Here is a 57,671-nt window from a genome sequence, read left to right as displayed (position 1 = left end):
GTTTGAGGTCACTCATCCGTTTCAAGATTTGGGTATAACCCAGGATACCGTTCAGGGGGGTTCGTAATTCATGGCTCATATTGGCCAAAAATTCACTTTTTGCTTGGTTAGCTTTATCAGCCGCTTCTTTGGCAGCTTTTAGGGCAATTTCGGCTTGTTGACGATGGTATGATTCAATGGCAAGGTTAACGAGATCGCCTATAGAACGGGCGACATTTTGTTCTTCTTGAGTCCAATGGTGAGGTTGGGTGGTTTCAATGCACATTACGCCCAGGAGCGTTTGCTGCCGGCGAATGGGAATTTCCAGCATGGAATGGATTCCTAGAGGAGCCAGATAGGTCTCTTTGAGTTCCGAGGTACGCTCATCATTGCAAGCATCGTTGACAGAAATTACATTTTGGGTTTTGAGGGCTTGGGCATAGCGGGGATAATCTTGGATGGGGAGAAGATCTCCTTGGGTGTGACTTCCTAGAGCCGGGATGAATAAGTCAGCACAGTACCATAGGGTACTTTCGGGTTCAATGAGCCAAATACTGGTACGGTCAACTTTGAGGATTTGGGCGATCGCCTCAGTTAATTTTGGTAAACTCTGGTTTAAGTCCCCTTGGTGTAATTGAGAATCGCCAGCGAGTTCAGATAAAACCTGGTTGTGTTGAGTGAGCAGATGAGTACGTTCGGTAACTTGTTGTTCGAGTATCTCAAGCTGATTGCCAATTTGAGCTGCCATCTCATTAAAGGTTTGGGCAAGAATATCTAATTCTTGTATGCCTTGAACTTGTACGGAATTTCGGCGTTTCCCAGAGGCAAAGGCAGCACTGGCATCCCGGAGTTGTAATATGGGGTAAGCAATCCACCGAGAGGTCAAGAGTCCTAATCCCACAGCAAAAATCAATGCACCAATGCAGATGACAAGGATGTGCTGTTTATGGCTCTCAAGAGTGGCGTTAAATTTAGATTCGGAGATAAAAAGCACAATTTTCCACTCTAAGCCATAGGGGTCAGCATAGGGAATAATATGGGCAAAGTAATGCTCACCATCTAAGGACAGTGTGGTTAAGGTGGGGGTTTTTAGGGAGGTTTGGTGAGTGTGTAGAAGTTGGTGAGTGTGTAGAAGATCGATCAGTTGACGGGTGAGGAGATCTTGACTCTGGGTAATGGGTAGGAGAGTTTGGGTGTCTGGATTAAAGGGGGTTTCTTGGGTGGAACTGGCAATAAGGTTGTTTTGGCGATCGAGAATAAGGATTTTTCCGGTTTCTCCTAGGTTAATTTGGCTCAGAAATTGACCTAGCTGATCGAGTTTGAGGGTAGTGTTGATAACGCCTTCCACTCTACCATCAGTATCAATATCAAGGGGTTGTAAGGCAGAAATTAAGAGGACAGGTTCGAGATAGGAAATATCTGGATTGCTCCAGGTTGGTTTTCCGGTCTCGACGGCAGTTAAATACCATGGTCGTTTGCGCGGATCGCGATCGCTTAATTGAGTAGCTAGAGTGGTACGATTGCCTTGGTCATCGGTGTTGTAGGAGCGGAAAGTGTGGCGATCGCTAGGAGTAACGGTATTAATCACCAAAGTACCATCCGCTAGACGTTCTCCTGTTCGTTGTTCTCCTTGATTATTGGCGATAGCAGTAAAACTTAACTCTGGGACTTGTTGGATTTTTTCCCATAGATAATAATCCCATCCCTCCAGGTTTTCCACCTCTAGCAATCCTGACTTGATCGCCCCCAGATGGGAGCGATTCACCCGATGAGGAAGTTCCAAATAGGAAGATAAACGCTGTTCCACTTCGGAACCAATTTCAGTGGTTAATCGTTCTACCATCGTTTCTAACATTTCGTGGGCATTGCGAAAGGAGAGCCAACTGACTAAACCCACGGCTACCATGATTTGTAGGAGAAAAGGCACGATTAATACCACTTGAAGAGGAAAGTGGAGTTTCAAGGGGAAGGATTTCATGGGACGGAGATCGATTGGGTGTGCGCTACTTTAGATGGTATCTTAATTTTCTCTATTTCCTATTCCTTAGCCCGAAGCGCTCTAAGCAATCCCTAAAATGCCCATTATGCCTTGATCTTCATGCTCGAGGATGACAATGGTAAACGGTTTTGTCGATCAAATCTTGATTACACTAATCTCCTCGTAAGGCTGATCTGGTGGCACTTTGGCTCACATCCTGATATAAGGTTTTTAAATAAGCCATTAACGATTTAGACTCCGGGGCTTTAGTGCGTTCGGTTACAATTGGCCCTAGCACATCTAACACGGTTTCTGGATTCACTGGCGGGGCAATGACCACGAGGGATGACTCTAACTCGCGATCGTAGCGCCAAAACTGGTCTAGAGCAACCTGGGGATAGGTCAGGGGTGGGGGTTCGGTGCTGGCACCTTCTGGCCCCATTCCGCGCTTTTCGCGCAGAGCAGAGATAATATTATCCTTACTCTTTCCGCGCAATTGAAACAGTACAAAGGGATCGGCACTGAAGCGATCGCCTAATAAATAATACACGGCAGCGATATGTTTACAGGGATTTGCGGGATCAGGACAACTACATCGTGAATGAACTTCACCCAGCGTAAACGGAAATAAGCTTAACCCATTGGCAGCAAATACCGATTCGATATTATCCGGCATTTCTCCAGCTAACAATTTCGCCACATAAATCGCTTTTTCCGATAAAGTCTCAATCACATTATCCCAATCTTCCGAGGTAAAGGCATCTAACCAAATAGAAAGGCGATAGGGTTCAGGATCGGTTCCTTGCACCTCTGCCACCACTTTTTGCTCTTGAAACTGAATCGATAATACATGGCCTTCCCGCGCATAATTTCGCCCCCGCTCCAGTCGTTTCTTAAACCGATAAGAATTGAGCAAGTCTAACCATTGCTGCGTCCACCATTCTCGCTCGATGCCATAGGAATTCATCTTTCCCTCCTAGTCTTCCGACTGTTCTAATAATAATAAATCGCGCAGTTGATTGGAGTCTAAACTAGCTAGCCAATTTTCTCCTGAACCCACCACTTGTTCTGCGAGTTCCTGCTTGCTGGCAATGAGATCGTTAATCTTTTCTTCTAATGTGCCTTCGCAGACAAATTTATGCACTTGCACATTCCGAGTTTGACCAATGCGAAATACTCGGTCTGTGGCTTGATTTTCCACGGCTGGATTCCACCATCGGTCAAAGTGAAAAACATGATTGGCACGGGTTAAATTCAAGCCGACACCGCCTGCTTTTAGGGATAAAATAAACAGTTTTGGCCCTTGAGGATCGTGTTGAAAGCGGTCAATCATTTCTTCTCGTTGCGCTCTTTTGGTATTGCCGTATAGGAAAAAGACTTCGGATTGAAATTCTTGTTCTAAATAAGGTTTGAGCAATTTGCCCCATTCGGAAAACTGGGTGAAAATCAAGGCCCGATCGCCGACATCAACCACTTCATCGAGCATATCCCGCAAGCGCATCAGTTTCCCGGAGTTTTCCGGCTGTTTCAGCTTGCGCTTCTTCAAGAACTGTTCGGGATGATTGCAAATTTGCTTTAATTTGGTGAGCAGTGCTAAGACTTCGCCATGGCGTTGAATTCCTTGCGCTTGCTCAATTTCGGCTAAGGCTTTTTCGACCGCTTCTTGATAGAGCTGCTTTTGCTCATCCGAGAGAGGACAGAACACGGTCATTTCCTGTTTTTCTGGCAAATCTTGGATAATCGTGCGATCGGTTTTCAATCGCCGCAGGATAAAGGGTTGGGAGAGCGATCGCAAGGTTTGCAAGGATTCGCGATCGCCGTATTTCTCAATCGGAATCGTAAACCGGCGTTGGAAGAACTGCCGATTGCCCAAATAACCGGGATTGAGAAAGTCCATAATTGACCAGAGTTCTTGCAAACGATTTTCTACCGGTGTTCCGGTCAGGGCAATGCGAAACTCTGAGGTTAACTCGCGCACGGATTGGGACTGTTTAGACTCTGGATTTTTGATGTTCTGAGCCTCATCTAAAACTATCCCTTGCCATTCTACCGCTTGCAATTCTTTTTGGTCTCGAAAGACTAAGGGATAGCTGGTAATCACCAGCTCTTTACTCTCAACGGCTTTGACAAACTCCTTATTTTTAAATCGCTTCATTCCATGATGAAGCACTATTTTTAAACTGGGTGCAAATCGTTTAACTTCCCGTTGCCAATTACCTAAAACGGACGTGGGACAAACCAATAATGTTGGTTTTTTGAGCTTTTTCTGTTGTTTCAAAACCAACAAAAATGCCAAAAACTGAATGGTTTTCCCCAGTCCCATATCGTCGGCTAAACACGCCCCTAAGCCCCATTGCTCTAAAAACGCCAACCACCCCACACCCCTGGATTGATAGGGGCGCAACTGTCCGTTAAACGTCTCTGGAGGGGCGATCGCCTCAATCGTGCGTGGCTCCATCAAACGAGTCAGTAACTCCCCTAATTGATCGGAAGCCTGAAAGTCCACCACTGGCAGCTTTTCCACCATCTGTGTATCCCCGGTACTGATGCGCAGAGCATCTTCGAGGGATAAACTCATTTGGTCTTTACGCTTGGTGAAAAACTCCTGAGCGACGCGCACATCTTGGGGACGCAACTCCACCCACTCCCCATTAATTTGCACCAAAGGAGACTCTAAGGCTACCAATTGGTCAAATTCTTTCTTAGAAACTCGCTGTCCCCCTAGGGTTAATTCCCACTTAAATTGCAATAAACTTTGTAAACTTAAGCGATCGGTTTTCTTCCGTTTGGGCGTGTCAGCCACCAAGCTTAATCCTAAGCGATTAGAAAATCCCTGTTCCGGTGCGAGAGAAGGGGGCAAAATTACGCCTAATCCACTTTCTCTCAATCGTCCCACGATGGATTTAAGGAATTCATAGGCCTGTTGGGGATTAAGCCGACAAAATAGGGGTTGGGACGTATTTAAACTGTCTTCTAAAGAAGGAAAAATGCGCGAGGCTAATCCTAATCCAGCTAAAAAAGTTTCTTGAGGATAATGAATGGTATAGCCTTCATAGAGTAGAGATTCTACAGGATTGCTCCAAATCGTATTGGCATCGACAATACAATCGGGATTTTCGACTGATTGTAATCCATATTCTAGTAACCAATCCTGACTTTTTCCTTGGGGAGGATGGAGTTTTAAGACAGTGCTAAAAGCGCTCTCCTGATCCAAGTGTTCGATAGGAGCTATCCACTTCGTGAGGGTGGTTTTGAACTTTTCAAGTTCTGGGGTGGGGGAGAGGGGTTTACTGCTACCATTTAAGCTTTGCAGCCATTGGCCGATCGCCCCTTTCACATTCGGTAAGGGAGTCTCCTGTTTCTGGATCTGGGCATTTAAAGTTTGGCTCAAAAAGTCCCACAGCAAAGGTTTGGGCGCAGTAGGAAAATCCAGTTTAAGACCCTCTTCAGCCGGTTGATAGGTGTGGCAACTTCCCGGCATGAGGCTGCTCAACTGGCTAAAACGGTGGCGATCGCTCTGACTATCGAGTAACGGTTGCCATTGGGCGATCAAAGACCCCTCCTCCTCAACTGTGAGGACAGGCAAAAACTTACACCGCGCCAGCAAGTCCAGACTCCACCGGCTAATATGAGACCAAAATCGCAGATCCGCGCCCAACCAAGCTGGGCTAGACTCTAATAACCCTAGGGGCAGACTTTGCAGAAAGGGCAGGGTTTGCTGGGGAGTCAGACAGAGCGATTCAATCTGCCAAGGGTGAAGGGTAATATCTGGATTTTCTTCGTCTTCCCCGGAGGCGATCGAGTATAGAGGAGTACAGATAACCCCCGGGGTTTTCTTACGTTTCGATTTCGGTGCAGATGCTGGAAACTGAAGCAGGGTAGGTAAAGCCAGTTGCAGGGGGGCGATCGCTACTGTCTCCAAATCTGGTAAAGCCCTTTGCACCGACTCTGGGATCTGACTTGACTGTAACCAGGATTGCAGTTCTGTCACACTCAGGGCAAAAGGATGGGGCGAAATGGCAAAGGGTGAGGGAGTGCATTCTTCAGGGGAAACTCTGCGCCAAGTTTCTGCCCAAATCACAAATTGATGTTGAGTTAACCAACTCCCGTGTAAAATTGCCATGCGATCGTATTTTTAAAGTTGAGTCAAAGTGAGGATACTTTAGGGGCGACTACACTCAATTTCTCATAGCCACCTAATTTCAGTAACCATATCACGACAATGACCCAATGGATCGCTAAGGAGTCGGGAGTGAGTTAAATTAGAGTTAGTGTTAGGATATTGTCTACCATGAAAGAAGAAGATCGTCAAGTCGCCTTAGCGTTTTCTAAACGCTTAACCGAAATCATGCCAATTTTGGAGTTACGAGTATTTGGTTCCAGGGCACGGGGAGATGCGACGGAAGAATCGGATCTAGATGTGTTTATTAAAGTAGCAGAGTTGGATCGAGTCAAGCGCGAACAAATTTATGATGTGGCCTGGGAGGTTGGTTTTGAATTTGAGCGAGTGATTTCTACATTTGTCGTGACACAGACAGAAATAAACCATGGGGCTGTGGGGGCGAGTCCGTTGTTATTCAAGGTCTTCAATGAAGGCATTGCGGTATGATTAATCCTCAGTTACAGTTATTAGTTGAATATAGACTCTCCCAAGCCCAGGAAACTTTACGAGAAGCTGAGATATTATGGGAACAATCAGCCGTTCGGGGTTGTATTAATCGGTCATACTATGCGATGTTTTATGCGGTTATGGGTTTGTTAGCCATTCAGGGATTAGGGACATCTAAGCATAGTGGGGGAATTAGTCTTTTTGACCGTGAGTTTGTCAAGACAGGCATTTTTACCCGTGAATTATCCCGAAGTTTGCATCGGGCATTTGATGAACGACAAGCGAGTGATTATGGAAAAATGTTAGCACCCGATCAAACGTTGGCCACAAGTTTATTAGAGCAATCGCGTTTTTTTGTCAGTCAAATTCAGAGATATATAGAAAACTGGAAATTAAACGGATAAGATTCCTACAGATTGTTGTGCATACATACCCAGTGACCTGCTACATTTCTGTAGACAGTAGGAGAGTAGTTATAATCTATGAAGTAGTTGCCAGCCAACTCAGATCGATATTTGGGAAGCATCATGATCTTTAGCGTGAAGTCCAAACTCTACGAACGGCTTCAAACTCGCCGGATTCAGTCCGGAGACTCGATCTTTTATGAAGGCGATCGCGGAGACTTCGCTTATATTATCGAAGAAGGAGAGGTAGAAATCTGGACTCAGGTAGAAGAAAAACGTCGGGTTCTCAATCATCTTAATCCCGGCTCCATGTTTGGTGAAATTGCCCTAATTGATGGTCAACCCCGCTCTGCTTCCGCTACTGCTTTAACCGATGTCATTCTCACAGTCGTCACCAAGGAACAGGTTAACCGACGCATTCAAGAAGCCGATCCTTTGTTGCGAATGTTACTGCTGATGGTGATGCGCTATTTTCGCTCAGAAACTCAAAATTTCCGATCGCGCACTAACGCTTTAGCACCTAAATTTTTCCTAGAGCAACTCTACCCTAACATCAATCCCCAAAAAGGTCTCTCCTTTCGACTCACAGAAGCGGTGGATTTAATCCGCATGGAAAATGAGTTACGAACCGCCTTGGATGAAGAACAATTTAAGCTAGTTTATCAACCCATCATTAATTTAGAAACCCACACCATCACCGGCTTTGAAGCCTTAATTCGCTGGCAGAGTCCCAACCGAGGATTTGTTTCTCCAGATGAATTCATTCCGTTGGCAGAATCGACTTCTTTAATTGTGCCCATTGGTCAATGGGTAATAGAAACCGGATTAGAAGCACTCAAGACTCTTCAAAAACGGGTCAACTATCCCGTGAGCATGAGTTTTAATATTGCCAATTGCCAAATTGAAGAACCTAATTTTCTAGAGTTTTTACTCAATTGTACCGATAGACATGGACTCAATTATCAGCAAGTGAAGCTAGAGATTTTAGAGCGGACTTTATTTGATAGCGAACGGGCAATTGCCTGGGTGCAGCAATGCCAGGCTTTAGGATTTCCGTTGGTTTTAGATGATTTCGGCACAGGATATTCTAGTTTGCAATATCTGAATGAATACCATCTCGATAGCCTAAAAATTGATAAGTCATTTGTCCAGGGAATGAATGTGAAAGAGCAGAATAAAAGTTGCAGTATTTGTCAAGCAATGGTCGATTTATCCAAAACCTTGGGCATGACCGTAGTCGGTGAAGGGATCGAGACTGATGAGCATTTGCAAGCGCTAAAATCCTTTGGCTGTACTTACGGTCAAGGGTATTTCTTTTCGCGACCTCTTCCTTTAGAGCAGGCGATCGCCCTCTTTGAAGACCCTCGGTTTAGGGCAATAGGGGATAGGAAATAGGAAGACGCAGGCGCTCCCTTCGACACTTCGGCTTCGCTCAGTGCGGCGCTCCGCTCAGGGAGCGGTTAGACTTCAATGCGGCGGTCTTTTTCAAACCAGAAAACAATATCGATCACCTTTAAATCGGTTACCTTCACTTGGATTTCCTGGGCAATTTCATTCAAGGGAACCCGTGCTGAACTCACCAAACGTGCAAAAAAATTGATAAAGCTCTCATCAAGATCGATAATCTTCTGAATATGGGGGTCGTGTTTCACCCAATCGGCGATCGCCTCCTCAGAAATCGACTCTGCGGGTTGATGAGTCTGTAGACTAATCTCTCTCAGAGCGCGACAGGCGTAAATCGCTAGTCGAGTAGAAAACTTATCAGCCGACGATAATAAGGCTGAATCGACCATCATCGCTTCTTCTTCAGTGAGAAATTCGACTGGTAAGCGGGAATTCATAATCGATTAAAAATCAAAAAGGCTTGCATTCAACACTATTCTTTCCCACCCAACCCAGAAGCTTGAGAAACGTAAGGTTTATTTAATTGAATTTTCTGGAACGATCGCCCAAACTTAAGCTGATTCAGCCGTATTCATCAACGGTGCAATTAAATAACCACAGCGATGTTCTCCATCAATAATCCAATGGGTGCGTTCCACCTCACAATCAGGAAACAGATCCGAAAACATCTCCAATTCATGGCCACAGACCGTCGGAAACGATTCTGCTACATCCGCAATGGCACAATGATGTTCAGTTAACATAAATCGAGTCGCCCCATTCGGATTCTGGGCATCCGGTTCTACAGCATACCATTGGGCCATATAGCCTTCTTGCTGTCGGAGTTCCACCAACTTCTCCACTCGTTCGGCGATCGTGCCATTTCTGAGGCGATCGCGGTAAACTTGCGCTTTACGTTGCCATTGTTTCTGCAAAATAGACCCCACTTGGTCTTTGCCCACCGTTTCCGCTAAAGTATCCAGAAGAGCCACAGCAAACTCACCGTGATTATTGGGGAAGCGATCGCGACCCTTTCGACTCAAGGAATACCAATGTTGGGGCCGTCCCATCGAAGAATGTCCCTCCTTATCCCCATGCACAACCTCATACTCAATCAACTCCTCCCCTTCCAAGTCCTTCAGGTGTCGCCGAATCGCTTGGGGACTAACCCCCAAAGCCTCGGCCAAGCCCAAAGCTGTTGCTCGACCATCCTTGAGTAGGTACTCCAGAATGGTCCGTTTCGTCGAGATTTGGTGAGCGATTCCCATGATCATCACAAAACTTAATCACCACTACAGCGTACACATGATGCCAAAATTAGAATTTGACAACAAACTTGTTGCTAAACTACGCTAAACTCATAAGTAAAGCAACAATCAAGTTGTTTAAACCCATTATACTCAGTTTAATTCTGTTCGTTCATTAAAAATTTGCCCATGACCCTATCATCCCAACCCCAACAAGCCACAGAGCATAGTCTAGAAGCGATGCGGAAATTTTCCGAAAAATATGCGGACAATACCGGCACTTACTTTTGTTCCGATCTGAGCATCACAGCCGTCGTCATCGAAGGACTCGCCAAACACAAAGACGAACTTGGCGCTCCCCTATGCCCCTGTCGTCACTATGAAGACAAAGAAGCCGAAGCCAAAGCTGCTTACTGGAACTGCCCTTGCGTCCCCATGCGCGAGCGCAAAGAATGCCACTGTATGCTTTTCCTCACCGAAGATAATCCCTTTGTTGGCACAGAAAGAAATATCAGCATCGATCAAATTCGCGGTACGACCAACACCGTCACCACATCCTAAGCTCATCAAGGAATAGACCTCTTGCATAAGTGGGTAGAAAATAAATAGTAATGGAGTAATCTTGCATTTTTATTCCTATTCCCTCACCTTCTGCAAGAAGTCTAATAGACCCAGCCTTGTCCCACCAGTCAGTAGAGAACACCCACCATGTCCACTAGCGTTAAAACTCTAGTCAACCAACCCTACAAATATGGTTTCATCACCGACATTGAAACCGACAAAATCCCCAACGGCTTAAACGAAGACGTAGTCCGCCTGATTTCCGCCAAGAAAAATGAACCGGAATTCATGCTCAACTTCCGTCTCAAAGCCTACCGTCGATGGTTAGAGATGAAGGAACCCACATGGCCCCATCTTCAATATCCCCCCATCGACTACCAAAATATTAGCTATTATTCGGCTCCGAAACAGCAAGATAAAAAGAAAAGTCTCGATGAAGTTGACCCCGCTCTCCTAGAAACCTTCGAGAAACTCGGTATTCCCTTGTCCGAACAAAAACGACTCTCTAACGTTGCCGTTGATGCCGTTTTTGATAGCGTTTCTATTGCTACAACTTTCCGGGAAAAACTCGCCCAAGAAGGCGTGATTTTCTGCTCCATTTCCGAAGCCGTTCATGACTATCCCGAACTGGTAGAAAAATATCTCGGTAGTGTAGTTCCTGTCGGAGACAATTACTTTGCGGCTCTCAACAGTGCCGTATTTAGTGACGGTTCCTTTGTGTATATTCCCAAAAACACCCAATGCCCTATGGAACTGTCCACCTATTTCCGGATTAACAGTGGAGATACCGGACAATTTGAGCGCACCTTAATTGTAGCTGATGAAGGGTCTCAGGTCTCCTACCTGGAAGGCTGTACAGCTCCGATGTACGACACGAACCAACTGCACGCGGCAGTTGTGGAATTGGTCGCTTTAGATAATGCCGATATTAAATATTCCACCGTACAAAACTGGTATGCAGGAGACGAAAATGGCAAAGGTGGAATTTATAACTTCGTGACCAAACGAGGAATTTGTAAAGGAGTCAATTCTAAAATTTCCTGGACTCAAGTGGAAACCGGTTCTGCAATTACCTGGAAATATCCCAGTTGCGTGTTAGTCGGCGATAATTCCGTGGGCGAATTTTACTCGGTTGCTCTCACCAACAATAAGCAGCAAGCAGATACGGGAACCAAGATGGTTCATGTGGGCAAAAACACTCGCAGCCGGATTATTTCTAAAGGAATTTCTGCCGGTGGTTCTGCCAACAGTTATCGGGGTTTGGTCAAGGTTAACCCCAAGGCAGAAGGGGCGAGAAACTATTCCCAATGTGATTCCATGCTAATTGGAGATAATGCCGAAGCCAATACATTCCCCTATATCCAGGTGCAGAATAATTCTGGAAAAGTGGAGCATGAAGCCTCGACTTCCAAAATTGGGGAAGACCAACTCTTTTATTTTGCCCAACGGGGAATTTCTGCCGAAGATGCTGTCTCGATGATGATTAGTGGCTTCTGTAAGGATGTGTTTAATCAACTGCCGATGGAATTTGCGGTAGAAGCGGATAAGTTATTGAGTTTGAAACTAGAAGGAACAGTGGGTTAAAGATGAGCATTTTATCAGTACGCAACCTCACCGCTAACGTGGCGGGACAATCGATTCTCAAAGGGTTAAATCTGGAAATTAATGCCGGAGAAATCCATGCGATTATGGGACCCAATGGGTCTGGGAAAAGTACGTTTTCTAAGATTCTTGCCGGTCATCCTGCCTATGAAGTCACGGGTGGCGAGGTAATTTATAAAGGTGAGAATTTGTTGGAAATGGAACCAGAAGACCGGGCAACTTCTGGGGTGTTTCTGGCATTCCAGTATCCCTTGGAAATTCCAGGTGTAAGTAATTTAGACTTTTTGCGCGTTGCCTATAATTCCAAACGCAAACAAGAGGGTTTGGAAGAGTTGGATACGTTCGACTTCCAAGATTTGGTAGAAGAGAAGTTAGAAGTCGTAAAAATGGATGCGGCATTTTTAGATCGCAGTGTGAATGAAGGGTTTTCTGGAGGGGAGAAAAAGCGGAATGAAATTCTGCAAATGGCCCTTCTAGAACCGACATTGTCGATTTTAGATGAAACGGATTCAGGCTTGGATATTGATGCGCTGAAAATTGTCGCCAATGGGGTAAATCAGTTGACGCGCCCGGATAATGCGGTATTGATGATTACCCACTATCAACGGTTGTTGAATTATATTGTCCCCGATTATGTGCATGTTATGGCAGATGGCCGAATTTTACGCACGGGGGATAAGGAGTTGGCTTTAGAACTTGAATCTAGGGGATATGACTGGATTCTAGAGGAAGCATTACAGGGGGTGAAATAGGATGAATACGCTTTCAGTTGGGGCGATCGCCTCCATGGATCTGAATCGGGAAAGTCCCCGGTTTCAAGCCGTACAACAGCTTCTGAACACTCGTCTAGGGTTCGATCGCCCGCAACTCGATCCAGCTCTGGTGTCTTTAATTCAAGCAGTACGGGAATATGGAGCGGCGATCGCCTCGGAACTTCAGTTCCCCAGCTCCCAGGATGAGGAATGGCGGTTTACAGATATTTCTCGCCTCTTGGGGGTGAATTTCCAACCCGCTACTTTTCCGGAGGAAACCCTCAAGATTGATATTACGCCCTTTATCCTACCCGAGGCAGCAAACAGTCGTCTGGTATTCGTCAATGGGGTGTATTCTCCCGATCTCTCGGATCTCTCTGGCGTGAATTTAGAAACCGTCACCCATCTCTTATCAGGGGTGGTTCCGGAAGCTAAACTCAATCCCTATTTAGGCAAACAACCGGGGACTCAAGAGGTGTTTACTGCCCTAAATAGCGCCAGCTTACAGGATGGGGCGCTGGTTTGGATACCAGCCAATCAGGTTGTCGAAACGCCGATTCATGTGCTGTTTTTATCGGCGGAGAATGGGGAACCGGCACTTGCCAGTCCTCGGACTTTAGTGGTTGCTGGAGCGAACAGTTCTGTTACCTTAGTTGAACAGTATGTTACCATTAGCAGTTGTCCCGCCGCTCCCGGAATTACCCCCTATTTCAGTAATGCAGTTACGGAAGTTTGGTTAGAGGATAACGCCCAGGTTAACCATACTCGCATTCAGCAAGAAGGACAGCAAAGTATCCACATCAGCAAAACCGCAATTTGCCAAAACCGCGACAGTCGATATACCCTGAATGGCATTAGTCTAGGAGCGGGTTTATCCCGTCACACCATTGATGCGATCCAGCAGGGAGAAGGAACCCAAACGACTCTCAATGGCTTAACTGAAATCACCGGCAAACAATGCTCTGATACCCATAGTAGTATTAATCATTTGTATCCCAATGGCAGCAGCAACCAACTGCATAAATGTATTGTGGATCGGAATGCCCATGCTATTTTCAATGGCAAAGTTTTTGTGCCTAAAGCTGCTCAGTTAACCCATGCCCAGCAGCTCAATCGCAATTTAATTTTGTCAGACAAAGCAAAAGTAGACACCAAACCTCAACTGCAAATTACCGCCGATAATGTCAAATGCTCCCATGGGGCAACGGTAAGTCAGTTAGAAGAGGAAGAGGTCTTTTATTTACAAAGTCGGGGCTTATCTCAAGAAGCGAGTCGTCATTTGTTAATTGATGCCTTTGCCAATGATATTTTATCTCGTATTCCCCTAACTTCCTTGCAAACTACCCTGGCTCAGTGTCTCTCGTGCCGGACTCATTTTTGATCTGTGTGAGCCAACCTAAAAAAAGGGGGGAAATAAAACATCTCTATCCCCCCATCTCCCTATCTCCCCATCCCCCAAACTTTCCCTAATCATTCTCTATTCATAACCCTATGATGACGTTTACCCAGCCCAAACCCCTAGCTGCCCTTGTCCGAGATGATTTTCCGATTCTTCATCAGGAAGCTCACGGACATCCTTTAGTGTATTTGGATAATGCGGCAACTTCCCAAAAACCCAGGGTTGTTTTAGAGACTTTACAGCACTATTACCAGCGAGATAATGCCAATGTGCATCGGGGCGTGCATTTACTCAGTTGTCGCGCTACGGAAGCCTATGAAGGCGCTAGGGATAAGGTTGCAGGGTTTGTGAATGCGCGATCGCGTAATGAAATCGTCTTTACCCGGAATGCCAGTGAAGCCGTTAATCTCATTGCCTATGCTTGGGGATTAAATACCTTAAAACCGGGGGATGAAATCATTACTTCGGTGATGGAGCATCATAGTAATTTAGTGCCTTGGCAAATGATTGCCCAGAAAACCGGAGCAGTCCTAAAGTTTGTCGAGCTAACAGACACGGAAGAATTCAATTTTGAGCAGTTTAAGTCCTTGCTCAGTCCCCAAACCAAATTAGTTACAGTTGTCCATGGTTCTAATACATTGGGCTGTATTAATCCAGTGGAAGACATCGTGCAGGAAGCCCATAAAGTCGGCGCAAAAGTTTTAATTGATGCCTGCCAAAGTGCCCCCCATTTAAAGTTAGATGTTCAAGCCATTGACTGTGATTGGTTAGTGGCTTCTGGTCATAAAATGTGCGGTCCTACTGGCATTGGGTTCTTGTATGGCAAATTAGAATTACTTGAAGCGATGCCACCCTTTTTGGGGGGTGGGGAAATGATTGCTGAAGTATTTCTCGATCGCGCCACCTATGCCGAACTGCCCCATAAATTTGAAGCCGGAACCCCTGCCATTGCCGAGGCGATCGCCCTGGGTGCAGCCGTCGATTATTTAACCGGTATTGGATTAGACAAAATCCACGCCTATGAATTGGAACTAACCGACTATCTGTTTGAGCAACTCCTGCAAGTTCCCGACATGAGAATTTACGGGCCAAGACCCAGCCAGAAGACTGTTAGAGCCACCCTCGCCACTTTTACCACGGGTGATATTCACGTCAATGATATCTCCTCCCTCTTGGATCAATCGGGTGTAGCGATTCGTACCGGACACCATTGCACCCAGCCCTTACACCGGATTTTAGGGATTAATTCCAGCGCTAGAGCGAGTTTATATTTCTACAATACATTTGCAGAAATCGATCGCTTTATTGTTGCTCTGAAAGAGACCTTAGCGTTTTTCAAAAGTATTTTGTAGCACACTACTGATATTTAAAGACGCGAGGGGCTGGGAACCCTTTTCTAGGGTGGCACGATAGAACAATAGTTATTGCTAGAGTGCTTACAGCGGTTTGTGATGTAATGAGAAATGGTATAACCAACTCCTTCTCTGCTATAGCAGAAAAGGAGTTGGTTAGGACAGTTAGGTGATGGTTTAAGGCACTCTAGCAACAGGCACGAATCGCAAGAGAAAATGTCCTAACTCTCCCTTTCTCTGCTATAGAGATCAGGACAATTTGGCCATTTTCTGTTGCTGCTGGAGATGATTGAGCAAATAGAAAAAGACCAACAAATTCAACCCTAAAAGGATGACATGATTGGCTGAAGGATGGTGAATCGATTGCCAAACTTCCACCGGTAGAGGTAACCCAGCTAATAGGGTAACAAGAAAATTTCCCCAGGATTTTCCATACCATAACCCTAGGGTTGCTGTTCCTAATCCTAGGGCATAAACACTAGCTATTCTGGCAATCAATTGCAGTTCGGACACTTGATGATGGAGGATGTAATGAACAATCCATTCAATGGTGCTGTATTCTCCATTAACCAAGTAGCCTTCTGCCCACTGTGGGATCGCCTCATAATTTCTCCAACTCCAAGCCGAGGCGATCGCTAAAACAGCCATTACTGCTGCGAGAAACCCTTTATACATAATCACCAACTTTAAGCCCAAAGAATGTTCTTCCATCTGCGATTCTATCCATTTCTACTTACTAAGGGAGAGAACGAACTTTATCGTTCACAAACCCATTAAAAGTCCTATACCCCACCTTCCTTAAATTTTCCATTTCTTACGCCAAGCTGCTTCTTTTTTTAGGTAATCGATTAAGAAATTTGTATAACTCCAGTATTCCAGTTTAAAAGAATTACGTGATTGATGCTCTTGATAAGAATAAACAGGAGGATTATCACCATCAGCAGTTTTGAAAAATAAAAAATAATAGTCTTGGTGCATAAAAAAACAAAGAACTCTGTGGGAGTGATAAGGGAAAATTATCATCTTCCGCGATCGCCGATACTGCAAGAGTTCTAGAATTCACTAAGGACAAGTGTTTTCCCAGTTTGACAGAAGAGAGTTACTTTTGCTGAAGAAGAAGATTTCGCCATTCTCAAAAAGCAGAGGATTTATGCCCAGCCTGGTACGACTCTTGATGAGATCGTTAAACTGTACGGAACTTAATTGGAATGACTATAGCGTTTCTCTCTTCTATGAGGTACAGCTTGAAGCCTTAGAACCTAAGCCATACAAGCTATTGCCTATTCCCTATTGCCTATTCCCTAGCGCGAAGCGCTATATAATCTGAGCGACTTTCAAGGGACTTAGGAAGAGCTGGAACAGATGAGCGAGAGCGAAAGGCAACAATTACCGGGAATTAATTTGAGCGAAGCTGAGTTATATGAAACAGACTTAAGTGGTGCCAACTTAGTCGGAGCGAACTTCAAAGAAGCAAAACTGAGGGAAGCTAACTTAATGCAATCCAACTTAGCTGCTGCACAGTTAAATAATGTTGAATTGTAGGAAGCTAGCCTGAGTATCGTAATTTTCGGCCAGAAGACAATCGATTAGAAAATCTAGTCGCTGTCTGCACCGGTTGCCACTTGGGATACCACCGAAACCGCCGAGGGAATGTTCCCCCAGGACAATTAGAATTATGGTAACGGGCAATTGGTAATCAGTACACCTATCCTTGATGGCGCTTAAAGGGAATTGTATTTCCTTTTTGCGTTTCTTCTGGAGTTTCAGCCTCTTCATATTCTACATTCGGTGCTATTTTAGACTCTTCTTCTTTCAAAGAACCTTTCTTTTCTGGATCGTGCCAAGGAGAATCGTAACGGTTCCACGGCAAAATTGGCCTTTTGGGCAACTTATTGGTTAGTACCGTAATATTATCCTGATCCGGTTCCGGCAGGTTGACTTTCTTTTTGGGAGGATTGGGATTGTCCGCAGTGGAACTCATAGGGCAAAGTAAGTCAAAACAGTAGGGAAACAAGCCATCCCTGGACAGAAGTTAGCCACTACCATATCTGTCAGAATCACCAGCGCCAACATCCAAGTCGCATAAGCAGCATAGGAGAGGGATTGGGAGATATCATCAAGGCGTTGTTTATTGGCATTATAGGCTTCTGACCAGTTAACCAACATTTGGAGTTGATACTCCTCCGGTGAGAGGGAGAGGTAAGTTTCGAGGAATTTGCGATCGCCTAAATTGGGGCTGACTGCCATTTGCCGAGGGAGAAATGCCGAAATCAGCAATGTAAAGTTTACAAGAAAGCCCAGCAACTCAGCAACTGTGATCAGGTTAGGTACTAGCACCAACCGAGATAGGGTTAAACTGGTTAGCAAGGCTCCATTCGTTACAAATAATATATTGAGTTTAGTGGTTAGGGTTTGGTTTTTCTGTCGTTGTTGTTCAAGGACTTCACGGGCATCTCCAACAGCGAGTTTTAGGGTACTGGCAGATAAGGAGTCTTCAGAAGGTTCAGGAGCGAGGGCATCAAAGAGGGAATGCACGATGGCAGTCATGGTGGTAGGAGGTTTTATTCAGTTATAGGGTGAAGGGTGGAGTTAGCCAAAACCTTGGCCAGTTCTGTTTCCTATTATGGTGCATTCTGAACCGGTTTGGGGAGAGGACTTTTACTCGATCTTGGGGATTTTGTGGGTCAGGGAGAGGGGTCACGAACTAGGTTAAATTGCGGATCGAGGCGATCGCTCTTTTTAAAGAAAGCTTCTTTTTTGCCCAACTTTAATATTCTAGACGAAATCCCTGAAATATAATGAGGTCGATATCTTAGGATCAGGCAAGTTTATGGGTCAAATCATTCGGAAAATCTATTTACACTGGAGTGGAACTCACTATAACTGGGCAACTCCTGGTCATTACCATACTATAGTCATGAGTGATGGCACGGTTAAACGGCACACCGGCTATGACCAAATGTTGCGGACTCATACTTATGCCCGCAATGCTAATTCGGTTAGTATCTGTTGCTCTTGTATGGGAGGAGTGGCTTGGCGAGATTATCCTCCTACTAATATTCAGATTGACAATATGTGTAAAGAAGTTGCATCCCTAGCCCTAGATTTGGGTTGGGGTACCAACGATATTACCATCTCTACTGTCATGACTCATGCAGAAGCAGCCGCCAATCGGGATTTCTCCAAGTGGCAAGCTTGGCGAGGTACAGGAGTTTCTTTTGGTACAGCTAGATATTATGGTCTCCCCCATGATAATTATGGCCCCATTAGTTGGCATGATGGATGGCCTGGAGGAACAGCAGAGCGCTGGGACTGGTGGCAACTGAAATCTTCCGATCGCGGTGGTGTAGGGGGTGATATCCTTCGAGATAAAATCCGTAATTTCATGCAAGCTGCTGCCGATCCGGACTTACAAAAGATCGAAAATTATCAACAAGAAACAGAATGTCGGCTCTTCTTTGGGGGTCGAGTAATTTCTACAGGATATATCCTGTCTGATAACCGGTGTTATGCTCGGTTATTAGATTTAACCTCACCCTTCCAAATCAGAATTGGTACAGTCCAAAGCGGGGACATCCGGTTTATTAACCTACTTTCGGATAAATACAAACCTCAGTATATGACCGATGCTCCTATTATTCCCAATTTTCCCAATGTTGACATTTACCTAAATCGTCCCTTGGATGTGAATGGAAATGCCATTGGTGACCAAGATTTCCCTGTGCAACCCTTTGTGCAAGGAGTTTTATTAAAGCGTTCTACTTATGTCATCTTGGCAGATTTCTGTAAAGAATTAGGCATTGATTATGCTTATCGGGGTGCAGATAAGTCTATCCATTTAGGCACGAAAACAGCCCCTCCCATGTAAATGCTTTTTGTCTTGGTGACACTCCGCTTAACAAGGGGCTGAAGCCCCTTGTTAAATAACGGTTCTTTCTGGGTAATGGGTTAAGTTACTTGCGTGATTCTATCAAGGCTTCATTGAAGGGATGGTTTAAGCTGAAGGGGAATTAGCTACTCGAGTCAGCACCATGGGTAGAGCTTTGATTTCGATAGTAAATGGGGTCTTCTCCGTCTTTTGCCGTGACGTTTTCATAAACGCCGTCATCCCGCTTGACTAATTTACTAAACCCTAAATTTTTGTAATCATTATTGCTTGTGGGAATACTGAGCATAGGCGCGCTCACTAAACGACGCACCGGTGCATCTAAGGGGGTGCATTCAGGATCAATATGGGCTAATTCACACAGTTTTCCCCAAGTGTCGATGGTCTGATTGAGGGAATGAAAAACTTCCACCTGGCGATTATTACTAGGGCAGAAATAATCGTAGAGAGGCATAATAATCTGTAAATTGAGAAAAGGTTGATCTATAGTTTAGTATATAGGGCTTAGAGACCAATTTCAATAGATGGATGGGTCAAGGCTTGCTTGTGTCGATCAATTGGGCGATCGCCATGGGTGAGTCAGTTTGAAAGCAGAAGGCAATGATCTGTACTAACGGATACAGTTTAGAGTTGTGAAGTTTTGATAATTCAAATTACTAGGAGAGTGTAAGTCGGTTATCCTAGATCTTCTTAGCTAAATATCCTAAACAGCTAGAGCGATTCATTTGATTGTAAGGGGCACAGACGATGATTCAACAGCGACACTCTCAAACGCAACAGTTAAGAGATTGGGCTTATCTGGGCATGGAAAAGTATTTCCACAAAGCGATTGCTTATGAACAGAAGGTTTTAGCTGACCAAGATCCGGAAGATTTACATCAGATGCGGGTTGGAATGCGCCGGTTACGCAGTGCAGTTACCGGTTTTGCCCCCATTTTAGACTTACCCCCCCAGATGAGTAACAAGCGGATTGGTAAAATGGCAAGAATCCTGGGAGAGTTGCGAGATTTAGATGTGCTGCAAGAAGCTCTGCAAGAGTATCAACCCCAAGTAAAAGCTAAGGAGCAACCCTTATTAGAGAAAGCCTTGCAAAAATTATCCAAACGACGCTCTAAAGTTTTCAAAACCGTGAAAAACTTCCTCAAGGGTAAGACGTATAAGAACTTTAAGCAGTCGGTAAACACATGGTTGGAAGAGCCGCACTATCAGAATTGGGCAGAACTACCGGTTAATAGTGTATTACCCGATCTCTTGTTACCTTACATTAATCAATTATTGCTGCATCCAGCTTGGTGGGTTGGGGTAACTGTAGATGGAGAGAAAATCAAGCGGCAAACTCGGTTAACTCTCAAGGGGGCTGAAGCCCAGATTTCAGAACAGGGCGAAGCATTACACGATCTGCGCAAACAAGCGAAACGGGTACGCTATCAAATGAGCTTGTTTAGACAGCATTATGGGCCGGTTTATCAAGAATATGTGCAGGAGATTAAGCAAATTCAGGAAGTCTTAGGCACGATTCAAGATACTTTGGTATTGGAAGCTTTTTTGGATGAAGTTCTACCTTCTAACTGGAGACAGGAAGGGCCTGGATTGACTAAGCTGTTGACTAAACAGCGTTACGAATGCTGGAAAGAATGGTACAAGTTGCAACAGCGGTATTTAAATGAACTGGTTCGTCAAGGACTAAGACAAGCCGCGATCAGCCCCTTGATTGCGATCGCCGTAACGGACAACAATACACTGGACTCAAAAGACCTACCAGAAGAGATGAATTCTGGTAAAACAACCAACCATCGTCACCTGCACAATAAACACTAATCCTCTTTCTTTTCGTTGATAATGCTCGACTCAACAAGGGGTCTCCAGCCCCTTGTCTACCCAAGTATGGATCGATGGCAAGCTGAAAGAAAATGGGTATCATAGCAGAGAAAGGGAGAGTTAGGACATTTTCTCTTGCGATTCGTGCCTCTTGCCTCAAACCATAACCTCACTGTCCTAATCAAGTCTTTCACTGCTATAAGATTCAACGTCCATCGCTTGTTCTACCCAACTATCAAATAACTCTTGATTGTCGGCAATCCACTGATTAACGTGGCGATCGATATCTTCGGGTGTATTTTCTCCCTCTTGCATGAGCAGGTTTTGAGCATTAATATCGTCAATGGGAATTTCCACCACTTCAAAGAGCTTTTTCGCAGCAGGATTGGCTTCCACAAACGCTTTGTTTGCGGCAATCCTCATGCGATCGACAACAAAACCGAGATTTTTTCCATGAGCTGTGGTATCAGCTTCGGAGGCCTCCCCTTGTGCTTCTGGCAGAGCTGTATAGGGTACTTCCATCCAAATGGTTTCTTCACCTGGTTTCAATACACCACCAACCCAGTGAGGAGTCCAAGTGTAAAAGAGAACGGGTTCTCCTTCTTTGTAGCGAACTATAGTATCGGCAATCAAGGCAGAATACTGACCCTGATTGTGTTCAATAGTATCCCACAAACCATAAGCATCTAAATGATGTTCGATTACCAACTCACACCCCCAACCGGGATCGCATCCCGTTAAATTCGCTTTTCCATTACCATCGGTATCAAAGAGTTGGGCAATTTTAGGGTCTTTGAGCTGTTCTAAACTGGTAATGTTATATTCATCGGCAGTTTTCTTATCGATTTGGTATCCTTGTGATACCGCAGGGGTTAGGACTCCAATTTGGGCTAATTTTTCATCCCCACCCCCATTTTCATAAAATTCAGTGTGTAGCCTTTCCCAATTTACAGCAGTGTACTGTATATCTCCGCTGCCGATCGCTACATAGAGGGTTGGAAAGGTAAGTTCTTTGGGAATTTCAGTCTCGTATCCCAATTGGTCTAAGGCTTTGTTGACAATTTCAGTATGAAACCGCGCTTCTAGCAAGTTACTATGGGCGGAGATTACTGTTACTCCTTCCCCAGGTAAGTCGCCAGAAGGTTCTGTAGTATTATTGCCACCAGAGGTATTGTTACAGGCGATCGCCCCCAAGAGCAAGCCAGCTAACATTGTACCGAAGGTGAGCGATTTTATTCTCAATTGGATCATCGATTTACTTCACTAACACAATAATCAGATCTCTGCTCTGTTTACCGATTAAGACTAGACTCAAAAAACAGGCCAGAGGATATGAATTCTGGTAAAACCATCAACCCTCGTCACCTGCACAATCAACACTCATTCCTTTTCTTTTTGCTGATAATTCTCGATAAAACAAGGGTCGCTAGACCCTTGTCTACCAAAGTATGGATGGCAAGCTGAAAGAAAATAGGATTAAGATTGAGCTTGCATCGCTTGTTCTACCCAACTATCAAATGACTCTTGATTGTCGGCAATCCACTGATTCACATGGCGATCGATATCTTCGGGGGTATTTTCTCCCTCTTGCATTAGCAGGTTTTGAGCATTAATATCGTCAAGGGGAATTTCCACCACTTCAAAGAGCTTTTTAGCAGCAGGATTGTCCTCCAGAAACTGTTGATTAGCAGCAACCATAATGCGATCAACTACAAAACCAAGATTTTTTCCATTGGCTGTGGTATCAGCTTCAGACACCTCCCCTTGTGCTTCGGGTAGATCGGTATAAGGAACTTCCAGCCAAATGGTCTCTTCACCGGGTTTTAATACACCGCCCACCCAATAGGGAGTCCAAGTATAGAAGAAAATAGGTTTCTCTTCTTTATAGCGAACCATGGTATCAGCAATCAAGGCCGAATACTGACCCTGATCGTGTTCAACGGTATCGCGTAAACCATAAGCATCTAAATGGTGTTCGATCACCAACTCGCAACCCCAACCGGGATCGCATCCAGTCAAATTGGCTTTTCCATTACCATCGGTATCAAAGAGTTGGGCAATTTCGGGGTCTTTGAGCTGCTCTAAATTGGTAATGTTATATTCATCAGCTGTTTTCTTATCAACTTGGTATCCTTGTAACACCGTAGGGGTTAGGACTCCAACTTGGGATAATTGTTCATCTCCACCACTATTTTGGTAAAAGTCGTTGTGTAATCTGTCCCAGTTCACAGCGGTGTACTGTATATCTCCGTTGCTGATCGCTGTATACAGGGTGGGGTAGGTGAGTTCTTTTGCTGTTTCTGTCTCATATCCCAATTCCTCTAAGGCTCTATTGATAATTAGAGTTTGAAAGCGCTCTTCAAGCAAGCTAGTATGGGCAGGGGTTATGGTTATACCTTCTCCAGGTAAGTTACCTGAGCCTTCTGCGGTCGTATCATTAGTAGGAGTGGTGTTACAGGCCATTACCCCCAAGAGCAACCCTGCTAACATTGTACCCAAGGCGAGTGATTTTATTCTCAATTGGATCATCGATTTACTTCACTAATACAACAATCAGATCTCTGATCTGTTTACCAATCAAGGTAGCATAAGAATCCACCTCTCCCTACTGTTAATCTGTCCAAGCGGGATGGGAAAGGAGTGAATCCATCACCCGAACCCCTCGCAGTTGGTTCGTCAGGGGTAAATGTCCCTTGGGAGCGGTCAAATCCCAGATAAAGCCACCCGGATACCGCGTCCAAGTTTTACCCGTACGCCATTGAATTTTCGGCCAGAGTTTTTCCCAGTTTTTGCCCAAGGATAACCAGATCTCCCGTTGAATGGAGAATCCAAATTTACCTTCGGAATACACGAGCCACAGGGTATTAATCGTGTGTAAATCGGTTCGGGGAAATTGGTTCACTTCGGAGAAATACAGCCACTTCCGAGTCATGGCACTTTCTCCTGCGAGTTCACACATTTTCAGGAGCGTCAGGCGATCGGCCTCTTGCCACTTCTGCTCGATTAACAGGTCTTGTAGAGGGCTGTAATCAATGTCGCGATCGGTATTTAAGGGAACCATTCCTTGGGGAAACTCACGATTGAGAAACTCTTGTACCACAGAAGAATCAGATGCTCTGAGCTTTAGGAATGCCGTTCCCTGTGGCCAAGTGGGATGGTGGCGATCGCTCTTCGCCAAAAAATCCATCAGCACCTGTTCCCCTGAACTCCCCAAAGTGCTGAGAGTCTCAAGGGTTTTCAGTTGGGTTTTCCCGTTCGGCGACGAGAGGGCAGTAGAGAGTTGTTCGAGATCGGTAAGTTCAGGCACAGAAACAGCAATTAAATCTTTGAATCCCTAATCGCAATCATTGTACCACGGGGGATGGGGGGATAGGGAAGATGGGGGAGACGCGGGGACACTCCAGACAAGGGGACACGGAGATCTTTCAAGGGAATGATTTTAAGATTCGAGTCAGGAAGAAACAGAGAAACCGGGACACGGGGACACGGATAATGAGATGACTCTATGAAATTTAAGGTGCTCTGAGGGTCTATGGATGCACAATCATGAAAATCATTCACTTGTCAGGACACGGAGATGGGGCAAAACCCTAATTGTTAATTATTAATTATTAATTGATCACTGGAATTTCCACCACAAATTCCGTACCCTGTTCCGGACTCGATTGAAACCATAAACGTCCGCCATGTCTTTGGGTGATAATTTGATAGCTAATGGATAGTCCTAAACCAGTCCCTTTACCGATAGGTTTGGTTGTGAAAAAGGGATCAAACAAACGAGGTTGTACTGACTGTGGAATTCCAGAGCCATTATCATGAATGCGAATAGCAACCCATGCATCTCCTAGAGCTTCTGTCTTAATCGCGATCCGGCTGGGATGATCTTTCAATGTTTTGCGGTCTAATTGCTGCTGTCGTTCATCAAGAACATCAATGGCATTACTCAACAAATTCATAAAGACTTGATTGAGTTGTCCGGGATAGCAATTGATTAAGGGAAGTTCCTGATAATTTTTAGTCACTTCAATAGCCGCACAACTCTGACAGCATTTAAGGCGATTTTGTAAAATCATCAAGGTGCTATCAATGCCTTCATGCACATCGACTGCCTTAACTTCTGATTCATCCAAACGGGAAAAGTTACGCAAGGATTTGACAATTTCCCGAATTCTGACGGTTCCTACTTGCATGGATTGCAGGGTTTTAGGAAAATCTTCGCTGAGGAAATCAAGTTCGATCGCCTCTATTTCTTGTTGGATGGCTTCAGGAGGTTGGGGATAATGCTCTTGATAGAGCTGCACCAAGGATAACAGGTCTTTGGTATAGGTTTGGGCGTGGGTTAAATTTCCATGAATAAAACTGACTGGATTATTGATTTCATGGGCAACTCCCGCCACCATCTGTCCCAAGCTAGACATTTTTTCACTTTGAACCATCTGAGCTTGAGTGTGTTTTAATTCTTCTAATGTCGTATTGAGTTGCTGGGTACGTTCTACCACTTTGAATTCTAAATCTTTTTTAGCTCCTTCTAATGCCTTAAACGTGAGCTGTAACTGAGCCGCCATCCGATTGAATGCTTTGGCGAGGGTTCCCAATTCGTCCTCTTGCGAGAGATAGACTCGTTGAGTCCACTGTCCCTTAGAGAGGTTCCATACGGCTTCTGTCAAATCGGTTAACGGTTGAGTCACCCAACGACTAAAATGCCAAGTGATTGAACCGACAACAATTAAGGTGAGTATACTGAGGGTAACCGCTGAACGATGATAATAGTTCTGGGGAGCGGAGACTTCAGATGCTTGCTGCATGAGAACGACTCCCCAACCATTGGCTAATTTGACAGATATGGATAACCAATGGATGCGATCGCTATCTTCAAATTTTAAGAGTCCTTCTTCACCCTTTAAAAGCTGTTGAACTGGGGGATAGGAGCTAAAATCCTGAAGCTTATTTTGTAGTAATTGCCGGTTTGGATGGGCTAACAGTTGACCTTGTTCATCAACGAGAAAGGCAAAGCCCGTTTTACCAATGTGGGTTACACCAATCACATTAGAAAGTTCCGTTAATACCATACCCATGCGGATCACTCCTTGGGGATGGAAGCGATCGCCGGTTTCTGCATAAACGGGAGCGGAAAAAATCACTGCGGGTTCTCCCGTCCCTCGAGTGATAAGGGTTTCACGGGTAATGGGTTGTCCTTTCATGGCTCCTTGGAACCATTTGCGATCGCTAAAATCGATCGGTTTAATCGTTTCTTGTTCGCTCAGGGCGATAAATCTACCCTCTTGGTTTGCAGCTCCAATACTCCAAACCTGCTCTTGATAAGTATGGTGAGTAGATTGTAGTAGGGGACGTAGTTGTTGGGGAGTCAGTTGAGAGAGTCCAGGTTCACGGCTGAGGTTTTGCACCAGTAAGGTATTCATCCGATCCCATTGCGTGACGCGATCGGCTAATCGTTGGGCTTGAAGGTCAAGAATTTGTCCACTCTCCTGGTTAATGAGCCGTCCCGCATCGAAAGCTTGTAATTGCAGAGCGCCTAGGACAATAGGGACAACCCCTAACAGGATAAAGAGAGTCATGCGCGATCGCAAACTCCCCATTAGCTTGATCCCAATCCAACGCCCTGAAGAAGAGCTACGGCTAGGAGTCATCTTTCTAGCAGATGAAGAACCAGATAGAGTAACCATGGAGAACCTCACATCAACCGCTCACTTCAACCCCTTCGGTATGAAGTACAACTATCTTATAATTGAGATGTGAAAAACTTGTGACAATCTTGCTATCTTTGAGGGGATTTCAAGGAATTTTTGTAAAGATTTTTACTCAATACGTCCTTAATAAAAGGATCGTCTTAAAATCTCAAAGTTGAATGCATAGGTATAGATACTGTTCAACACTTCGGGATCAAACTCTCATCCGTCATCCCTGATACAAAATTCAACATTCTGATTTTAATCCAGAGCAAAAACACCAAAATCACCCAACCTTACTCTCATTTTTTGCCACATATCTTCAAAAAGATTTAAAAAGAAAAATTTAAGTTTTTTGTATTCTTGGTCGAAATGGAAAAATTCCGCCTATTGTAGAAACGGATGACACCCAGTTGTCCTCCATGAAGTGAGGTTTACTGGATATAACTCATATGAACCTTTTACTGATTTTTGTCCGTTCCCTGTGTTTAGCCATTTTACTCAGTTTTGTTGCTCCTTGGATTCTGATTGGAGGAGTTATGATTGGCTTGGATGTAGGGACTCGAATTCCTGGATTAACAACCCTATCCCAAACCGGAGAAAGCCTCATTTGGCATTTCTTAGCCATTTTTGGCAATGGAGAACCCCTAGAAGGATTACTGGTGCTTGGAGTCACCTGTAGTCTCGTCGGGGCTATGTTTGATGCCTTTGCTTTTTATCGAGAACAAATTTGGCATAGTCATTAAGTCATTTGGCCTAATGTCCCGATGACCACTTGGTTTATGAAGTTTGTTTAATCAGCAAGGCTACGGGAAATTGGTTGAGAATCTCCCGCATCCACAGAGTATTTTCACCTTGGATTTCTTGCCCCGTAATCGCATCTTTCCACACCGCAGAAGACCCCGTGGGTAAAGAAATTCGAGTTTCATGCCAAACTTGTTCCCCCAAGGGGTATTCATCTTCCTTAATTAATTGAGTTAAAAACCGGGGAGCGATCACAATTGCACTTTGCTCATTCCAAGTCCTCATAAACGTTACAATATGAGATTTTAAACTCCCATTAACCGGCAACTTCTGGTAATCTCCCCGTTGAAACAATTCTTGATAGTCTTGACGAGCCTTGAGGGATTGAACAATAGTAAACAGCTTAATTTTACCTTCTTTTGGGTGCTGGAGAAGATCGGTAAATAAAGCAGACTTATTCTTTTTCCACTGCGATCGAATTTCATTAAGCAACTTTAATCGCTTCTTAAAGTCTACTGGCCGCCGGTTATCTGGATCGACCAACGTTAAATCCCATAACTCCGTTCCCTGATAAAAATCAGGCACACCCGGAACCGTAATTTTTAGCAGCGTTTGTGAAAGGGAGTTGAAAATACCGTAATGTTGAATTTTCTGCTGGAATTGACGGAACGAGGGTAAAAACTTATTCTGCTTCGTCTCCTTAAATAAACTATCCACAAACTTCAGGAATCCTTCCTCATAGGCCGTATCCGGACGCAACCATGCCGTATTGACCTTCGCTTCCCGAATAGCCTTGATTAAATACTCCTTAATCCGTTGTACAAATTCCCCTTTATCTTGGTCATCAAAAGGATAAATTCCCAACAGAGTCTGATAGAGGAAATATTCATCATTGGGAGTGGGCACATCTAAACCGCGCACCGTGTCTTTATACCCCGCATTCATCTTTTTCCAATCTTTTATATAGGTACTCCATTCCTCCGGGATTTCCGACAGCACATTAATTCTAGAGCGCATATCTTCCCCCCGTTTTGTATCATGGGTAGATGTGCCATTCATCGCATGGGGCCAATTTGAACACCGCTCTTGATTAAACCCATGGAACTCTTCTAGATAAAACCCAAATTGACCGGGTGTAGAACCGACCTCATTTAAAGACACCAAGCGGTTATAGATATATAAAACCGTATCCTCTACCGACTTGGCCATCAGCGGCCCCGTGAACTGCTGTTGACGCATGACAAAATGCAGCCATTGTTTTTTGTCTTCTGGGGTTAAATTGTCATCAAATTGCAGCAACAAGAACTTTTTAATAAAACTAATTTCGTTAATTAGCTCATTCAAAAAGCTAGGAATATTTTCTTGTGTCTTGGCAATCACTTGAGCAATACAGTCTTGGTCTAGGGTACTCACTTCATAATTGACTTCCTCTCCACTGACTTCTCCGCTAATATACGTCCGATAGACCGAGAAGGCTGCCATCACTTCCACCAAAGCCGCTTTCAACCCATAAATGGTAAAGTCACTCGAATAGCGATACTGGTCAGCAATCCGTTTGAGCAAATGCGCTAAGTTATCAATATCTCCTGCTAGATGTTTTTCCAGGATTTTGCGTTTATTCTCATCAATTAACTTATCGCATTTCAAGACATCACCAATAAATTGGCTATAGCACTGATCGAATTCTGCTTCCGAGTCTTGATAGCAAAAAATCCCATTGATATAGTTCAAGAAATCATAGCCGGTCGTTCCTTCAATCGGCCAATTCACTCTCAATTTCTCATGAGGTTCGATAATTTTTTCTGCTATAATATAGGCATTTTCTGCCTGATTTCTCAATCGAATTAGATATTGTTTGGGATCGTACAAGCCATCAATATGATCGATTCTTAATCCGGTGATTTTGTTTTCTTCTATCAACTGCAAAATCAGCTTATGACTTTGATCGAAAACGGCTCTATCTTCCACTCTCACACAAATTAAATCATTAACGGTAAAGAAACGCCGGTAATTGAGTTCTTCATTTCCCACTTTCCAGAAAGAGAGCCTAAAGAACTGCTCATTGAGTAAGTCATCCAGTAGATCAAAACTTTCAGGTTTACCGACCTCTCCATTAAAGACTTGAATATTCTCTTCTATAAAGACTTTAATTTCAGGATTGTCATTCCACAACTCCCAAATCATGCTTTTAATAAAACTAATCTGTTCGTACCGTTCTCGGTAACCTGCACTGCTGGGAATATATTGAATAGCATTAATTGCGTACAATACACCTAGGAATTTAACAAAATCTGGATGAGTTCTGCCTAGCTTGTTTCGCAATCGCTCGGAATTATGGTCTAATATTTTGCTATAAGACTCAATCTGAATGGGGAAATTCCAATCCCAATAGTTAATCGTAAACCCTTTTTTTTTATACTGGATTTTTAGTTCACCACTTTCTAGACAATCTCCATAAAATTTACCTAAAAATGGGGCTAAAACTCGGTGTCTAATGCCTTCATAGGGATGTTCCCAATCAATATCAAAATAGTCTTTGTATTGAGAGTTGGGGCCATTCTCTAGAACATCCACTAACAAGGGATTTTGGCTACTAAAGGCCATATGGTTAGGGACAATATCTTGTATCCAGCCAAGTTTGTGTTTTTGCACCCCTTCAATGAGCTTTTCAAACTGTTCTTCTCCACCGAGTTCGGGGTTAATTTGATTGGGATCGACTACATCATAGCCATGGGTGCTACCACTTTGAGCTTTCAAGATGGGAGAAGCGTAAATATCAGAAATCCCTAATTCAGATAAGTAGCGAAGAATGGACTGAGCTATTTCAAAGGTAAATTGGGGGGTAAATTGGAGTCGATAGGTCGCGGTGGGAATTTTCATAAAGTAGTATATCAGAAAAACAGTTCGGATTGATTATAGCGTCAATCCAGGAGTTATAGCATTTTGCTCTGAAGTGGCGCTTAAAAAGGTGCTAACAAAGGGCGGAGAGCAATTTGCCTTAATAGAAATGGTATTGGGTACACAATCAATGGAATTTAACGCTAGGATTGAGTATACAAGACAAATCCCCAACCGGAGAGCGTGATTTCTTTGCCTGCGCTCAGTTCTTGGGGGTTGGTTTGTCCGAAACCGCTCCATTGTGGAGCGGCAGAATCAAGGATTTTTGTCCAAACTCCAGGGGGAATGGAGGGGGTGAAGGTAATCGGATCGGAGTTGAAATTTAGACAGATATAGACATGAGAAGTGTTAGCGTGACGATGGAGGAGAATCACGGAGGTATCCGTGGGATGTATCACTTTTGTATGCTCTGTTTTAAGGGAGGCTAAAGCAGGATGAGTTTTGCGTAATTCGATGAGGGTTTTATGGAGCGATCGCAGAATTTTATGATTTCCTTGTTGTCCTAATTCCCAGTTTAAGGTCGATTCCTCAAATACGTCCACACTTTGGGGGTCAGGGACTTCTTTTTGCCAACCAAATGACTTAAATTCTTCGGCTCTTCCTTTACGTACGGCTGCCACTAAATCGGGGTCGCCATGGCTGATAAAATACTGAAAGGGCGCGGTTTCTCCATATTCTTCTCCCATGAATAACATGGGGATAAAGGGAGAGAGCAATACAGCGGCTGCTGCTAATTTTAACTGATCGAATCCAACTAGGGTAGAGAGGCGATCGCCAGCTAATCGATTTCCCACTTGGTCATGATTTTGGATACAGACCACAAAACACTCCCCTGGGTAGCTTAACGAGGAATTGCCATGGGAGCGCTGACGATGGACTGAATATTGACCTGAATACACATAACCTTCGCGATAAGCCTTCGCTAAGTGGCTTACCTGACCGAAATCTTCGTAATATCCTGAAGTCTCTCCCGTTAACACGCTATGGAGAGCATGGTGAAAATCATCACACCATTGACTATGATGTCCCCACCCACCCGTCTCCCGGGACTGGAGAACTCGCACGTCATTTAGATCGCTTTCCGCAATTAAATAATGGGTATATCCTAACTTTTGATCCAAGGCTTCCACGGCTGCCCCCAACTGTTGCAGAAAAGGCTGGGCGCTAAAATCATAAATGGCATGAACTGCATCCAAACGCAGAGCATCGATATGATATTCTTCTAGCCAATAGAGGGCATTTTCGATAAAGAAATTGCGTACCTGGTCACTTGCTGCATCGTCATAATTGACCGCATCCCCCCAAGGGGTGCGATATTTATTGGTGAAATAGGGGCCATAATCCCAAAGATAATTGCCCTCCGGGCCAAAATGGTTGTAAACCACATCCAGAATGACGGCAATTCCCGCTTGATGACAGGCATTCACCAGGGTTTTCAGTCCATCCGGCCCTCCATAGGAGGATTGCACCCCATAGAGATAGACCCCATCATATCCCCAGTTGCGACTACCGGGAAACGCGGCAACCGGCATCAGTTCAATGGCGTTAATGCCTAAATCGAGTAAATCTGGCAGTCGGTCAATAATCGCTGTAAAAGTTCCTTCAGTCGTAAACGTGCCCACATGCAGTTCGTAGATCGCATATTGCTCTAAGGGCAGACCGTTCCAGTCTCGATCTTGCCAGACAAACCCTTGATGATCCACGACTTGCGAGGCATCGTGAACCCCTTTCGGTTGCAGGGAGGAAGCGGGGTCAGGACGGTCTAGGGTAGTGTCGAGTTGATAAAAGTAGAGGCTTCCAGGTTGAACATCACTAATGGTTGCCGACCAATACCCCTGTTCGTCTCGTGAAAGGGGAATTAGCCGCTCTTGGGGAGAAACCAGGTGAACAGCAACTTCTTGCCGTTGAGGGGCCCAAACTCGAAATTCACACTGGTTGTTTCCCAAATATTGAGATCCAATTTTCATCTGTTCAAGACCCTTAACTGCATCATCCGATCTTAGTACAGGATTGGCCGGGGTAGAAAACCGGTTTTCTTTTGCACCTCCCAACGAAGAGCAGTAGTGGATTGTTTCACCTAAAATAGGGCTTTGTTTGGTGTAAGCACGAAGAGTGCTTAAAAGCCTAGCTGGAGATTGCTCAAGCCCTCACTACGAAGGAAATCTAATGCATCAAATTAGATGAAACAGTCCAGTAGGATGCGTTATTCATACACCCTATTTGATTTTTGCGATAATACGATTGGAGCTAGATGACGGCGATCATTTCCCTGAATCAGGAGGACAAATGGTTAGACAACGTTGGACGGATGAAATGCTCGATGAGTTGGCTTCGAGTGTAGATGAACTCAGAGATAGTGTTAGTGAGATCAAAGATAGCGTGGATGGGTTGAGAGTAACCAGTCAAGCGCTCTTACAAGTTGCGGCTCAAAATCAACGAGATATGGAATTAATTAAGGAGCGACAAGCGGAAAGTGATGCACGATTTAATGTTTTACTCGAAGAAGTTCGTTATCTGACTCGACGAGAACGAGAGGATGAGGGATAGAAACCGGGTTTCTTGCTACATTGGTATTCCACCAGGAAAGTCCTGAAAAACCGGGTTTCTTTTCACGCCAGGGAGTCTAGCCAATATTGCAGCGCCGAGACCAAATGCTCCTGCTCCGGGGGGAAGCCGCGCAGGGGAGCATCCAGGGGAGTGGGGGTAATCCAGGCAATGGAGACGGTGGGAGCGAGGAACTGGCACAGATGCAGGAGGCACTCTTGCGGGTCGCCGTTGTCCAGAATCAGGGCAATGTGGGGGTGGCGCAGTTGGGCGTTGGTGAGTTCGGTTTCCAGGTCGAAAGAGTCGCTAATTTTGGGGAGGGTTTCCCCAGGAAAGAGTTGCGGAAAGATGCGGTTACTGAAGGCTTTGGCCAGTTTATCCTCATTGGTCTGCGACTTCGGGATGGGGGGCAGTGTCGAGATGATGCCAAGCGCGGTAGAAGTCGGTGTAGGGGAGGTCTTGGGCAATCTTCCAGAGGAGTTCGTAGCAATTATCAAAAAGGTGCAAGTTATTTTCGTTTTTTTCATTGCTCAGGTAAGGTTGGAGAGCCAAGACTATCTCTTGCCGTTGTTTATGGGTAGTGAGAATATCCCCTAGACTCTCAACTATTTGCCAACAAGTAGTATCATCCTCAGTTTGGTGTAAAAGTTGCACCAGCGAATTGATCGCCTCAGCATTTCCTTGTCCGATTTTCCCTAAAGTCCAAACCGCCTGCAAACAGATACTATAATCGTTAGTCTCCTTGAGAAGTTTAACTAGAGCAGGGATCTCTTGGGGATGTTCCGGGTCTCTCTTCCCTGAACTCTCAGCCACCTGCCAACCAGTATTACCATGCTTAGTTTCCTTCAGAACAGAGATCGCCCGAACATTTTCTGGGTCGATTTCCTTTAAAATCAAAGCTGCTTGCATACGGGTATATGTATCCTGAGTCTCCTTGAGAATTTCCTGCAAAGCGGAGATCGCCTGAGCATTTCCTGGGTCAGTGTTCCCTAAACTATAAGCTACCCACATACGGGGATGTATATCCTCAGCCTCCCTAAAAATTTCTTCGAGAACAGCGATCACCTGAGCATTTCCTGGGTTGATGCTTCCTAAACTCACAGCCACCCGTCTACGGGTATCTGTAGGACATTGGAGACATTCGAGCAGATCGCAGAGTTCTTTAATTGCCCGTTGTCGGTCAGTTTGGGGTAGGATGTCCCTAGCTCCGTATTGAATCGGATCGAGAAATGTTTGCCATTGCTGTTTCTTGATATTGAAATATCCAAACCCCCATTTCACAAGCTGCGGGATAATTTTATCGGCAAGAGAACGAGATTTAAACTCACTAATACCAGCCGCAGCTAACCATAAAGCAGAAAACTTGTAAAACTGAGCATCCATTCCATCTTTAAAATTCACCAACGCCTGAATAAACTCCTCCTTCTTATCCTCCACATCTCCACGCCCCAACCACAATAAAATCACCTCGCGCCAACGAGATTCAAAAATCCGATAGGGTTGGCTCGAAGGCTGTTCTGGCGAATGATCCGACGGTAGAAAAAAGTGCCAATCTGCCACTGCACAAGCGGCAAAATACTCCTGAAATGTCAAATGGAAAAAGGCATAAACCGGCTCATCGGTGCGAGTATCCCGATAGACAACATTCAACCATCCCACATTTTCCGCTAACTGAAACCATTCCCCCAACACCTGTTCTCCAGTAAAAACTCTTCCAGCGTCATCCCCTGCAACCGCGCCAAGGGTATCCAAATCGGATAACGTTCTCTCTTAATCAACTCCTGCCCAATCTGGTCTAACCAGGTCGTTTTTCCGGCTCCCGGCTCCCCAATAATCGCCCAATTTTTCCCCGCATTGCCAATCACTTGCGCTAAAAATTCTTCGTGTTCGTAGCGCTGTTCGATCTCGTTTTCCGTCAGTTCATACTGCTGCATCCCCGCTTCCGCACCGGGCATGTCTTCCCCCGTCCGTCGCGGTTGCTGCTTGCGCTTCACCAATCCCAAGGGCACATAAACCTCGACCTCATGCCCCATTTCTGTGGCACTCTTGCGCCGTTCTTGCTCCTCGTTAAATGCGTCAGTACAGAGCTGTTGCCAGTCGATTCCCTTTTCTGCTGGTTCATGGTCTTTTTCCCACTCCGGAAACTTGACTGTCCATAACCAGTAATATGCCTGCTCCCAAGGACTCTCACCTTTTTTAGCGCGTCCTTTCTTACTGACAATTTCACAGCCATCTTGCTTTAAACGTTCACCAATGTTCTGCAACTCATCTTGAATCTTCTGTCTTTTGTTCAAACCATCCTCAAAAGACAACCGCAACTGATTATGAGGTTTATCGGCATTAGCTTGATCGAAACGAGCCAAGAAGACCTTGCGCCTATCGAGATAAAACCCGTACTCATCCGCCAGATATTCAAGAAACTGCCGTTCACGCTCTCTGTTCATTTTCCCAACAGTTTATTTTTTTCATTATATACCACTCGGCTCAGAAACCCGGTTTCTTCAAGAAACCGGGTTTCTAGTTCCTAGGCTAGGTTTCAGCCTAAATAGAAAAATTCTATTTGAATTCTACTTATGTCTAATTTTATTCCTATTTAGCTTCTTCTACCGTGATTTCAATACCCAAAAAACGTTGAAGAATCAGGAGAAAAATGCAATGGAAAGCCAATATGAAAACTTCTTTATTAATCCCGAAAAACTGGCTAAAAATCGACAACGGGAAGTTCTGGAAAACCTGGGAACTACTTTGGTTGACCCCCATATTCAACAACTGACGAGTATTCCCAGTCACACACCCCCTATTCCTGCTCATCCCGTTGTCGGGTTCGGGTGTGCTTCGGGTTGGTTGCTGGTGACGTTTATCTATTGCTGGATGAAGCGGAAAATCGATGGAAAATAGCCCTCTCCCACAGAATTTGTACGCTGGGCAGGAGAAGGCGGTTTTATTCTATAGCGCTGCGCGCTAGGGAATAGGGAATAGGTGATGGTAGCTAAGTTTCACTCTTGAACCGGAGTCCTCACCAACTCTTTCTCTGCTATAGTAGGGGCGAGTTATACCCCATCTACAAACCTATTATCCCTTACCCATGACTGCCCGAAGTGCTACGGGACTGTAAAAGAGGAATCAGATAGGACATATCAGAAACTTGCAAGAGTTTTAAAGTACGCGATAGGGGGATTCTCACCCAAGTGGGACGATGGGTGAGTTCGTAGGAAATGGCGTAGACTGATTTTTCCAGGATGTAAGCGTCGAGTAGCACTTGCATTTCCCGTGGGGTATCGGGGAGGAAGTTGCCTTGGCTGGCGTTTTGCAGATAGGCTTTGACAAAGACAAGGTTAACCCAACTGCACCAAAAGTCTGACCATTGCTCCATGTCGGACAGGTTGTCGGGGTCAATCATGCCATTATCGACTTCTTGTTGTAGGGCGACGCTGGCAGCATAGTGGAAGGATTGTAGCATTCCGGCCACATCTCGCAGGGGCGATCGCTTCATGCGTCGTTCGCTCAAGGGTCGATTGGTTTCCCCTTCAAAGTTGGTGATCACAAAGTCTTTACCAGTATAGAGGACTTGTTCTAAGTGATAATCCCCATGACAACGGGTTCTCAGGGCAGTAATCTTCAAGTCAATGACAGAGCCAAAGCGCTTTAATAATTGGTCTTTGCGATTAATTAAGTCCATCGCGATCGATTGCCAGTCTTCGGGGAGTCGGTTGAGACGCTTTTGTAAAAATAGGAGGGTTTTACCGCTCAGATTCCGCATATATTGGTAAATCGACCGTTGGTAGAAAGATGAAAAGGGTTCTGGGGCAAAGTGTCGATTGTCGAGATCGGAGGCTAGGGCTAGATGGAATTCAGCCATGTATTGGCCCAGACGTTCAGCGGAGCTAAGGTAAGATCCGATTAGGGAGTAAACGACTTCAGGAATCTCAGCCATGGAATCATGGCTCTCTAAGTCTAAGTCGGTCGATTTTGAGGTGACATCCAGGGTAAAGTCCTTGAGGTTAGGTAAGGGTAGGTCGGCAATTTCAATGGGAGTAGCCATGACTTGCTCGAAATAACCCCGCAAATTATCGAGGGTATATGACCAACCGTCGCGGATGTCGGGAATAAAGTCGCGCAACACGCCAATAGTCATGGAGGGTTTACCGGGGCGACGATATTCTAGGGAACCATAAAAGGGGGTAATTTCGCCCGATCGCAGGGAGAACGTTTTGGGGTTCGGTTCCAAGTCTAAGCTAATTCTACGGGTGAGAAATTCCCCAATTTCCAGGTCGGCATTGATTCCTTCTTCAATTTGCCGGAAGAGTTTGAGAACCAGATGATGGCGATCGACTTCAGCTTGAGGATCGCTATAGATAATCGAAGTATGTTTGTGTTCGCCTCGCAAGACTTGGGGATCTAAGGATTCAATCCCTTGGCTCAATTGTTCGGGGGTTTTAAACAGATAGGGAACAATTTTGCCTGCAATCCCTTGATATTGCCAACCGTTGGCGATCGCCTCTAACATGAATCTGAGGAAATCTGGATCGGCGCTGGCTTCGTATAAAATACCGGTTTCGCCGAATTCTTGCACGTTGATTTTAGCAACCATGCGATCGCTATACATGAGGTCTTCCTCAACACTAATGGCTTCGTATGCAATAGAAAAAGCATAGGTTTCGGCTGCACCTTCGGTATAGTTGACCTGAATGAGCAGAATCTGAGCTTCCCGGTTTTGGTAAGGAATGGGAATCACATCCACAATTTGTGTGGATTGAATGGTGCGCGATTTACCCGTAAACCAGGAGCGAGTAATCAGATAGTGGGGTAGATGGAGTTCAAAGCGGGTTTTGGGATCGTTTTGATAAAACGCGCTTGGCCAGGGGCCGGTCGGGACTTCTAGGGTGGGAAGTTGGGTAACAGGAACCGGACTTGGGGTTAAATTTTCCTCGATTTGTAGGGTGAACCAGTAGAAAGCGTAGGGACTGAGGCTGAGAAAATAGGAACCCTCGGCGATCGCCGGAAATTCAGTACGGCCAAAGATTTCTACGGGTTTCATCCCTTGGAAGGGGGATAGGTCTAGCTCTACAGTTTGCACAAACCGGGAGAGGTTAGCCACCACTAGGATATGTTCGCCGGCATAGGTGCGGGTAAAGGCTAATACTTTGCGGTTGTCGGGATACAGAAATTCAAAGCTTCCTCGACCGAAGGCTTGGAAGCGTTTCCGGGTGGCGATCAGCCGTTTCATTGACCACCAGAGGGCGTTGGTGTTGCTGCGTTGAGCTTCGACGTTGATCGCTTCGTAATGGTATTCAGGGTCGAGAATGGGAGGAGCGTAGAGGCGTTGGGGGTTGGTGCGGCTAAATCCAGCATTACGGTCAGCGCTCCATTGCATGGGGGTACGGACTCCGTTGCGATCGCCCAAATAAATATTATCCCCCATGCCAATTTCATCCCCATAATAGAGGACGGGGGTTCCGGGTAAGGAAAAGAGCAGACTATTGAGTAATTCTATGCGGCGGCGATCGTTCTCCATTAAGGGACTTAAGCGGCGACGAATCCCTAAATTAATCCTCGCTTGCGGATCTTGGGCATAGACCCGATACATATAATCTCGGTCTTCATCCGAGACCATTTCTAAGGTCAATTCATCATGATTTCGCAGAAATAGCGCCCATTGACAGTTATTCGGAATTTGGGGGGTTTGTTGTAAGATATCTATGATTGGAAAACTATCTTCCATTTTCAATGCCATAAACAGACGCGGCATCAACGGAAAATGGAAATTCATGTGGCATTCATCACCCCGGCCAAAATAGGCAGCCGCATCCTCAGGCCATTGATTCGCTTCAGCCAGTAACATGCGGTTGGGAAATTTTTCATCAATATGGCTGCGCAGATCCTGCAAAAATGTATGGGTTTGGGGTAAGTTTTCGCAATTCGTTCCTTCTTCCTCATATAGATAGGGAACTGCATCTAAGCGCAGACCATCAACTCCCATCTCTAACCAAAAATCCACCACTTCTAAAATAGCTTTCTGCACTGCTAGATTTTCATAGTTTAGGTCTGGTTGATGGGAATAAAATCGATGCCAATAATAGGCATTCGCCACAGAATCCCAAGACCAGTTAGAATGTTCAAAGTCTTGGAAAATAATCCGAGCACCTTGATATTTACTAGGGTTGTCATTCCATACATAAAAGTCTCGCTCTGGTGACCCTGGAGGCGCTTTTCTCGCTTGCTGAAACCAAGGATGCTGATCAGAGGTATGGTTAACGATTAATTCGATAATGACTCGAATGCCTCGTTTGTGGCTCTCGCGTAAGAATTCTTTGAAGTCCTCTAAATTTCCATAAATGGGATTGACGCTATTGTAATCGGCAATATCATAGCCATCGTCTTTGAGGGGAGACGGGAAAAAGGGCAGTATCCACAGGGCAGTGACCCCTAATTCTTGGATGTAGTCTAGTTTGTCCTTGAGTCCACCGAAATCACCGATACCATCTCCGTTACTATCGGCAAAAGCCCGGACAGGAACTTCATAAATAACCGCATCTTTAAACCAAAGGGGATCGTCTTTGAGGATGGAGTGGCTCATTTCTTCTATTGTCCAATGTTCTTGATTTTTCATTTTAATACCTGAAGCAAAAAAATAGGAGTCGCTCAAGAAAATGAGCAGATGAATAAAACAACAACAAATCCGCCCCAGCGATCGCGAGGGACTTTTTGTCTTATTCTATGGAGAGGACCGATCATCCGTATCTCTTGTAGAGTTTGTAATTCCTATGGCTTTTGAACGCGCAAGTGGCATCTTATTACACCCAACATCCTTGCCCAGTTCCTTTGGAATTGGCGATTTAGGAGAGAATGCTTACCGATTTATTGATTTTCTCGCTCGGAGTGGGCAAAAAATATGGCAAATTTTACCCCTAGGACCAACGGGTTATGAACATTCTCCTTACACGATGAATTACAGTGCTTTTGCCGGTAATCCCTTGATGATTAGCTTAGAGCAATTAGCCACAGAGGGATTATTAAATTCTGAGGAATTAATCCCTCTCAATGGAGAAGATATCCTCCCCAACCGAGTGAATTTTGATCGGGTGATTCCCCACAAATATGGGTTCCTCAAACAGGCCTATGAAACCTTTAAGGAACAGTTAGCAGAAGAGGAAAATCCTGCCTTGACTAACTTTACTCAATTTTGTCAGGAACAGGCCAGTTGGTTAGATGATTATGTGTTATTTATGTCCCTGATGGAGGAGAATGGGGGACAAGCTTGGAATCATTGGGAAAGATCGCTCGCTCGTCGCGAACCCCAGAGCCTAGCTCGTAAAAAAGAAACCCTTGTTGATTCCATCCTATACCATCAATTTCTGCAATTCAAGTTTTTTGAACAGTGGCGAAACCTGCGCCAGTACACCAACGAAAAAGGCATTCAAATTATCGGTGATGTTTCGATTTATGTTTGCCACAACAGCGCCGATGTCTGGGCAAATCCCGAAATTTTCAAGTTAGATCCCCAAACCTTGGAACCGGCATGGATGGCAGGCGTACCTCCGGATTATTTTAGTGCGACAGGGCAATTGTGGGGGAATCCAGTTTATGATTGGAATAAATTGCAAGAAACGAATTATGCTTGGTGGATTGAACGCTTCCGAGCCACGCTGCAATATGTAGATGTCGTCAGAATTGACCATTTCCGAGGCTTTGAAGCCTATTGGCAAGTACCTGCGGGTGAAGAAACAGCGATGAATGGAGAATGGGTAAAGGCTCCAGGATTTGAGTTTTTCCAAACCTTGGGTGAGGAATTAGGCAGTTTACCCGTTTTAGCGGAAGATTTGGGCATTATTACGCCAGAAGTGGAAGAATTACGGGATCATTTTAACTTTCCAGGAATGAAAATTCTCCTATTTGCCTTTGGGGGGGGATCTGATAATGCTTATTTGCCCCATAATTATCCCCAAAATTCAATTTGCTATACGGGAACCCACGATAATGATACGGCAGTGGGGTGGTGGGAAAAGGCGAGCCAAAAAGAAAAACAGCATTTAGCCGAATATCTCGGTTATAGTTCCCCGGAAGAAATTACTGAGATTTCTTGGCTGTTAATCCGTATAGCCTTGAGCGCGGTAGCCGTTTGGGCAATTCTCCCCCTACAAGATTTATTCAGTTTAGATAACCAAGGACGAATGAACGATCCCAGTGTCAGTGCTGGAAATTGGCGTTGGCGCTATGCTGATCCAGGAATGTTGAGTCAGGAATTAGGCGATCGCCTGCTACACTTAACTCAATCCTATGGCCGCTAAGAGTGCGACGCACTAGGGAATAGGGAATAAGTTTCAGCACTGAGGATTAACCCATTCTTCTACTCCTTGCCCCCTACCTATTACCCATTACCAGCGTGTAGCGCTCCTGACTTTCACAAGTTGACCAGAAAAGAGTACAGTAGATCTAAATCTTAAAACTTTTTGCTCATATGAATCACCGTGGTGTTACAATCTGGTTTACTGGTCTCAGTGGCGCTGGTAAAACCACTATTACCCAAGCCCTAGAAAAAAAACTACGCGCTGCTGACGTTAAATTAGAAGTCCTAGATGGGGATATTGTTCGTACAAACCTCACCAAAGGATTAGGCTTTAGCAAAGAAGACCGAGATGAAAATATCCGCCGTATTGGGTTTGTTTCCCATCTATTAACCCGAAATGGGGTGATTGTTTTAGTTTCTGCTATTTCTCCCTATCGAGCTATTCGAGAAGAAGTGCGTCAGAGAATTGGCGATTTCGTGGAAGTGTTTGTTAATGCTCCCTTAGCTATTTGTGAAGAACGGGATGTGAAAGGATTGTACAAACGCGCCAGAGCTGGGGAAATTAAACAATTCACCGGTATTTCTGACCCCTATGAACCCCCAGAAAACCCAGAAATTGAATGCCGCACGGATCTCGAAGAGTTATCTGAAAGTGTGGATAAAGTTTGGAATAGACTGGTAGAAATGGGTTATCTCAGCTAAGGTTTTATTTCTCTTCTGGGAAGCGGAGATAGGGAGAGGTTGGTGCTAGTGTGTCTAGTATTTCCCATGCCCTATTCCTATTCCCTATAAACTGTCTGCTTTCTAACCCAAGCACGAAATTCTTTTATCACTCGATTACGTCCCTCTATCTTACTGCGTTCCAGATATTCAGGAATCACTTGCCCAACCGCAAAATCAGGGAAATGAAAACTCTGCTGAACTTGAACATATTTCCCCCCTTGCAAAACACTAATTTCTAACCGTTTCCCATTAAATCTCCAGAGTTCACGCACCCCTAAATTGACATAATTATTTAAGGGAGTCCGGGACGTTATATCAATTTCAATGGCCAAATCTGGAGGCGGATCAACGGTTACATCTATCCGCTTTTTTCCGCGAATATCGGCTTCATGTTCGATGTAGAAACAATCATCTGCTTCTACTCCTTGTTGCATGGAGGTGCTTTTGAAGGTGGTTGATCCCAAACTCCTAAATTCTAAATCAAGTTCTTCTAGAAGAACTTTAATAAAATCAGAAATCATGACTTTATTATCTTCATGTTCGGGTAACGGAACCATAATTTCTAAAAATCCCTGACTGTAATTAATTCGCGAACTGCGTTTTTCTCCCAATTCTTCTAGCAATTGTTCGTACATTGACCAACTAATATCGGTCATTAGTAGTTGTTGTCCAGGAGCAACCCGAATTTGTTGAACTTGAACTTGCATAAATTTCTCCAATTCCCTATTCCCTAGGATGAAGCGCTGTATACTGAAAGCAGCTTGTTCTTACGAGCAAGCTGCCAAAAGTTAGGTGAAATGGAGGGGAAAACCTTCCATGGGTAATTACATCATACCCATGCCGCCCATGCCACCCATGCCGCCCATGCCACCCATGCCGCCCATGCCGCCCATATCGGGAGCAGCAGCTTTGGGTTCAGGTTTTTCGACCACTAACGCTTCAGTGGTTAAAACCATTCCAGCAATAGACCCTGCATTTTGCACGGAAGAGCGAACAACTTTAGCGGGGTCAATAATACCAGCGGCAATCATGTCTACATATTCACCCGTGGCGGCATTGTAACCCACATTAAATTCGGTTGTCCGTACATGGGCAACGATAACTGAACCTTCAACGCCAGCATTATCAGCGATTTGACGTAGGGGAGCAGCTAGAGCACGAGCGACGATCTCTGCACCAATTTGTTCTTCGGCGGTTAATTGTCCTTTGAGTTCTTCAACTTTGTTGGAGAGGTGAATTAAGGTGGTTCCGCCTCCGGGAACAATGCCTTCATCAACGGCGGCTTTGGTTGCGTTGAGTGCGTCTTCGATGCGGAGTTTGCGGTCTTTGAGTTCGGTTTCGGTGGCTGCACCAACTTTGATTACAGCAACACCACCAGCGAGTTTGGCGATCCGCTCTTGGAGTTTTTCTTTATCGTAGTCGGAGTCGGTTTCGTCGAGTTGGCGACGAATTTGGGCGATCCGCTTTTCGACATCGGCTTGGGTATTGTTTTCGGAAACGATGACGGTGCTGTCTTTGTCGATGCTGATTTTGCGAGCAGTTCCGAGCATGTCTAGCTCGACGGTATCGAGGCTTAAGCCAACTTCTTCGGAAATGACTTGACCACCGGTTAATACAGCGATATCTTGCAGCATTTGTTTGCGGCGATCGCCAAATCCAGGGGCTTTAACGGCAGCAGCATTCAGCACACCTCTAGCTTTATTCACCACTAGGGTAGCTAGGGCTTCGCCTTCAATGTCTTCGGCAATAATGAGTAGGGGTTGACTGGCTCTGGCCATTTTTTCTAAAACGGGAACCAAGTCTTGAATGGAACTGATTTTTTTGTCGGTGAGTAGGAGTTTTGCATTCTCATATTCCACCGTCATTTGGTCGCTGTTGGTGATGAAATAGGGAGAGAGATAACCGCGATCGATTTCCATCCCTTCAACCACTTCTAGCTCGGTGAGCAAGGATTTGGATTCTTCAACGGTGATGACACCATCTTTGGTTACCGCTTCCATCGCTTTGGCAATCATTTGCCCGACTTCTTCGTCATTGCCAGAAGAAACGGTGGCGACTTGGGCGATCGCCTCTCCTTCTACAGGTTTGGCAATGGCTTGAATTTCTGTGACTAAGTGGGCAATGGTTTTTTCAATTCCCCGACGTAGCGCTACGGGGTTTGCACCAGCAGCCACATTTTTTAACCCTTCCTTCACCATGGCTTGAGCTAAAACGGTGGCAGTGGTAGTTCCGTCTCCCGCCGTGTCTTTGGTTTTGGAAGCCACTTCCCGGATCAGTTGCGCTCCGGTATTTTCTAGGGGATCTTCGAGTTCAATTTCTTTAGCAACGGTGATCCCATCATTGATGATTTGGGGCGCACCAAATTGCTTTTCTAACAGCACATTCCGACCTTTAGGGCCAAGAGTAATGCGGACGGCATCCGCTAGGGCGTTTACACCTTTTTCTAAGGCTTTGCGCGATTCTTCCTTAAATGAGACGATTTTAGCCATACACCTTTAGGGTTAGGTTTACGTGATATCATCAGCCAATTTAGCACTCTAACTAAGAGAGTGCTAACCTCTTCCACATATATCAGGTTTTAGCTCAGGTTTCGAGGTAGGGATATCCACACATGGAAGAGGGGAGGCAATAGGCAACGGGCAACAGGCAATAGGGAAAACCCGCTTTTACTTTACAATGTGCGTCCGGTGGCTAAAAGATCGGTCGCGGCAACTGGGGTTAGGGGTCGTGAGAAGAAGTACCCCTGGCCCAATTCGCAGCCGAGTGCTTTGAGCCACCCTAACTGTTCTTCCATTTCGATACCTTCAGCGATCGCCCCTAACTGTAACTGATCGCTCATACTCACCACCGCTTGCACAATCTTGTAGTTCTTATCCCCGGGGTGCATTTTCCCGACAAAAGATTGGTCAATTTTGAGATAGTCGGCAGGCAAGTTGTAAAGATAGCTCAGGGACGAATACCCAGTACCAAAATCATCAATACTGATGCGAATTCCTAAGTCTCTTAATTGTCCCAGCCGGTTGATCGTAGTTTCGATATTTTCAACCAAGAGGCTCTCCGTAATTTCTAACGTTAATGAGGTCGCTGGTAACTGAGTATTCGTGAGTGTTTGGCGAATCATTTCTACCAAAGTGGGTTGCCTTAAGTCTTGTCCCGACAGATTAATACTGATTCTGAGATCCTCCAGGTCTGGGAATTGGTGCTGCCAGGTCACCACTTGCTCACAGGCTGACTGCAATATCCACTGGCTAATGGTGCTGATTAGCCCAGTTTCTTCGGCAATGGCAATGAAGTCGGTAGGAGAAATAAAACCTCGCATGGGGTGCTGCCAGCGGATGAGGCATTCAAACCCAATGAGCCGTCGTGTATTGAGATCGACGATGGGCTGGTAGTAAGGGATCAATTCTCGCTGGTCGATCGCCATTCGTAGGTCATGCTCCAGGGTCATACGTTTCACCGCCTGGACGTGCATCTCAGCGTCAAAAATTTCGTATCGATTGCGACCTTTAGCTTTGGCTCGATAGAGAGCGATATCAGCATCCCGTAGCAGATCGGATGCTTGGGTGTAATCATTCGTGCCCCAAACAATACCAATGCTAGTCGTCACAAAGATGTTATGACCGTCGATGGGAGTGGGGCGATTAAACTCGGCTAATAGGCGTTCAGCAATATGGATAACGGTTGAGATGTCGGGAATTTGTTCGAGTAGAAGGACGAATTCATCTCCTCCCAAACGAGCGGCTACATCCGTGAGTCTAATGGTGCTTTGCAGCTTTTGGGCGACGATCAATAACAACTGATCTCCAACCAGATGCCCCAAGCTGTCATTAATCACCTTGAATTGATCCAAGTCGAGGAACAGCACGGCAAAATGATAGGTGGGCGATCGCTGCGCTCTTTGAATCGCCAACTCCAATCGACTGGTGAGCAGTGCCCGATTGGGTAAATCGGTGAGGGTATCGTGAAGGGCACTATAAATTAACTGTTCTTCTGCCTGTTTGCGATCGCTGATATCGAAATTCACCCCAATCATTCGTAGGGGTTGCTCTTCAGCATCTCGCTGGACAATGGCATGGGCTTCAATGTGGCGAACTGTGCCATCCGGCCATCGGATTCGGAATTCACAATTAAAATCTTTCTCCCCATTGAGTGCTTGTTGTAGGGCAGCTCGAGAGGTCTCCAAATCGTCTGGATGCAGTGCCGTTTCCCACGCTTCATAGATTTGACAGAAGTCTCCAGAGGGGATGCCGTAGAGTTCATACATACGTTCATCCCAAAGGAGGCGATTATTGACCACATCCCAATCCCAAATCCCGATCTTTGCCGATCGAGTCGCCAACTCTAATCGATTGGTTAAATCCTGAAGTTGGATTTCAGCCGCTTTGCGATCGCTCACATCCAGAATCAGTGTATGCCAACGTACCGAACCATCTGGATTCTGGGTCGGTTGACCGATTCCCTGTAGCCATTTGCAGCGACCCGATGGGGTGGTAATGCGCCATTCCCAATTCCACCTGTCCAGGGTGTGGGCAGATTTTCTGATCGAAGCTTGCATCTCAGGCAAATCTTCTGGGTCAATCATCTCCCAGAGAATGCTGGTGTTGGCCTCAACTATATGGGCTTCAATTTCCCAAAGCTGATAACAACCTGCACTCATATAGAGAACCTTATCCGTGCCATCGGGATACAAAATGTAGTGAAATATTGCTCCCGGCACGTTAGCAGCCAGGTTTTTGAAGTTAGCCTCGCTCTCCTGTAACACAGTAAAGGACTCCTGGAGTTGTTGGGTCATCTGTTTGAAGGAGTGACTTAGCTCACTCACTTCACGGGTACGGCTAGTAGCCATTTCTTCTGGGAACGATGTGGACCTTAAGGACTTCTGGGTAATATCCTTTGCCACCTGGTTGAGCCGCAGCAACGGTTCTGTAATCCAGCGAGCTGTGAGAATGCTAGAGGCAGTCGCTAGGGCTAGTGCCCCTAGACACAGCGAAAGGGTATTACGGGTGTTGGCATGAATCTGCGCCATAAAGTCAGATTCGGGTACAACAATGACAATCAACCAGTCCAACCCCAAATCGTCAGAAAAGGGGGTAATCTTCACAATTTCCCGTGTTCCATTGGCGATGAATTCAGTGCGTTCGACTTGTTGAATCTGACGGAGACTGCCAAATTGCTCAATGAGATGTTCTGCCGTTTGTCGAACTTGTATATTGCTGCTCTCCAGAGCATTCAATCGCTTCCACGTTTTGCGCTCAACTGTTAGGTCGAGTTGAGAAAGCGGCTCACCCGTAGAGGAGGCGACCAAATCGCCTGTACGCTCCATGATAAAAATTTGACCCGATCGCCCGATCTCGAGCTGTTCTAAGAAGTTACTGATTTGCCAGAGTGAAAGTGTGGCGTTGGTGACTCCAATCAGTTGCTTGGTTTGTGTATCATATAAGGGACTCACCGCACTGAGAATATTGAAGGGCGGATCGTGGTTTGGGTAAATGTCTGTCCAGGTCAACTGTCCAGCCATCACCGCATTCCGATACCAGGGACGACTCTTGAGGTCAAAGTTATCGACGCTTATTCGTTCTCCGCGATCACCTTGTCCAGAAACGGCATAGGTATGGAGTTGGGTTTGGCCAGGGTCAATCGCTCGGATCACCACTTGCCCCTCTTTTGTCACTCCAACCCCTACAGTTTCCCCGGTTTCATAGCCAACGGCAGTGATAAATAACCCCTTATGATGCTGCATCTGGTGCCAGAGATACCGAGTTAATAGGTCTATGTCGGTTAGATCGGTTAGGTTCAACTGTTGATGGGCCAGGGTATCGGCAATAACCCCCTGAGGAATCTGGGTATATTCAGTAATATGTTCTACCGTTCGAGCTGCGATCTCGTGCCAAAGATCGTCAGCAACATTATCAACCGCCTTTTGTCCATTCCGAATTGAAAGCCACGCCGTTAGACTAACTGCTGCTGTAATTTGTACAACAAAAGGAACAATCAGGATAATTCTTAATGGAGTATTGGCTAACAAGCGCTGTAACATTTTGCTGTTTCCTTAGCAGTTACTCGGCTCCTCTCTAGAGTTGTAGTGGGATGGGTCTGATGCAAACTTCAAGATTTCATTATTTGTATAATCGTTGATCCCCTGGCACAATCAATTGTCTTTTCACCATTACAAGCTGATAAGGAGGTTCACTACATTTATCCTAGCCGTATTCTACTGCGATCCGATCGATTTCCTGCCATCTTTGACTTATCCTCTCTTCAAGGGAAAAAATGATATTGAACGCACATCTATATTGGTATTGGTAATTGTGTTTACAGTGTCTGCGATCGCCATCGACGACAATAACCAAAGCAAACCCGTTCAAGGATTGACTACTTGTTATGCCGACTCAACAACCCACACCTGCGATCGTTGTCATGCATGGCGATCAGACCGGAGAGGAACTTCTAGCTGAGGCTTTACGGGTCTTGCAACCTGGGGTAATTGGCCAACCCCTGGAATTCATCGATTATGATTTGAGTCTAGACAACCGTCGAGCCAGTAACAATCAGGTGGTTTGGGATGCTGCCACTGTTGCCTGTAAGACGGGACTGGCTTTGAAAGCTGCCACCATTACCCCAGAAACGCCAGGTGATGTGGGTAGCCCCAATGCTATCTTGCGAGAAGCCTTGGGAGCCTCGGTTATTTTACGAACTGGGCGACGCATTCCCCAGATTCGACCGGTAGGTGGCGTTTATTCCCCCATTACCATCGTCCGCATGGCCGTAGATGATGCCTATGGTGCGAAGGAATGGCGAGAAACCACGGAAACCGGGGATGAAATTGCTTGGCGCACCTCCAAGATTAGTCGTTCCATTTGCCGAACGGTAGCCGAGTTTACATTTACCCATGCCAAGCGGACAGGGGCTAAAGTTTTTGGCGGGCCAAAATTTACAGTCAGTGCCACCTATGAAGGCATGTTTAAGGAAGAACTCGATGAGGCAGCCCAGCGCTATCCGGATGTCGCGTACCAACCCCTGCTGATTGATGCTACATTTGCGCTCTTGCTACAAAATAGCGGCGAGGCGTTGGTTATCCCCGCTCTCAACCGGGATGGGGACTTACTCTCCGATATGGTATTGCAAATGTATGGCAGTATTGCCGGTTCGGAGAGTTTAGTCATGGGTTTTGATGCCGATACCTTGCAGGTCAAAACGGTGATGGCAGAAGCGCCCCATGGCACAGCTCCTGCTCTCTATGGTAAAAATATTGCCAATCCCATGGCTATGATTTTAGCCGGTGCTGCCCTATTGACCTATGTGAAAACTCCAGCGGGAGATCGCGCCTCACGCTCGATTTATGAGTCGGTCTTTGAAGCCATTTATGAAGGGAAAGCCACCCCGGATCTGGGCGGACAAATGACTACATCTGAGTTTACGGATGAGGTGATTCGCAAAGTTAAGACTAAGCTGGAGGTCTGGTCTACCCTAGAATCTACTTGATAGGTAGGGGAGTGGAGGAGTGCTTGCAAGTGAATGATTTTTAGAATTGGGAGAGAATGAACCGGACTTACGCAAAACCCTCCATCAAACACTATACTATCGACATTAGTTTCGGCGATCGCACCAGTTATACTACTCTAAAATAAGATGCGATAAGAGAAATGGTATCAGTTGGAGCGTGATCGCCTTTTTGTAGAGTAATAGGGCAGCTACCCATCTCTATCTTCTAGCAGAAACGCCAATCATGAACAGAGAAAACGAACTGAGGGGAGTATATGGCAGGAAACCTTAACCCTACTCTAGTAGAACTCAAGCAGCAGATCCAATACTTCCCTGTTGGCGATCGCCAAAATTCACTAAAATGGTTAACTGAATTGTCACAAGAAGAACATCGTAATTCCCCAGAACAGAAGAGAAAAATTAATCGGGCAGCCGTACATCAAATCTGCGATCGCATCAGAAGTTTGCCTGTTCGCGATGGGCGATGGGCGGAGGAAATCGTCGGCTACAATCAGTGGGGAGGACTAGATTAGTGGTTATCAATCCCTCTGCTATCTTAGCCATTATGTATGCCGAACCCGAAGAATCAACATTCCTAGACCTAATTGCCAGTGACGAAATTTGTCTGCTTTCGGCTCCCGGATATGTTGAGCTGTCAATTGTCTTAGGGACGCGATATGGTGAAGAAGGTAGAGAATCTTTTGACAAATTACTCCAAGAATTATCGATAACTATCGTACCCTTTAGTCCGGAGCAAGCTCGGTTTGCGGCTGAGGCTTTCTTCAAATTTGGCAAAGGTCGTCACCCAGCAAAGTTGAATATGGGAGATTGTTTTTCTTCTGGGTTGGTTAAGGCAATGAATCAGCCTTTACTATTCAAAGGGAATGATTTTATCCAAACTGATATTGAGCGAGTTAACACCCATATTGACTAAGTACAGCGATCGGACCAGTTATATAGCCGTGAAAGAGTTGATTAGGACACTGAGGTTATGGTTTGAGGCAAGAGGCAATAGGCACGAATCGCAATAGAAAATGTCCTAACTATCCCTTTCTCAGCTATATTACTCTAAAACAAAATGCGATCGCATTTTTGCTCCACTTAATGAGAAAGCGATATCACCTCTGTTATCCTGATTTAATGAAACAGTGATAGGTGGCAGGGAGATCGTGTCAGTATTCTCTTATAGAAGCTTTCATTGAGTTGTCTTAACCAACTCTTTTCTCAGTTACTCTTCATCAGGCTCGGCAGGATATAAACTAATCGCAATATCTATTGGAATAGCAGTAAGACGCTTAAGCAAATTCGAGTCAAAAGAAATCATCCCATTACTATTAGGATATTCAAAAAAATAGCTACAGTAGATTTCAAAATGACAATCAGAAGCTATTTTATTTAAAGCATCGATATCAACTTCGATGAGGGAAATTAGGTTTTCAATTTGTAAATCCAAAGGCTCTTCACCTCTTAATTGACTATCCAGCGTCCAAAAAGATGTATCTCTCCGCTTAGATTTTGGATTTCTCTTACTAAGAAGTGTGCCTTTTTCAGCTACTTCAGTTGGTTCAATAGTAATATGATTCATTATTTCTTGTGCTGTTATTGTCTTGCTAGAGATGCAAAAACTTGCACAGCAATAAGCTTTATGTTCCATTTTTATGTATGCGTTCTTGGTTAAATGACCATTACCTATTCCCTGATCGCCAAAAATCAAAAATGGCTTGAGCAGCGCGATCGCACACTTCCGGTTCTCCTAAAGCTTGGCGCATTTGGGCATAGCCTTTTAGGGTTTCTTGGCGAATCTGGGGATTCAATAATAAATCTAAAGCGGTTTGACTAATGGCTTCGGGAGTGGCTGCCTCTTGAAGAAATTCTGGGACAATGGGTTTCATCTCCACTAAATTGGCGGGGGAGACATAGGGTAAAGAGAGCTTGAGAATATGGCGAGCAATCCAAGCAGTGAGGGGACTTAAGCAATACATGACCACTTGGGGGACATCGAGTAGGGCTAACTCTAAATTGACGGTACCCGATTTACAAATAGCTAAGTCTGCACCGGCTAAAACGGCGGGAGCTTCCTCCTCAACGAGGGTTGCTCGCAGTCCAAAATCGGCGATCGCCCTTTCTATCGGTTCTCGAAACTCTGCCAGAGACAAGGGAATCCAAAATTGAACGTCTGGTAGTTTTTGCTGAATCTGTTGTGCCGCTGCAAACATCACCGGCATTAAATAGGTGATCTCTTGACGGCGCGAGGCTGGTATTAAGGCGATCGCCATTTCATCTTCTCGGATGCCTAATGTAGTGCGTGCGCGATCGCGGTTGGGAAATGTTTGCATCCGGTCAATTAAAGGATGTCCAACCCAATTGACATTAACCTTATGTTCCTGAAAATATTGTGCTTCTTCTGGGAAAATCGCCAACAACAAATCCGTAATTTCAGCTACTCTTTGGGTATCGCGTTTATTTTGAGACCAAACCCAGACCTGGGGAGCAATATAGTACACAATCGGCACTTGGGGCAAATGGCGGTGCAAATAGCTGCCAATACCCAAATTGGGCCCCATATAGTCAATCAAAATAATTACATCTGGAGGATTTTGGCGCAAATAGCGCTTCACTTGCTCCTGAATCTTCAATGTGGGAATCACAAAAGGCAATGCCTCCAAAAGTCCCACGGAACCAATTCCTGTCGTTTGACCCAACAATTTTGCTCCAGCCTTAGCCATGCGCTCTCCCCCTAAAGCCAAAATCTCCAGATCCAAACCGTGTTGAGAACCATAACGGTGCAACGCTTCTACCAACAGAGCGCCTTGCAAATCTCCTGAGACTTCACCGGTACTGATAAAAATAGTGGTCATGGGAATGGGGAATGGGGAATGGGGAATGGGGAATAGGAAATAGGAAATGGGGAATGGGGAATGGGGACAACAGGATTCTACCCTTTCCTTGAATAGTCCATAAATAAGCTTCTTAAAGCGATAGTATAGAACAAAAGCACTTTTTCCTGTGATTATGGTTAACTTAACCCAAAGGCAGAATAACATCTCAAGAACCCCCAAAAGAGAAGACCTGCCTACCATGTACGACTTACCAAGTGAAGAAGTAGGAGAATCGGGTTTGCCAGACCAATATCATCCCATACAATCTCAACTGTTAGAGCAAACCTTTCAACCGGCTACCTATACCCCAGAACAGGTATTTTCAGCCATGGATTTGAATCTCTACTACGATGTAGAGAATACCAACAGATACAAACGTCCGGACTGGTTTGGAGTCGTGGGAGTATCTCGATTGTATGAACAGAAAGAATTACGGATGAGTTATGTCGTCTGGCAAGAAGAAGTGAATCCGTTTATCGTGGTGGAACTGTTGTCACCGAGTACGCAACGGGAAGACTTGGGAGAAACGACTCGTAGAGACCTGACAAAACCACCAACAAAATGGAAAGTATACGAACAATTTCTACGCGTCCCATACTATATCGTTTATGAACGAGAACAGGACTATTTTCGAGCTTTTCAATTAGACGAAAGTGGGTATCAAGAGCTAGAGATCGGGAACAAGGAATTATGGTTAGAAGAGTTAGGGTTGGGCTTGAGATTGTGGCAAGGTAGTCATAAAGGAATCGAGCGGTTATGGCTACGTTTTTATGACGAATCGGGGAATTTAATTCCTACAGAAGCAGAGGAAAAAGATTGGGAACGACAGGAAAAAGATTGGGAACGACAGGAAAAAGAACAAGCACAAACCGCATTGCAGGACTTGAGAGAGCGCCTGATTGCTATGGGTTTAGATCCGGATAACCTGCCACATAATCGTTAAAAAGTTTAACGATTATGTGGTTTCGCCTGTTCTATCATGTCCGAGTAATCGGTTCAACTATCTACAGTGCGTTTTCATTCCGATTGCCGATTGCCGATTGCCTGTTCCCTAACGTGCATAGCCAATTAACCGGACTAGAGATTATGGAATACCGTCTAATGCTCATGCACCCATCTACTCCAACCTAGTCCCTATTCCCTGGAATGGGGCCTCGGCGGCCTTTTTCTGTGACAGATAGGTGCAGGAACTGGTGTAGGTGGGTTAATTGCTCGGTTTTCGGTAGCGTATTTAATTGCTCTAGGGCTTGTTGAAAGGTCAGATCGGACCGATAGAGCATTCGATAGGCTTCTTTGAGGATGCGAAAGTTTTCTTGAGTTAATCCAGAGCGTTTTAAACCGATCGCATTGAGCGATCGCACCCGGGCCGGATTTCCCTCTACAGTCATATACGGGGGAACATCTCGCTCAATGCGACTCATTCCACCGACCATCGCCATCTGGCCAATATGCACAAATTGGTGAACCCCTAACAAACCGCTAATTCTAGCCTTTGATTCCACATGCACATGACCAGCAAACGCGGTGCAGTTGGCTACAATCACCTCATTTTCGAGCAGGCAATTATGGGCCACATGGACATAAGCCATGAGTAAATTGCGATCGCCAATTACTGTTGCTTCATCCGGCGCGGTTGCGCGATTAATGGTCACATATTCACGAATACAATTATCATTACCGATTCTGACCCAAGTTTGGCCCCCATCATACTTAAGATCCTGGGGAGCCAAACCAATTGCCGCTCCGGGAAAAATCTCATTTCTCTCGCCAATTTCCGTCCATCCTTCCAGCACCACATGGGAGCCAATGGTCGTATTTGCCCCTATGGTCACATTTTCCCCAATCACGGCATAGGGGCCAACGCTCACCGTTGGATGAACCGTTGCACCACTATGAATCACTGCCGTTGGATGAATTAGGGTGGTCATATCTCCCCCATTCTGATTTCTCTTATCTTGCTAACACCAAATCGTTACTTACTCTTCACTCAAAATTGCAAACTTCAGCTCTCCTTCTACAATTGGTTTACCATTGACTTCTTGACCATTAACTTCTATTGTCCCTTTCATCATCACAAAACCGCGTTTTGGCATAGCTTTGGTAATTTCTGCGGTAATAATTAACTGATCTCCAGGCACTACAGGCCGGCGAAATTTAACCTTATCGATACCTGCAAAGGCAAATAATCCGCTGGGAAAGTTGTCCATTTGCACGACTACAATGCCTCCCACTTGAGCCATGGCTTCAACCATTAGTACACCTGGCATAATGGGACGACCCGGAAAATGCCCTTGAAACTGGGGTTCATTGAACGTGATGTTTTTTAGTCCTACTGCTGATTTGCCTGGCTCATAGGCAATAATCCGGTCTACCAGAGCAAAGGGATAACGATGGGGAATAATTTTCTGAATCTCTTCGACACTGAAAACGATGTTGGTTGGATCAAGAGCAGGGGTTTCTGGGCTAGTCTCAGTTTCTGTGGACATGGGTTAGACGATAAACAACAGGGATTAGATCAGTTGGGCAATTTTCCTCGCCAGTTGCACATGAAGGTGATGGCTGGCCTTAAATGCCAGATAGTGAGCCACAGGAGGAACTCCCAATAAACTCAGGTCTCCCACCAGGTCTAAGAGTTTATGGCGGGCAGGTTCATTGGCAAATCGCAAGGGAGGATTGAGCCAACCTTCAGGGCCGCAAACGAGGGCATTATCCAGACTACCACCTTTGATTAACCCCTGCGCCCGTAAGGTTTCAATTTGGTGAGCCAGTCCAAAGGTGCGAGCGGGAGCAACGGTGGTGCTAAAGGATTCGCGATCGGGTTGCCAACTGTGCCATTGTTGACCGATCGCCGCTAAGTCGAATTCAATGCCATAGGTAAAGCGCAGTTGGGGCGCAGGAATGGCGGCAACAAAGGCATCTTTATCGGCGATCCAAATGGGTTCAGTTAAGGTTACTTCTGATACTGGAAATTGGACGGGAAGGGCCGGCTGATGACCGCTAATGGCCTCAACCCAAGGGGCGGCTGAACCGTCGAGTAGGGGCACTTCAGGGCCATTGATCTCGATTCTGGCATCTGTGATTCCGAGGGCGAGGAGGGAGGCGAGCAGGTGTTCTACGGTTCGTACGCTGGTCTCCTCAATCGCTAGTTCCGTAGATAGTACGGTGGATTTGACGGTTTCGATACTGGCGGGAATTGTGGGTTGATCTCGCAGATCGACGCGCACAAAATAGCGTCCGCTTCCGGGTTCTGCGGGCAGTACGTTGACTTGGGTTTCCAGTCCGCTATGCAAACCGACACCCGATTGGGTAAAGGGTTGGTTTAGGGAAGTTGCGATCGCCATGATTAAAATTTCTCTCCGATCCCAAAGTGGACTCGACTCCCGCCATCGGTATTAAATCCATAATCAATACGGATGGGGCCTAGGGGGGTATTCACCCGCACACCAATCCCTGCGGATGCTCCTGAACCGGGCAATCCACGCCGTCCAGAGGGATTACCAATCACCGCATTACCCGATCCGAGATTCGTGGCTCCATCCAAAAATAATACTCCTCCCAACAGTCGGCTTACAGGGAAGCGATATTCTACGGTTCCTTCGAGGAAGTATCGACCACTGCCCACATCCCCTTCTGCAAAGCCTCTGACAGACTCTAGACCGCCCAGAATGAAGGCTTCATAGGGGGGGAGGTCTCCAAAGGTTGCACCGCCTTCAATTTGAAAGGCGAGGGCTTGGGGGCCTTCCGTGAAATCTGTAAATTTGACTGGGACAAAGAAGGTGTAACTTCCCCGCAGACGACTCATGACGACGCTTGTGACGGGGATAGACTGCTCGATACTAAAACGGGTGACTGAGCCGGTGGTGGGTTGAGCTGGGTTGTTGCGGCGATCGCTAACCATACCAAACTGGAGCATGAATAGGTCGTCAATACCGGTATTATGGAAGGCTAGACGCTGCCCATCTTCGTCTCTAGCCGTCAGTTCGTTATCGGCATCGCGGATCGAAACTCGCTGGTATTGTATACCTAGGGAGGCTAACCAATCGGGTTTTAAGGGATTTTCTCCCAAGGGACGCGAAAAGCGAATCCCTGCGCCCGTACGCAGCACGCGGGGGCGATCGCCATTATCTAAGCGAATGGGGTCTTCATCACCATCGTAAACCAGGGAGATTGAACGCCGTCTAAATCCGTTCGTAGTATAAGATGTGCGTTTAGGATCTCCACCAATCCACGGATCGCTGAAGCTGACATCAAAGAGAAAATCACGAGTTCCAAGCTGCACTTCTGTACGCAGGGTCTGGTTATTGCCGCCGAAGTTCGTTTCTTGATAACTTAATGAACCGAATAATCCACTGGCAGAACTAATACCGCCTCCAGCGGCGATCGAACCCGTATTCTGTTCCTGTACATTCAGTACTACTACCACTTTTGTGGGGTCAGTCCCTGGATTTAACGTCACATTTACATCCTGGAAAATTCCCAAGCCAAACACTCGCTGTAAATCCCCTTGAATCGTATCGCGATTAAAAATATCCCCCGGTTGCAAACTGAGCTGTCGAGTAACAATAAACTCCCGCGTTCTCCCCTTAACAGGGGTTCCATCTTCTTCTGTATCCTGTCCATCTCGATTCAGATAAACAATATCAATACCTTCAATCACCCCTTCGGGAATCATCAGGGTAACCGTACCCTCATCACTCACATCTGGCGCATCCACCACCTGAGCTAAAATATACCCATTCTCTTGATACCAAGTATTCAAATCTTGAATACTGACTTGAAAGCGGCGCAGATTAAGAATGTTGCCATATTGATCGCCAAAAATTTCGTCAATTACTTCTTGGGGAACAACGGAAGGAATATCTGTTCCTGGATTGGCATTAATATTAACTTGTCGTAAAATTGGGTTAGGTGTTACCTCAAATGTGACACGCACACCTAATGGGGTATCTTCTGGCGTTGCTCGCACATTAGAAAAGAATCCCGTGGCGAAAATTGCATCAATATCTTCTTGCAGTCGAGTCCGAGTTGTCGTCCGCCCGGCTTGGGTACTAATCACATCAAATACCCGATTTCTTAAGTCTCCATCGACTCCACTGACAACAATTTCTGCTACTAATACTCTGGGTTCTGATGGCGATGAATCGTTTTGACTCAGTTGAGCGTTTAGGAAAACTGGGGTTGCCGGAGCCGTTTCTACTTCTTTTATTCCTAAGAAAGGAGTAAAAGCCAACTTCTCTGAATTTTCCCCTAGCTGTTGCGGTTGGGGGAGCGAGGTAAAGGCTAACGTTTGCTCCTGAGTTATCGCATTTTCCTGCATCTCGGAAAATGGGGTAAAAGCAAGCTTTTCTGAATTTTCCGCTAACGGTTGCGGTTGGGGAAGTGAGGTAAATGCTAGCGTCTTGTCCTCAGTTATCGCATTTTCCTGCATCTCGGAAAATAGGGTAAAAGCAAGCTTTT

49 protein-coding genes (1 of these 49 running past the window's edge) are annotated in these 57,671 nt (G+C 45.5%); 20 read left to right on the top strand and 29 right to left on the bottom strand.

All coding sequences use genetic code 11. The annotated features are described in order from the left end of the window. From PN466_RS18590 to PN466_RS18580, 3 genes are all read right to left on the bottom strand, one after another. Nucleotides 1-1,957 carry the 5' portion of an ATP-binding protein gene (locus PN466_RS18590; protein ID WP_271942225.1) on the bottom strand. 1,289 nt of this gene lie to the left of the window's left edge, so only the first 1,957 of its 3,246 coding nucleotides appear in the window; it begins with the start codon at nucleotides 1,955-1,957; the stop codon falls past the left edge of the window. A gap of 172 nt (nucleotides 1,958-2,129) precedes the next feature. Beyond that, the gene (locus PN466_RS18585) at nucleotides 2,130-2,924 is read right to left on the bottom strand and encodes an SWIM zinc finger family protein (protein WP_271942222.1); all 795 of its coding nucleotides are present in this window, start codon (nucleotides 2,922-2,924) and stop codon (nucleotides 2,130-2,132) included. A 9-nt stretch (nucleotides 2,925-2,933) separates the two neighbouring features. Beyond that, nucleotides 2,934-6,080 carry a DEAD/DEAH box helicase gene (locus PN466_RS18580; protein ID WP_271942219.1) on the bottom strand — a complete coding sequence of 1,049 codons (3,147 nt, stop codon included), beginning with the start codon at nucleotides 6,078-6,080 and terminating at the stop codon, nucleotides 2,934-2,936. A 168-nt stretch (nucleotides 6,081-6,248) separates the two neighbouring features. Here PN466_RS18580 and PN466_RS18575 point away from each other — a divergent pair, with 168 nt between their 5' ends. The 3 genes from PN466_RS18575 (at nucleotide 6,249) to PN466_RS18565 (ending at nucleotide 8,365) form a co-directional block, all read left to right on the top strand. Next, a complete protein-coding gene (locus PN466_RS18575; protein WP_271942217.1) occupies nucleotides 6,249-6,566 on the top strand; it encodes a nucleotidyltransferase domain-containing protein in 318 nt (105 codons plus the stop codon). Beyond that, nucleotides 6,563-6,970 carry a HEPN domain-containing protein gene (locus PN466_RS18570; protein WP_271942214.1) on the top strand — a complete coding sequence of 136 codons (408 nt, stop codon included), beginning with the start codon at nucleotides 6,563-6,565 and terminating at the stop codon, nucleotides 6,968-6,970. The genes PN466_RS18575 and PN466_RS18570 overlap by 4 nt, the downstream gene beginning before the upstream one ends. Nucleotides 6,971-7,093: 123 nt before the next feature. Beyond that, a complete protein-coding gene (locus tag PN466_RS18565; protein ID WP_271942211.1) occupies nucleotides 7,094-8,365 on the top strand; it encodes an EAL domain-containing protein in 1,272 nt (423 codons plus the stop codon). A gap of 65 nt (nucleotides 8,366-8,430) precedes the next feature. Here the strand turns inward: PN466_RS18565 and PN466_RS18560 are convergent, their stop codons facing one another. Further along, nucleotides 8,431-8,811 carry a hypothetical protein gene (locus PN466_RS18560; protein WP_271942208.1) on the bottom strand — a complete coding sequence of 127 codons (381 nt, stop codon included), beginning with the start codon at nucleotides 8,809-8,811 and terminating at the stop codon, nucleotides 8,431-8,433. Nucleotides 8,812-8,925: 114 nt separating this feature from the next. Beyond that, nucleotides 8,926-9,621, bottom strand: a complete 696-nt coding sequence (sufR, locus tag PN466_RS18555) for an iron-sulfur cluster biosynthesis transcriptional regulator SufR (RefSeq protein ID WP_271942206.1) — start codon at nucleotides 9,619-9,621, stop codon at nucleotides 8,926-8,928. Nucleotides 9,622-9,789: 168 nt separating this feature from the next. Between sufR and PN466_RS18550 the strand changes: the two genes are divergently transcribed. The 5 genes from PN466_RS18550 (at nucleotide 9,790) to PN466_RS18530 (ending at nucleotide 15,266) form a co-directional block, all read left to right on the top strand. Beyond that, nucleotides 9,790-10,161, top strand: coding sequence for a ferredoxin-thioredoxin reductase catalytic domain-containing protein (locus PN466_RS18550; RefSeq protein ID WP_271942203.1), 372 nt, complete (start codon nucleotides 9,790-9,792; stop codon nucleotides 10,159-10,161). Between the two features lie 147 nt (nucleotides 10,162-10,308). Further along, entirely contained in the window at nucleotides 10,309-11,745 is a 1,437-nt protein-coding gene (gene sufB / locus PN466_RS18545; RefSeq protein ID WP_271942200.1) for a Fe-S cluster assembly protein SufB, read from the top strand. Between the two features lie 2 nt (nucleotides 11,746-11,747). After that, on the top strand, nucleotides 11,748-12,515 hold the full coding sequence (gene sufC / locus PN466_RS18540) for a Fe-S cluster assembly ATPase SufC (protein WP_271942197.1): 768 nt from the start codon (nucleotides 11,748-11,750) through the stop codon (nucleotides 12,513-12,515). Between the two features lies 1 nt (nucleotide 12,516). Next, nucleotides 12,517-13,896: a Fe-S cluster assembly protein SufD gene (sufD, locus tag PN466_RS18535; RefSeq protein WP_271942195.1), complete on the top strand. Its 1,380-nt coding sequence runs from the start codon at nucleotides 12,517-12,519 to the stop codon at nucleotides 13,894-13,896. A 113-nt stretch (nucleotides 13,897-14,009) separates the two neighbouring features. Continuing rightward, nucleotides 14,010-15,266, top strand: a complete 1,257-nt coding sequence (locus tag PN466_RS18530) for a SufS family cysteine desulfurase (RefSeq protein ID WP_271942402.1) — start codon at nucleotides 14,010-14,012, stop codon at nucleotides 15,264-15,266. Between the two features lie 249 nt (nucleotides 15,267-15,515). On the opposite strand, the gene PN466_RS18525 is transcribed toward PN466_RS18530, so the two are convergent. After that, entirely contained in the window at nucleotides 15,516-15,977 is a 462-nt protein-coding gene (locus PN466_RS18525; protein ID WP_271942192.1) for a DUF2127 domain-containing protein, read from the bottom strand. Nucleotides 15,978-16,064: 87 nt separating this feature from the next. Beyond that, the gene (locus PN466_RS18520) at nucleotides 16,065-16,244 is read right to left on the bottom strand and encodes a hypothetical protein (protein ID WP_271942190.1); all 180 of its coding nucleotides are present in this window, start codon (nucleotides 16,242-16,244) and stop codon (nucleotides 16,065-16,067) included. Between the two features lie 384 nt (nucleotides 16,245-16,628). On the opposite strand from PN466_RS18520, the gene PN466_RS18515 reads away from it, so the two are divergent. After that, nucleotides 16,629-16,808, top strand: a complete 180-nt coding sequence (locus PN466_RS18515) for a pentapeptide repeat-containing protein (protein WP_271942188.1) — start codon at nucleotides 16,629-16,631, stop codon at nucleotides 16,806-16,808. Between the two features lie 163 nt (nucleotides 16,809-16,971). On the opposite strand, the gene PN466_RS18510 is transcribed toward PN466_RS18515, so the two are convergent. Further along, nucleotides 16,972-17,247 (bottom strand): hypothetical protein, encoded by a 276-nt coding sequence (locus PN466_RS18510; RefSeq protein ID WP_271942186.1) that lies wholly within the window; start codon nucleotides 17,245-17,247, stop codon nucleotides 16,972-16,974. Further along, nucleotides 17,244-17,813 (bottom strand): hypothetical protein, encoded by a 570-nt coding sequence (locus PN466_RS18505; protein WP_271942183.1) that lies wholly within the window; start codon nucleotides 17,811-17,813, stop codon nucleotides 17,244-17,246. The genes PN466_RS18510 and PN466_RS18505 overlap by 4 nt, the downstream gene beginning before the upstream one ends. Before the next feature lie 283 nt (nucleotides 17,814-18,096). Here PN466_RS18505 and PN466_RS18500 point away from each other — a divergent pair, with 283 nt between their 5' ends. Then, a complete protein-coding gene (locus PN466_RS18500) occupies nucleotides 18,097-19,134 on the top strand; it encodes an N-acetylmuramoyl-L-alanine amidase (RefSeq protein ID WP_271942180.1) in 1,038 nt (345 codons plus the stop codon). 142 nt (nucleotides 19,135-19,276) lie between these two features. Here PN466_RS18500 and PN466_RS18495 read toward each other — a convergent pair whose 3' ends face one another. Next, nucleotides 19,277-19,606, bottom strand: a complete 330-nt coding sequence (locus tag PN466_RS18495) for a zinc ribbon domain-containing protein (RefSeq protein ID WP_271942177.1) — start codon at nucleotides 19,604-19,606, stop codon at nucleotides 19,277-19,279. A 293-nt stretch (nucleotides 19,607-19,899) separates the two neighbouring features. Here PN466_RS18495 and PN466_RS18490 point away from each other — a divergent pair, with 293 nt between their 5' ends. Further along, entirely contained in the window at nucleotides 19,900-20,970 is a 1,071-nt protein-coding gene (locus tag PN466_RS18490; RefSeq protein WP_271942175.1) for a CHAD domain-containing protein, read from the top strand. Nucleotides 20,971-21,147: 177 nt separating this feature from the next. On the opposite strand, the gene proX (PN466_RS18485) is transcribed toward PN466_RS18490, so the two are convergent. The 4 genes from proX (PN466_RS18485) to PN466_RS18470 all read right to left on the bottom strand — a co-directional run bounded on the left by proX (PN466_RS18485) (nucleotide 21,148) and on the right by PN466_RS18470 (nucleotide 26,618). Beyond that, nucleotides 21,148-22,221 (bottom strand): glycine betaine/L-proline ABC transporter substrate-binding protein ProX, encoded by a 1,074-nt coding sequence (gene proX, locus PN466_RS18485; RefSeq protein ID WP_271942172.1) that lies wholly within the window; start codon nucleotides 22,219-22,221, stop codon nucleotides 21,148-21,150. Nucleotides 22,222-22,446: 225 nt separating this feature from the next. After that, the gene (gene proX / locus PN466_RS18480) at nucleotides 22,447-23,460 is read right to left on the bottom strand and encodes a glycine betaine/L-proline ABC transporter substrate-binding protein ProX (RefSeq protein ID WP_271942169.1); all 1,014 of its coding nucleotides are present in this window, start codon (nucleotides 23,458-23,460) and stop codon (nucleotides 22,447-22,449) included. Nucleotides 23,461-23,581: 121 nt separating this feature from the next. Then, on the bottom strand, nucleotides 23,582-24,277 hold the full coding sequence (locus PN466_RS18475) for a GUN4 domain-containing protein (protein ID WP_271942167.1): 696 nt from the start codon (nucleotides 24,275-24,277) through the stop codon (nucleotides 23,582-23,584). Between the two features lie 304 nt (nucleotides 24,278-24,581). Beyond that, nucleotides 24,582-26,618 (bottom strand): ATP-binding protein, encoded by a 2,037-nt coding sequence (locus tag PN466_RS18470; RefSeq protein ID WP_271942165.1) that lies wholly within the window; start codon nucleotides 26,616-26,618, stop codon nucleotides 24,582-24,584. 491 nt (nucleotides 26,619-27,109) lie between these two features. Between PN466_RS18470 and PN466_RS18465 the strand changes: the two genes are divergently transcribed. Then, a complete protein-coding gene (locus PN466_RS18465; RefSeq protein WP_271942162.1) occupies nucleotides 27,110-27,403 on the top strand; it encodes a hypothetical protein in 294 nt (97 codons plus the stop codon). A gap of 34 nt (nucleotides 27,404-27,437) precedes the next feature. Here the strand turns inward: PN466_RS18465 and treY are convergent, their stop codons facing one another. Both treY and treZ read right to left on the bottom strand, forming a co-directional pair. Continuing rightward, nucleotides 27,438-30,281, bottom strand: coding sequence for a malto-oligosyltrehalose synthase (gene treY, locus PN466_RS18460; protein ID WP_271942158.1), 2,844 nt, complete (start codon nucleotides 30,279-30,281; stop codon nucleotides 27,438-27,440). Nucleotides 30,282-30,442: 161 nt separating this feature from the next. Beyond that, nucleotides 30,443-32,266 (bottom strand): malto-oligosyltrehalose trehalohydrolase, encoded by a 1,824-nt coding sequence (gene treZ / locus PN466_RS18455; RefSeq protein WP_271942155.1) that lies wholly within the window; start codon nucleotides 32,264-32,266, stop codon nucleotides 30,443-30,445. A 319-nt stretch (nucleotides 32,267-32,585) separates the two neighbouring features. On the opposite strand from treZ, the gene PN466_RS18450 reads away from it, so the two are divergent. Next, on the top strand, nucleotides 32,586-32,846 hold the full coding sequence (locus tag PN466_RS18450; protein WP_271942152.1) for a hypothetical protein: 261 nt from the start codon (nucleotides 32,586-32,588) through the stop codon (nucleotides 32,844-32,846). A 62-nt stretch (nucleotides 32,847-32,908) separates the two neighbouring features. Here the strand turns inward: PN466_RS18450 and PN466_RS26460 are convergent, their stop codons facing one another. The 3 genes from PN466_RS26460 to PN466_RS18440 are packed head-to-tail and all read right to left on the bottom strand — an operon-like array spanning nucleotide 32,909 to nucleotide 35,287. Beyond that, a complete protein-coding gene (locus tag PN466_RS26460; RefSeq protein WP_390890033.1) occupies nucleotides 32,909-33,310 on the bottom strand; it encodes an NACHT C-terminal alpha/beta 1 domain-containing protein in 402 nt (133 codons plus the stop codon). Then, nucleotides 33,225-34,595 carry a HEAT repeat domain-containing protein gene (locus PN466_RS18445; RefSeq protein ID WP_271942149.1) on the bottom strand — a complete coding sequence of 457 codons (1,371 nt, stop codon included), beginning with the start codon at nucleotides 34,593-34,595 and terminating at the stop codon, nucleotides 33,225-33,227. The genes PN466_RS26460 and PN466_RS18445 overlap by 86 nt, the downstream gene beginning before the upstream one ends. Then, nucleotides 34,511-35,287 carry a hypothetical protein gene (locus tag PN466_RS18440; RefSeq protein ID WP_271942146.1) on the bottom strand — a complete coding sequence of 259 codons (777 nt, stop codon included), beginning with the start codon at nucleotides 35,285-35,287 and terminating at the stop codon, nucleotides 34,511-34,513. The genes PN466_RS18445 and PN466_RS18440 overlap by 85 nt, the downstream gene beginning before the upstream one ends. Before the next feature lie 211 nt (nucleotides 35,288-35,498). Between PN466_RS18440 and PN466_RS18435 the strand changes: the two genes are divergently transcribed. Next, the gene (locus tag PN466_RS18435) at nucleotides 35,499-35,741 is read left to right on the top strand and encodes a hypothetical protein (protein WP_271942144.1); all 243 of its coding nucleotides are present in this window, start codon (nucleotides 35,499-35,501) and stop codon (nucleotides 35,739-35,741) included. A 181-nt stretch (nucleotides 35,742-35,922) separates the two neighbouring features. On the opposite strand, the gene treS is transcribed toward PN466_RS18435, so the two are convergent. After that, nucleotides 35,923-39,420 (bottom strand): maltose alpha-D-glucosyltransferase, encoded by a 3,498-nt coding sequence (gene treS, locus PN466_RS18430; protein WP_271942399.1) that lies wholly within the window; start codon nucleotides 39,418-39,420, stop codon nucleotides 35,923-35,925. Between the two features lie 187 nt (nucleotides 39,421-39,607). Between treS and malQ the strand changes: the two genes are divergently transcribed. Both malQ and cysC read left to right on the top strand, forming a co-directional pair. After that, a complete protein-coding gene (gene malQ / locus PN466_RS18425) occupies nucleotides 39,608-41,131 on the top strand; it encodes a 4-alpha-glucanotransferase (RefSeq protein WP_271942141.1) in 1,524 nt (507 codons plus the stop codon). A gap of 170 nt (nucleotides 41,132-41,301) precedes the next feature. Beyond that, nucleotides 41,302-41,832: an adenylyl-sulfate kinase gene (cysC, locus tag PN466_RS18420; RefSeq protein ID WP_271942138.1), complete on the top strand. Its 531-nt coding sequence runs from the start codon at nucleotides 41,302-41,304 to the stop codon at nucleotides 41,830-41,832. Nucleotides 41,833-41,909: 77 nt separating this feature from the next. Here the strand turns inward: cysC and PN466_RS18415 are convergent, their stop codons facing one another. The 3 genes from PN466_RS18415 to PN466_RS18405 all read right to left on the bottom strand — a co-directional run bounded on the left by PN466_RS18415 (nucleotide 41,910) and on the right by PN466_RS18405 (nucleotide 47,890). Continuing rightward, complete coding sequence (locus PN466_RS18415) at nucleotides 41,910-42,560, bottom strand: Uma2 family endonuclease (protein ID WP_271942136.1); 651 nt, start codon at nucleotides 42,558-42,560, stop codon at nucleotides 41,910-41,912. A 117-nt stretch (nucleotides 42,561-42,677) separates the two neighbouring features. After that, nucleotides 42,678-44,342: a chaperonin GroEL gene (groL, locus tag PN466_RS18410; RefSeq protein ID WP_271942133.1), complete on the bottom strand. Its 1,665-nt coding sequence runs from the start codon at nucleotides 44,340-44,342 to the stop codon at nucleotides 42,678-42,680. Between the two features lie 182 nt (nucleotides 44,343-44,524). Further along, entirely contained in the window at nucleotides 44,525-47,890 is a 3,366-nt protein-coding gene (locus tag PN466_RS18405; protein WP_271942130.1) for a bifunctional diguanylate cyclase/phosphodiesterase, read from the bottom strand. 344 nt (nucleotides 47,891-48,234) lie between these two features. Between PN466_RS18405 and PN466_RS18400 the strand changes: the two genes are divergently transcribed. The 3 genes from PN466_RS18400 to PN466_RS18390 all read left to right on the top strand — a co-directional run bounded on the left by PN466_RS18400 (nucleotide 48,235) and on the right by PN466_RS18390 (nucleotide 50,269). After that, nucleotides 48,235-49,335: an isocitrate/isopropylmalate family dehydrogenase gene (locus PN466_RS18400; RefSeq protein WP_271942127.1), complete on the top strand. Its 1,101-nt coding sequence runs from the start codon at nucleotides 48,235-48,237 to the stop codon at nucleotides 49,333-49,335. 275 nt (nucleotides 49,336-49,610) lie between these two features. Next, nucleotides 49,611-49,868, top strand: a complete 258-nt coding sequence (locus PN466_RS18395; protein ID WP_271942124.1) for a hypothetical protein — start codon at nucleotides 49,611-49,613, stop codon at nucleotides 49,866-49,868. Beyond that, nucleotides 49,868-50,269 (top strand): type II toxin-antitoxin system VapC family toxin, encoded by a 402-nt coding sequence (locus PN466_RS18390; RefSeq protein WP_271942122.1) that lies wholly within the window; start codon nucleotides 49,868-49,870, stop codon nucleotides 50,267-50,269. Before PN466_RS18395 ends, PN466_RS18390 begins: the two co-directional genes overlap by 1 nt. Before the next feature lie 294 nt (nucleotides 50,270-50,563). Here PN466_RS18390 and PN466_RS18385 read toward each other — a convergent pair whose 3' ends face one another. Beyond that, on the bottom strand, nucleotides 50,564-50,989 hold the full coding sequence (locus PN466_RS18385) for a DUF4279 domain-containing protein (protein ID WP_271942119.1): 426 nt from the start codon (nucleotides 50,987-50,989) through the stop codon (nucleotides 50,564-50,566). A 31-nt stretch (nucleotides 50,990-51,020) separates the two neighbouring features. Further along, nucleotides 51,021-52,193, bottom strand: a complete 1,173-nt coding sequence (lpxB, locus tag PN466_RS18380; protein WP_271942396.1) for a lipid-A-disaccharide synthase — start codon at nucleotides 52,191-52,193, stop codon at nucleotides 51,021-51,023. A gap of 220 nt (nucleotides 52,194-52,413) precedes the next feature. Here lpxB and PN466_RS18375 point away from each other — a divergent pair, with 220 nt between their 5' ends. After that, nucleotides 52,414-53,157 (top strand): Uma2 family endonuclease, encoded by a 744-nt coding sequence (locus PN466_RS18375; protein ID WP_271942116.1) that lies wholly within the window; start codon nucleotides 52,414-52,416, stop codon nucleotides 53,155-53,157. A gap of 184 nt (nucleotides 53,158-53,341) precedes the next feature. Here the strand turns inward: PN466_RS18375 and lpxA are convergent, their stop codons facing one another. The 4 genes from lpxA to PN466_RS18355 all read right to left on the bottom strand — a co-directional run. Then, nucleotides 53,342-54,142 carry an acyl-ACP--UDP-N-acetylglucosamine O-acyltransferase gene (gene lpxA, locus PN466_RS18370; RefSeq protein ID WP_271942114.1) on the bottom strand — a complete coding sequence of 267 codons (801 nt, stop codon included), beginning with the start codon at nucleotides 54,140-54,142 and terminating at the stop codon, nucleotides 53,342-53,344. 48 nt (nucleotides 54,143-54,190) lie between these two features. Then, on the bottom strand, nucleotides 54,191-54,700 hold the full coding sequence (gene fabZ, locus PN466_RS18365; RefSeq protein ID WP_271942112.1) for a 3-hydroxyacyl-ACP dehydratase FabZ: 510 nt from the start codon (nucleotides 54,698-54,700) through the stop codon (nucleotides 54,191-54,193). A gap of 24 nt (nucleotides 54,701-54,724) precedes the next feature. Beyond that, a complete protein-coding gene (gene lpxC, locus PN466_RS18360) occupies nucleotides 54,725-55,555 on the bottom strand; it encodes a UDP-3-O-acyl-N-acetylglucosamine deacetylase (protein WP_271942110.1) in 831 nt (276 codons plus the stop codon). Nucleotides 55,556-55,557: 2 nt separating this feature from the next. After that, the coding region (locus PN466_RS18355; protein ID WP_271942107.1) for a BamA/TamA family outer membrane protein at nucleotides 55,558-57,671 on the bottom strand (2,114 nt) is incomplete at its 5' end.

This window comes from Roseofilum reptotaenium CS-1145 (genome assembly GCF_028330985.1).
Classification (GTDB): domain Bacteria; phylum Cyanobacteriota; class Cyanobacteriia; order Cyanobacteriales; family Desertifilaceae; genus Roseofilum; species Roseofilum reptotaenium.
Note: the sequence above shows the minus strand (reverse complement) of the source record. Positions and strands in the feature narration are given on the sequence as shown.

What these genes read in the sequence shown, in the direction of transcription:
- malQ (WP_271942141.1), top strand. Translation starts at nt 39,608, where the DNA reads ATGGCTTTTGAACGCGCAAGTGGCATCTTATTACACCCAACATCCTTG.
- PN466_RS18450 (WP_271942152.1), top strand. Translation starts at nt 32,586, where the DNA reads ATGGTTAGACAACGTTGGACGGATGAAATGCTCGATGAGTTGGCTTCG.
- PN466_RS18415 (WP_271942136.1), bottom strand. Translation starts at nt 42,560, where the DNA reads ATGCAAGTTCAAGTTCAACAAATTCGGGTTGCTCCTGGACAACAACTA.
- PN466_RS18510 (WP_271942186.1), bottom strand. Translation starts at nt 17,247, where the DNA reads ATGAGTTCCACTGCGGACAATCCCAATCCTCCCAAAAAGAAAGTCAAC.
- lpxA (WP_271942114.1), bottom strand. Translation starts at nt 54,142, where the DNA reads ATGACCACCCTAATTCATCCAACGGCAGTGATTCATAGTGGTGCAACG.
- PN466_RS18385 (WP_271942119.1), bottom strand. Translation starts at nt 50,989, where the DNA reads ATGGAACATAAAGCTTATTGCTGTGCAAGTTTTTGCATCTCTAGCAAG.
- sufD (WP_271942195.1), top strand. Translation starts at nt 12,517, where the DNA reads ATGAATACGCTTTCAGTTGGGGCGATCGCCTCCATGGATCTGAATCGG.
- PN466_RS18465 (WP_271942162.1), top strand. Translation starts at nt 27,110, where the DNA reads ATGAACCTTTTACTGATTTTTGTCCGTTCCCTGTGTTTAGCCATTTTA.
- PN466_RS18440 (WP_271942146.1), bottom strand. Translation starts at nt 35,287, where the DNA reads ATGAACAGAGAGCGTGAACGGCAGTTTCTTGAATATCTGGCGGATGAG.
- proX (WP_271942172.1), bottom strand. Translation starts at nt 22,221, where the DNA reads ATGATCCAATTGAGAATAAAATCGCTCACCTTCGGTACAATGTTAGCT.
- PN466_RS18400 (WP_271942127.1), top strand. Translation starts at nt 48,235, where the DNA reads ATGCCGACTCAACAACCCACACCTGCGATCGTTGTCATGCATGGCGAT.
- PN466_RS18585 (WP_271942222.1), bottom strand. Translation starts at nt 2,924, where the DNA reads ATGAATTCCTATGGCATCGAGCGAGAATGGTGGACGCAGCAATGGTTA.
- PN466_RS18580 (WP_271942219.1), bottom strand. Translation starts at nt 6,080, where the DNA reads ATGGCAATTTTACACGGGAGTTGGTTAACTCAACATCAATTTGTGATT.
- PN466_RS18435 (WP_271942144.1), top strand. Translation starts at nt 35,499, where the DNA reads ATGGAAAGCCAATATGAAAACTTCTTTATTAATCCCGAAAAACTGGCT.
- sufC (WP_271942197.1), top strand. Translation starts at nt 11,748, where the DNA reads ATGAGCATTTTATCAGTACGCAACCTCACCGCTAACGTGGCGGGACAA.
- PN466_RS18525 (WP_271942192.1), bottom strand. Translation starts at nt 15,977, where the DNA reads ATGGAAGAACATTCTTTGGGCTTAAAGTTGGTGATTATGTATAAAGGG.
- treY (WP_271942158.1), bottom strand. Translation starts at nt 30,281, where the DNA reads ATGAAAATTCCCACCGCGACCTATCGACTCCAATTTACCCCCCAATTT.
- sufR (WP_271942206.1), bottom strand. Translation starts at nt 9,621, where the DNA reads ATGGGAATCGCTCACCAAATCTCGACGAAACGGACCATTCTGGAGTAC.
- lpxC (WP_271942110.1), bottom strand. Translation starts at nt 55,555, where the DNA reads ATGGCGATCGCAACTTCCCTAAACCAACCCTTTACCCAATCGGGTGTC.
- PN466_RS18570 (WP_271942214.1), top strand. Translation starts at nt 6,563, where the DNA reads ATGATTAATCCTCAGTTACAGTTATTAGTTGAATATAGACTCTCCCAA.
- cysC (WP_271942138.1), top strand. Translation starts at nt 41,302, where the DNA reads ATGAATCACCGTGGTGTTACAATCTGGTTTACTGGTCTCAGTGGCGCT.
- PN466_RS18375 (WP_271942116.1), top strand. Translation starts at nt 52,414, where the DNA reads ATGTACGACTTACCAAGTGAAGAAGTAGGAGAATCGGGTTTGCCAGAC.
- fabZ (WP_271942112.1), bottom strand. Translation starts at nt 54,700, where the DNA reads ATGTCCACAGAAACTGAGACTAGCCCAGAAACCCCTGCTCTTGATCCA.
- proX (WP_271942169.1), bottom strand. Translation starts at nt 23,460, where the DNA reads ATGTTAGCAGGGTTGCTCTTGGGGGTAATGGCCTGTAACACCACTCCT.
- treS (WP_271942399.1), bottom strand. Translation starts at nt 39,420, where the DNA reads ATGAGCCACTCCATCCTCAAAGACGATCCCCTTTGGTTTAAAGATGCG.
- PN466_RS18520 (WP_271942190.1), bottom strand. Translation starts at nt 16,244, where the DNA reads ATGCACCAAGACTATTATTTTTTATTTTTCAAAACTGCTGATGGTGAT.
- PN466_RS18500 (WP_271942180.1), top strand. Translation starts at nt 18,097, where the DNA reads ATGGGTCAAATCATTCGGAAAATCTATTTACACTGGAGTGGAACTCAC.
- PN466_RS18395 (WP_271942124.1), top strand. Translation starts at nt 49,611, where the DNA reads ATGGCAGGAAACCTTAACCCTACTCTAGTAGAACTCAAGCAGCAGATC.
- groL (WP_271942133.1), bottom strand. Translation starts at nt 44,342, where the DNA reads ATGGCTAAAATCGTCTCATTTAAGGAAGAATCGCGCAAAGCCTTAGAA.
- treZ (WP_271942155.1), bottom strand. Translation starts at nt 32,266, where the DNA reads ATGAAAATTGGATCTCAATATTTGGGAAACAACCAGTGTGAATTTCGA.
- PN466_RS18470 (WP_271942165.1), bottom strand. Translation starts at nt 26,618, where the DNA reads ATGACTCCTAGCCGTAGCTCTTCTTCAGGGCGTTGGATTGGGATCAAG.
- PN466_RS18575 (WP_271942217.1), top strand. Translation starts at nt 6,249, where the DNA reads ATGAAAGAAGAAGATCGTCAAGTCGCCTTAGCGTTTTCTAAACGCTTA.
- PN466_RS18515 (WP_271942188.1), top strand. Translation starts at nt 16,629, where the DNA reads ATGAGCGAGAGCGAAAGGCAACAATTACCGGGAATTAATTTGAGCGAA.
- PN466_RS18560 (WP_271942208.1), bottom strand. Translation starts at nt 8,811, where the DNA reads ATGAATTCCCGCTTACCAGTCGAATTTCTCACTGAAGAAGAAGCGATG.
- PN466_RS18505 (WP_271942183.1), bottom strand. Translation starts at nt 17,813, where the DNA reads ATGACTGCCATCGTGCATTCCCTCTTTGATGCCCTCGCTCCTGAACCT.
- PN466_RS18530 (WP_271942402.1), top strand. Translation starts at nt 14,010, where the DNA reads ATGACGTTTACCCAGCCCAAACCCCTAGCTGCCCTTGTCCGAGATGAT.
- PN466_RS18565 (WP_271942211.1), top strand. Translation starts at nt 7,094, where the DNA reads ATGATCTTTAGCGTGAAGTCCAAACTCTACGAACGGCTTCAAACTCGC.
- PN466_RS18495 (WP_271942177.1), bottom strand. Translation starts at nt 19,606, where the DNA reads ATGCCTCTCTACGATTATTTCTGCCCTAGTAATAATCGCCAGGTGGAA.
- PN466_RS18490 (WP_271942175.1), top strand. Translation starts at nt 19,900, where the DNA reads ATGATTCAACAGCGACACTCTCAAACGCAACAGTTAAGAGATTGGGCT.
- PN466_RS18405 (WP_271942130.1), bottom strand. Translation starts at nt 47,890, where the DNA reads ATGTTACAGCGCTTGTTAGCCAATACTCCATTAAGAATTATCCTGATT.
- sufB (WP_271942200.1), top strand. Translation starts at nt 10,309, where the DNA reads ATGTCCACTAGCGTTAAAACTCTAGTCAACCAACCCTACAAATATGGT.
- PN466_RS18550 (WP_271942203.1), top strand. Translation starts at nt 9,790, where the DNA reads ATGACCCTATCATCCCAACCCCAACAAGCCACAGAGCATAGTCTAGAA.
- lpxB (WP_271942396.1), bottom strand. Translation starts at nt 52,193, where the DNA reads ATGACCACTATTTTTATCAGTACCGGTGAAGTCTCAGGAGATTTGCAA.